Genomic DNA, 57,671 nt, shown 5'->3' with positions numbered 1-57,671 from the left:
TACTTTTATCCTAAATTTAACAGCTGGTTTTCATTTTGTATACTATATATCGAATTTTCACAGTTGCTTTTTAACGCCTTACTGCACTAATGAAAAAAAAGACAACGACAGCTTCGCTGTGTTGCCTAAACATTGTGAATTAGGTTTAGTTTCCAACCTTCTCGCGGTCCTTGCCTTTGTCGGACTCCCCCGCATTTTTATTCGCCGCTTCACGATCCTGCTGCATTTCCTCAATGGTCTTCACTTTAAGCCTTGCCGCCCCTTGATAGTCCCGGGTTGGAATCAGGTTGCCTGAAGCAAGCCGTTCCTTGGCAGAAGCAATCGCTTCGGTATATTGCGGCAGCCACTTCTCGCCAGCGACCAGCATTTCATCAACCATTTGCCATATTTCCTTCGGATTGCAGACCGCTCCTACGAGGGGATCCATCATGAACGCTTGACGGAGCAGCTGATCATCACCATGAATGGCCGCTTCGACTGCAAGACGCTGTACAGAGATGCTCACATTGCATACAGCTGCCGGTCCAAGCGGGAGATCCCCGACATGCGGCATCGAAATCCCGTTCCGATCTACATAGCCTGGCGCCTCGATAATGGCATCATTCGGTAGGTTGGAAATAACACCGTGATTCACTCGGTTGAAATGTCCCCGGTATACTCTGCCTGTCTCCAGACTCTCAATGATATAGGAGCCATGCTCCTGTCCACGTTTCTCGGGTACAAATTGGTTCGGCTCCTCCTTCATCCAGTTAGGAAAGTCTGTCTCGAACCAGTTTCTTCCCTCTGTACACACCCGAAGATATCCGCCAGTTTCCCCATTAATCCAGCTCCCCAGATCAATCCATTCCTGGATTTCATCCGGACGCTTGCGATACCACGGTACATATTCACTCAGATGGCCATTCGATTCAGTACTGTAATAACCGAAGCGGCGCAGCATATCGATTCTCACTTTTTCTGTACGGCTGAACTCTGGATGCTTCTCGAAAGCCTCTAGCAGTCCTGCCGTCAGATCCTTGCCTTCATGGCTTGCTTTGATATACCAGGTTTGGTGGTTGATTCCGGCACAGACGATATCGACATCCTTCATCTCAAGCCCGTACACCTGCGCAATTTGATGGTGTCCATGCTGTACGCCATGGCATAAGCCGACTGTATTTACACCGCCGTATTTGTTGCAGGCCCAGGTCAGCATCGCCATCGGATTAGAGTAGTTCAGCAGCAGTACATCCTCCGCACATACCTCACGGATATCCTTGCAGATATTCATCATTTCAGCAATTCCGCGCTGCCCGTACATGATGCCGCCTGCACTTAGTGTGTCTCCTACGCATTGATCGACACCATATTTCAGCGGAATATCGACATCCGTCGCAAAAGCTTCCAATCCACCGACACGAATTGTACATATGACATATTTTGCGTCCTTGAGCGCAACACGTCGATCCGTGGTTGCTTTAATCTCGATAGATAGTCCATTTTCCCGAATGTCACGTTGACATAACTCAGTTACCATATCCAGATTATGTTGACTAATATCTGTAAACGAAATTTCGATATCGCTAAACTCCGGTACGGTCAGCAGGTCACGCAATAATCCTCGAGTAAATCCAATACTTCCTGCACCAATAAATGCTACCTTAAGAGACATTAGCTTCTCATCCACCCTTCCTTATTAAGACCCTTGATATTCTCTTCGTCATTGTAGCAATATCTATTCAGGAAGCGTTACCAATATCGTGACTTCTTCATCCGCTGTATGTACAAAATCCTCACCTGTGAACAACAAAAAGAAGAGATCACAAGACCTCTTCTTCTCTAGTCCCAGGACTTTTTTTCACCCAGCTCCCGATATTTAACAGGCGTTAAGCCGGTATGCTTCTTAAACAAGGTGTGGAAATATTGACGACTGCTGATCCCTACATAATCCGGAATATCCTGAATCGGAATTTCCGTTTGGGAGAGCAGCATCTTCGCCTTATCCATCCGCACCTTGGTCAAATATTCTGTCAGTGTTTGGTCGGTATGTTTCTTGAATATCCGGTGCAGATAGCCTGGATGCAGGTTAACAAATGCAGCTACATCCTTAACCTGAAGCGGCTGATCAATATGCTGACGCATATATTGAATACTCTTCGTAACGTATCCGTCCGCAAGCGGCTCATTACCCTCTGCGGTACTTCTCAGCCTTGCGATCCGCACCAGCAGCTGACTGAACAGAAGCTCAATCATGAAGCTGGTGTCTGCAGAATGCTGCCGATCCAGCTCCAGCACCAGACTCTTCAGCACATAATAGACTTCTTCCGGATCAGATAACACAAGATGCCTGAACGGATGCGCCAGAAACACAGCGACCTCCCGCTCCTCCCTTGCTATATGTCCAAGAGAAAAGGGTCCCGAATACGGCTGGAAACCGAATTCTACATTCAGCATTCGACAGGGAGCCGCCTGCTCCACGATTAACCGATGAGGAACCCCCTCATCAAGAATAATAAACTCACCTTTACGCAGTACAATCCGCTCGGTCCTGTCGTCATCTCCCATCACATCAATGGCGCCTGTTCCTTGGATCATATACATGATCTCGGTCCAGCGATGCTCATGATATTCCATCTTGTAGTTCTGCCACTGTTTATAATAATAGGCATAGAATTCAGGTCCAGCCTCGGAAGGCGAGAGCTCATGATGAAAAAAACTGCCTCGCATCACCGCTCCTCCTTAGTCCTCTCGCAGTGCAATATATTTTTGAATGGCAGCTGAAACGGCAGTCATGCTGAGCGGCTTGCTCACATAGTCATCCATTCCAAGCTCCAAATATTTATTGCGATCCCCATGAATGGCATGTGCCGTGACGGCGATGATGTATGGACCTTCGTTACCAGGAATCTCTTGGCGAATCATTCTTGTTGCCATTAGGCCATCCACGACAGGCATCTGGACATCCATAAACACCATATCGTAAGCCTGATCTTTACAGGCCTGTACTGCCTGCTCCCCGTTTGGCACTACCGTTACCCGATACCCCAGCCTGTCCATCATCTTAATGAACACCAGCTGGTTCACCTCATTATCCTCTGCGACTAGAATCTTAAGTGATTCGACAGAAGCTCCATGATCCTGTTCTGTCTGCTCACTCCATAGACCTGCTGAAGGAGGCTGAAGTCTGAAGTTAGCTGTAAATATAAATTTGGATCCCGGGCCATCCGGTCTTGGTTCATACCAAATATCGCCCTCCATCAGCTCAACCAGCTTCTTACATATCGCAAGTCCAAGACCCGTACCTTCAATCTTCCGAGTCATATAATTATCGACCTGATAGAAGGGCTCGAATAACCGGTGCATCTTATCTGCAGACACACCAATGCCTGTATCCTCAACCTCGACTTTGAGCCTCACATGCCTGGATGTCTGCTCGACTTGTTCGACACTTACCGATACACTGCCGCTTGGCGTAAATTTAACTGCGTTGCTCAATAAATTCATCAATATTTGTCTTACCTTGGTCCCGTCACCATACAGATACTCAGGTACGTTCGGCGCAATCGATGTTCTAACCTCAATCCCTTTCTCAATGGCTCTTGGCTGATTAATATAGTAAGCCTCAGACAAGGTTGTTCTCATGCTGAACATTTCATGAACCAGGTCAATCTTGCCGGATTCAATCTTGGAAAAATCCAAAATATCGTTAATAATGTTCAGCAAGGTGCTGCCGCTCTGCTTAATAATTTCAACATACTGGCGTTGTTCAGATTCAAGCTCGGTTTCCAGCAGCAAATCCGTCATACCAATGACACCGTTCATCGGCGTACGAATCTCATGACTCATCATCGCCAGGAACTCGCTTTTTGCCTTATTTGTTTTCTCAGCCGTTTCTTTCTCGATCAGAAGCCGCCTTTGCTCGGTAATATCCTTCAGAATCAGATAGAAGCCAACTCGATTATTGTGAATAATAATGGGAGCAAGAGAGGCAAGAACCTCGACAAGATGACCATCCTTGTGCTTGATATGATCAATTCCCTCTTCAATCAGCGCATGATCAAGCTCGTCTGATTTTAGATTCGCCAGTATTTGTTCGTCAATCAGCCTGGCAATTCTTGTCCCGATTAATTCCGCAATGGTGTAACCCGTCAATGTTTCTGTCATTTGGTTGCCATTAATGATATTGCCGTCCAGGCCAAATGAGATAATGGCATCATGATTGTATTTTTTTAGTGAAGTGTATCTTTCCACACTTTCATTCAGCTTTAATTCTGCTACTTTATTTGCTGTGATATCTATAAGATGGGCAATGAAATAGATCGGCTCCTCTGATGTTTCATCCAGCACCAAAGACACGTGGACACTGGCCCATACCGTGTTTCCGTTTCTATGCACATATTCCTTCTCAAATTTAATCGAAGACGAAGCGCGTTCCAGTAACGCTGATGGATGAACCGCTTCGGAGAAAATGTAATCAATCGCCGGAAGGTTCATGAGCTCCTCCAGCTTATAACCTAAGATATGACAGGCGGACGTATTCGCATGAATCCAATTGCCCTGGGTCGATACTAGAGCAATGCCTATCGGCGCTTGATTATAAATATGTTTTGCTATGGCTTGCTGATCAAATTGCAGGAAATCACTCATTTATCGCCCCTCCTCGTTCAAATATTATACATGAGGTGTCAGCATAGGAGGAGATCGTTTTTAGAAAATAGACAAAATTTACGGATTCTATTTTCTGGAATGTGAAAAAAGCGGCTTCGCTGTACAAGCGAAACCGCCCTCATGCGTCATACGAAGTCACACTGCACTCCCTCGCTGCCCGCTGTTCATCTTCACTAACCTCAAGTCTTGCTTATTCTATAGTCCCTGCCTTGCTTAACAATCTGTACAGCACTTCGGCTGCCTCTGCACGGCTTGTGTGCGTACTTGGATGGAGACGACCCGCTTGATCGCCTAAGATCATCCCGCTGTGCACCAGGTTTGCAAAGCTCTCCTTCGCCCATTCCTGCACATCTGCATAGTCTTTATACTTGCTCAGTATAGAGATCGCTCCTTCCTCTGAAGCGCCCACAAGACGAGCTGCACGATCAAGCATTACGGCCATCTCTGCCCGTGTAACAGGAGTATTGGGGGCAAACGAGCTGCTGGTTCTGCCAGAGATCAGATGATTCTCAACAGCCGCCTGCACATCGTCTGCGTACCAGGCATTCGAAGCTACATCTGTGAAGCTGCTTGCTTCGCCCGAGACTGGAGTCAGATCCAGGGCGTTAACGAGCATGGAAGCGAACTGAGCCCGGGTCACAGACTTATTGGGAGCAAAGTGCTCACTGGATATCCCATGAAGGATTCCGCTTGCGGCAAGTTCAGTAATGCTGTGAGCCGCCCAGTGACCATTCAGGTCTGTGAATGAAGGAGCTTCATCTGATGTACTGTCTTCCGGAAGCTCGCCGGGAATCGTTTCACCCTCTGTATTCATTTCCAGAATGGTAACTGTACCCCCAACCTCATTCGCTACTAGAAGCAGTGGACTTCCTGTAGTACTGTCCGCAGCAGAGATGAATTCCAGCCCTTCCGGTCCCGTATCTGTTGCCAGGATGTCCTCCTGACCGTATTTGCGGGTGTTCACATAGCTTGTAAACACAGGCTTCTCCGGGTTCGTCACATCGTATACCATGACCCCTCCCGTTCTCTCCAGACCCGTAAAGGCATAAAGCTTGTCTCCTACCTCACCAACGGTTACATATTCTGGCTCTGGACCCTTCTTCGGACTCCGGTCGTCCATCTCTTCATCATCATTGCTTACATTGAAGAATTCGGGGTTCGCTTCTCCTGTAATTCGTTCAAAATCGCTTCCGCTGTCATATACCTGCTCCATTGTATCTGCATTCCAGATGGAGAAGGATCGGCCTCCGTACAAGTACAATTCTTCGTATACGCCATTTTGCAAGCCCATTTCGGAAATGACACGAACATCATCATAATCTTCCGTTTGGCCCAGCCACTCAGATAAGGATGCAGACAGCTTGTAGCCCTCTTTTATATCCGATATCTTGAGCTCATTCTCAAGGCCTTCCCATCCTGTCGCATCTCCTTCATTCGCTGTGAAGAGATATGTTTGGCCATTTATTGTATGTGATGCAATACCATCCGGCATATACAGACTTTTGAGTGGAGCATTCTCAAGCTTCACCTGACCATCAGAGATCAGATCCGCCTCGTTTCCAGACTTACTCAGATCCTTAGCTCCCAGCCCTTGCACAGACACTACCTTTGCCTCTGCCAGATCAATTGCAGCAATGGCATTATTCTCCTGCAGAGCTACATATGCCGTCTTATTATCGTCAGAGAGGGCCATATATTCCGGCTCAAAATCCGTTTCTGCCTTCTCCTTCGTACCCATCGAAACGATGATTCCATCCTCATTCACATCACCGCGAATATGTACGTCATCTCCGATCACGGACGGATCATTGAACAAGACCTGCTTTACTTCATTTGTGCGTGTATCAATGATCGTAACACTACCTTTCGGATCTGCCCCGATGCCATCACGAGGCTCTCCCTCATCCGCAGTCAAAATATAACGTCCATCCGGGCTGATCTTGATCATATCCGGCTGCACACCTACCGCATATTCCTTAATCAGCTTGCCATCGTAATCCAAGACCAGCACTTTGCCTGCTTTCATGGAGGCTTCCTCTTGTACTGCTACAGCAACATATTTACCTGCCGTATTCACATCCACGCTTGTCAGATCACCGACCTTAAAATCAGCTGCTGCTGCAAGCGCCTCAATATTAATGCTGTTCACTTTGCTGGTCTTGCCGTCTTCTGCCAGCTTCACAATATCCAGACTTGGCGGCTGCGTAGCTCCGTTGACCAAGTAGAAGCTGTCATTGTCCTTGTTGTATCTAACGATCTCAGCAATACCGCCATCGGCATTGGTTACCCCTACTTCATAGCTTCCGATCTTGTTGATCTGAAACGCATTCAAGCTATTAGCTGCGTCTGCCACAGCCGGTGCTGCCGAATTACTGGCTGCATATACATCTGCCGGACCTGCCGGCACCATCCCCAGCGTAAGTCCTGCGGCCAGTAACATCGTTATGTATCTCCGTGCCTTCATTCTCATATTCTCTCTCCTCAATGAAATAATAGATTTAAGCTGCATTTTGCAATTGTATAAACGAACTGTTAAGAGAACAGCAGTATTGTGTATGACAGGTGTAAAACGAACGAAGAGAGAAATAATATTTCATTCGTAAATATTATAGAGTTTAGGATTAGGATTTGTTTTTATGTACAGCTTCATCCGTGCTTTGCAGCAAAAACAGAGAGGGTATATCCGTATCCTAAAAAAGAAGGAGGCCCCATCAGATGGGACCTCCTGTTTCATTAGAACGCCGGAATCATTGTATCCGGGTGCTTCTCTTCAATATATTTTCTTGCCTCATCGCTGGTAAGTACTTCGGCCAGCTTCTGAATGGCTTCTGAATCCTTGTTATCCTCGCGAGCAACGAGTGAAATCGCGTATTTCTCATCCATTTCCTCAGTTACAATCGCGTCCTTCGGCGTCAGGCCGAGAGGAGAGGCATAGGCAGGATACATTGTTACCAAGTCAACATCCTCATATGCACGAGCAAGCATCAGCAGATCCACTTCCTGGAACTTATAGTTCTTCGGGTTCTCTACAATATCGGATTGAAGTCCGTCGGTGCCGACGCCTTCCTTCAGCTTGATCATCCCGTTCTGGTCAAACATGGCAAGCGACCGTCCGATGTTCGCCGGATCATTCGGAATGGCAATCGTTGCACCTTCCGGAAGTGCATCAATACTGTCATAGTTCTTGGAGTAACCGCCGTAAATGATATGGTAAATCGGAGTGACTACCGTCAGATTGGCATCAGCATTATCATTGTACTGCTGCATGAACACTTGATGCTGGAAGAAATTCGCATCCACTTCATTATTCTTAAGTGCATCATTTGGCTGAATGTTATCCGATACGTTCACAACCTCGAGCTCGATTCCTTCTTCCTTCAATGTCGGCTTCAAGGCTTCCATCATATCAACCATGGCAGGAAGACTGCTTGCCACTCGCAGAGTCTGGGACTCACCTGTCCCTGATGCGCCTTCGTTATTGTCAGCTGTATCGCCGCTATTCGAGCCGCAGCCCGCCGCGACCAGCATTATTGTCAAGATTAATAGGAGCCCTGTCCACTTCATTACTCGTGTGCTGTTTAATGTTCTCATGAATTACAAATTCCCTTCCAAGTTTGATTAGTTAGCGTTTGTCCAAGCTTCTCGATAACAGATTACCCAAGTATTGAACCAACTGTACAAGCACAATCATGATCAAAATTGTAAACACCATCAGCTCAGTCTCATATCTTTGATACCCATAGCGAATGGCAAAATCTCCAATTCCACCGCCTCCCACGACGCCGACCACGGTCGAGTACGAGATGAAGCTGATGGTTGAAGTGGTAAGACCCCGAACCAACCCGGAGCGTGCCTCGACAAACAAGAATTTGAATATAAACTGCGAGAGTGTCGCTCCCATAGACGAGGAAGCCTCGACAACCCCTCTTGGCACTTCAAGCAGTGATTGTTCTGCCAGACGCGAATAAGTAGCAATCGCCACTACGGCAAGCGGTACGGAAGCAGCGACGGTTCCAAGCGCGGTCCCCACAATCATCCGGGTAAAAGGAATCATGAAGACGACCAGCAGCAGGAATGGAAAGGACCGGACAATGTTAACGATAAAATCGAGGATGCCAAATAGGGTCCGATTCTCATATTTCTGTCCTTTGCGCGTCAAATACAGAAGTGTTCCCAGCGGAAGACCCAGCAATATAGCTGCTGCCAGTGAGATCCCGACCATCAGAAAGGTCTGACCGATCGACTTCCACATCTCAGAAGAATAGGTCTCCACATAATTGGGATAGAAATGAACGACATAATCGTAGAGTCCTATAAAAAAATCACTCAACGCTCGTCACCTGCTTCCTGCTCCTCGTACCAGGCCAGCATATCTGGAGGCAATGCACCCTCTGCCAGCTCTACGGTCCGAAGGATTTTGCCCGAGTCCATGAAGGAAACCGATTGGCACAGCCGCTCCACAACAGATACCTCATGCGTAACGATCACGATGGTAATGCCCATTTCCCTGTTGACATGCTCCAGCAGCTCCAGCACACCGCCTGTTGTCTTCGGATCAAGTGCCGAGGTCGGTTCATCACAGAGCAGTACCTGGGGCTGATTTGCAAGCGCCCTGGCAATGGCTACCCGCTGCTTCTGCCCTCCGCTGAGCTGAGCCGGATATTGTGCCGCCTTGTCCGAGAGACCGACAAACTGCAAGTATTCCTGAACCCGCTGATTGCGTTCCTCTCGGGAGACACCAGCAAGCTCAAGCGGAACCGCAACATTCCCATGCACAGTTCGATTAGACAGCAGATTGAAATGCTGAAAGATCATTCCGATCTTTCTTCGCGCTTCCCGCAGCTCGCCTTCCTTCATCCGGGTCAGCTCCTGATCTCCCATATAGACTTGTCCCTGATCCGGCCTTTCCAATACATTCATCATACGAAGAAGAGTAGACTTTCCCGCGCCGCTTGCCCCGATAATGCCGTGAATGGACCCTTGCTCAATATGAAGAGACACATCATCAACGACGGTCAAGCCACTGCCATGCTTCCCTGCCCCGAATGTCTTGCTGACATGGCTTAGCGATATCACGTAAAATTCAATCCTCCTTAATCATAAAAGAGCCCGCACCGGATCGATAGACATGACCCGGGCGAGCGTGTGTAACACTTTTCCAAACAATCGAACCTTATAAATCATAGCATATATGAGTCTGAAATTCCATACATTTTCAACATTTAGGATCTAAATGTCTAAAAACTCAAGCCTCAGTATGGGGTATTCCCTGACTGTGACGTATTTCCAGAAGCAAAGCCCTTAAATAGGGTAGGTACATCATGATATCGGGTATTCGTAATCTTACCAGTGGACGTGCTGCTGTCGGTTCGCAGAATAGAATCCTTGACGTTCGAAATATCCGAGCTGTCTACATTCATCACGACTTTATAGGAGCTTCCGCCATTCTGACGAACAAGCTTGCCAATATCGTCGGCTCTGAAGTTCTTGATATTGAATGTACCTGCGGCATTGGCTTGGAAGACTTTATCGTAGGCTTTATAGGCTGCTCCGCCTGTAATGTTCACCGTTCCGGAGGATTTCAGGGTCAATGCGTCCTCACCCACATCCTGCCATGTTACATTCGTAATATTACAGCTTCCATAACAATGTACACCATCCGCTGCAGGTGCGCCGAGAATAACGTTCTTTAATGTAGCTCCAGCCTCCAGCCTGAATACCGGCTTCTGTCCCTCACCTTGTCCACCATCCCCAAGCGTACTCGGGTTAGCCACGAAGGTCTGCCCCTGTCCGTCATAAGTTTGTCCCGCAGGTACAATAATGGTTTGATTTACCGTGGTAGCCGCATTCATACTTCCTGGCAAAATGCCAAATGCAGCCGCGACCAGAGTCGTAGACAACAAGGCTCCCGTTAAACGCTTCTTCAACACTGTCTTCATCATTCATCCCGTCCTTCTATTTAGAATTTGAATACTGCTCCTCACGATACAGCGTGAATGTGCACCTTCACTTGCATCGTGTGTCCCAGCATATCAAAGGACAGACAAGTACCGGAATAATCATTAGACAAGTTAGCTCATTTCATACGTATCTCAAGGGGCCTGTGTCTTCTATATAACGGATTCATCAGATACATTACGCGCGAGGTTATATACTGCATATCGCCGTAACACGAATAATCATTAGAAGTGTTTTTTACTTAAACCAGCCTTTTTCCTTAAAATGCTTGATCGCCTCAATCCGGTTGCTGACGCCGAGCTTGTCCAGAATGACTGACACATAATTGCGTACCGTTCCTGTCGTAATGTACAGCTCATCCGAAATTTCCTTCGTATTCTTGCCATCTGCAATCAGCTCAAGCACGGCCTTCTCCCGATCCGTCAGCGGGTTCTTCTCGCCGTATCCTTCATCAACCAGCTCAGCCGCATAGATTCTTCTTCCTGACATGACACTCCGAATGGTCTGAGCCAGCTCCTCAATTGGACTGTCCTTAAGCAAGTATCCGCTGACCCCTGCCTTTAGGGCGCGCTCAAAATAACCGGTACGAGCAAAAGTAGTCAGTATAATCACTTTGCAGTCTCTGCCCTTGATTTCCTCTGCGGCGTCCAGCCCATTCTTGATCGGCATCTCAATGTCCATGATGCAAATATCCGGCTCATACTGATGGACGAGCTTAATTGCGTCCTCTCCATTATTTGCCCTGCCGATCACTTCCATATCCTCTTCAAGATCCAAGAGGGATGCGAGAGCCCCTAACAGCATCCGCTGATCTTCTGCAATTACAATTCGTATCAAGATATCCCACTCCTATCTCACTCTGCCGCAAGTACTGCATGTGGCACAGCAATGCGCAGCTCGGTTCCTTCATGTGTCGCAATATGGAGACTACCGTTCACAAATTCAAGCCGCTCCTTCATTCCTCGCAGCCCATTGCCCCGTGACTTCTTAGCCGCTTCTCCAATCCCCCGCCCATTATCCTTTATGATAACTGCCAGCTCGGTTCGTTCAGGATGGATCGTTATGTCACACCTGGTCGCCTCACTATGCTTGACCACATTCGTCACTGCTTCCTTCAGCGACATTCCGAGCACATTCTCGTTCATTAAAGAGAGGTCACTTAGATGCTCTTCCCCTTCAATATGAAGCTCAATGTCAGCCGCCTTCAAAATCTGACGGATTCGAAACAGCTCGTCCTCCAGCCGCGCCCCTCTCATCTGGGTGACCATCTCGCGCACTTCCTTCAGTGCGGTGCGTGCCGTTTGCCTTACATCATCCATCTCACTCTGTGCACGCTTCGGATCACGGACAACTAGCTTGCCCGCCAGTTCGCTCTTCAGGCCAATAAGCGACAGCTTCTGACCCAAAGTATCATGCAGGTCACGCGATATTCTCTGCCGTTCTTCTAGCTTGACCAGCTCGGAGATCCGTTTATTCGCATTCTCCAGCTGGCCTTCGAGCCGATCTTGTTTATTTTTGTTATAGGTGTTGACAGGAAGCAGTATCACAGCCATCATACTGATCAGTACAAAAGGAAGCTGCTTAATGACCACTTCATTGGCAGAAGCCAGTGAATAATTAATCGTAATAAAGGTCGTGACAAGATGTACGGTATACAGCGTAATAAATCCGGCCTTATTTTGAATCGTCCCAATGAAGAAAGCCAGAAAAAGTGAAAAATAAACAAAGCCGAAGATAAGCGCCATCATAACAGATATCGCGATTTGAAGCCCATACCAGATGTATACCGGCCATCCCCTCATGACAAGTCCGAGCAGATTCGAGCCGAAGAAGAGGATGATCAGCAGAACACCGAATACAACATATCCTTTGGAGGAAGATCCGATAATAAAATAAAACGGCAATATAAAACAGACCAGCCATACATAAGGGTTCAGGCCCGTATTTTTGCGAAACATATCCTGCCAGCGATGCATGCTGTTCATTTAAGTTCACCTGCTCATTTCCGAGAGTTCATCATCCGCTGCAGCCCTAATAATAAAAAGACTACAGATATGATTATCTATAGTCATCTTACCATAAGCACTGAAGTCTTATGCTTCCTATTTAAATGGCTGCTGCCTTCTTGTCTGCGAGCTCTCGCTGAGCACGCTCCTTGAGACGCTGCCCTTTCTTGTATTGCCTGAACGTTACAAATTTCTTCATATCCTCGTTCCACAATCGGAACCTCATCGCCTTGAAGCTCTCCAGGACGGTAATCGTCGTAGCTTGCTGCAAAGGCGGTGTGGCGTTGTGTGCCTCCTCCAAATGGTAGTTAGGCACCCTCGGGCTCAGATGGTGGACATGATGGAATCCGATATTACCCGTAATCCACTGCAGCGGCTTCGGAAGCTTGTAATAGGAGCTGCCTTCGACAGCAGCTTGAATATAAGACCATTCTTCCTCACTCTCGAAATAAGAATCCTCAAAGGTATGCTGAACATAGAACAGCCAAATGCCAAGCATGCTTGCAAAATAAAATACCGGCACCTGGACAAGCAGGAATGCCTTCCAGCCGATGGCCAGAATGAGCAGCGCATATACACTCACGATCAGCAGATTCGTTAAATACGTATTTAAGCGTTCCTTGCGCTTAGCACCGCGCCGATTAAATCGATATTGCAGCAAGAACACCGCAATCGGACCGATTCCGAACAGAATGATCGGATTACGATAGACACGATAATAAAACTTGGTATACCATGGTGATTCATTATATTCGGTGACGGTCATCATCCATATATCGCCGATTCCTCGTTTATCCAGGTTACCGCTGGAGGCATGGTGCACCGAATGACTGTATTTCCACTGCATATAAGGGGTAAGTGAGATCACACCCGTCAGCGTACCCACAATGTTGTTTGCTTTTTTATTTTTGAAGAAAGAACCATGACAGCAGTCATGAAATATGATGAATGTCCGAATGACAAAACCGGCAGCAACCAAAGTTATAGGCAAGGTGAGCCAGTAGGATACCGACAAACTTACGTAGGCCAAATACCAAAGCACAAATAAAGGAATAAGCGTATTTACCATTTGAATTACACTTGCTTTGAGCTCCGTTTTTTCGTAAGGAGCTACTTCCTTTTTTAACTGGGATTTAAATGATGCAGACATGACATCGTCTCCTTCACAGCAGGACAGGCAAAGTAACTTAGCGCTCCTTTGGACTCGTGTCCTTATTCTTCTTCCATTGTAGAAGAATAAGGACACCCCTTGAAGTCATAAACGTCAACTCATGAGTATGACAAATGTCATGTATCCTCCTATTTCGTATGTTTAACCAGTTACAGCTGTCCTCCGTACCATTCCAAATATCCAAGCTGTGCGGCCAATAAAAAGCATAGAGAAATCGCCGCCAGCAATATCATCAGGAAGCCCCAATCCTGCCATCTTACTTGCAGCTTCAAATAAAAATCACGATCCCGCTTCCCCGTGAATCCTCTGGATACCATGGCGACAGCTACCCGCTCGGATTTGCGAATGCTGCTGGCCAGCAGCGGAATCGAGTACCTCTTGAACGCGTGAAGAATAAAGCGCACTCCCCTCTCCCGCTGAATCCCCCGCATACGGTGGGCCTGCTGCATCGTCGCAAGCTCTTCCCGGAACAGCGGCAAGAAGCGATAACCTGCCATAATCCCGTAAGCGAGCTTCGGGGACAGCCTGCACTGCTGCATCAGGCTAAAGATCAGCTTCACCGGATCTGTCGTAAGAATGAACAGGAGCGAGAGCGCAGAGAAGGTGAGCGTACGAAGCCCGAGAGACAGAGCGGTAAGCACCGTTTCTCGTCCCGCCTCAAACCCGCCGATCCTGATCCATACTTCATCATTCATAACGATGCTCTCTCTCGGAAAGACAATCGCTGTCCACACATAGCCGAGGGCCATGATCAAGAATGGTGCAAACAGCAGCACCCATCTGCGCCAGGATACTTGGCCAAGCCACGCCGTAAGCAGGATCGTTACGATTAAAGCACTCAGCTGCGTGAAGGGATCAAATGCGAGTGACAGCAGTATGACACCAAGGGTGACGGCAAGGGCCTTAATACTCGGATTCATATGATGGAGATTCCAGCCGCCGTGCTGAGAAGAAGCGGAAGCACTTCCGGCTGATTTGACTGCACTTCCAGCTTCGAATGTGATTGCGTTTGCTTCGTCTGAACTTGTAAGTGCTTCGTACACACTTGAATTATGGACAGGGGCTTCAGCTGTATTCGGGAACTTCTCCGTTCTGATGCTAGAGTCCATTTCTAATGCTCTTGCCAGCTGTACCTCAAGCGGCAGCACCAGCTTCGCCTCAGCAAGTCGCTCCTCAGGCCAGTGCCACAGTGCTGACAGGCTGTCGTCCAGCTCTATCTTTCCTTCCATCATCACAATCACACGAGTAGCGTAAGCGCGGACCCATTCCATATCATGTGTGATCATAATGACCGTAAGTCCTTGCCGGACCCTGGACTTCAATGCTTCCAGCAGCCTCAGAGATGCATAGGCATCCTGGCCATAGGTGGGCTCATCACATATAAGCACCTGCTGCTCTTCCACAAGCATCGAAGCTACGCTGAGTCTTCGTTTCTGGCCCTGACTCAGTGCATAGGGACTGTAGTCTGCAAGGTGAGACAGCCGGAACTCGGATAGAAGCTCTGCTGTCCTCAGCTGAACCTCTTCCTCGGACTTACCTTGCAGGCGCAGTCCAAATGCAAGCTCCTCGCTCACTTTATCCGTAACGAACTGATGCTCGGGATGCTGAAAGACGAGGCCGACCCGCTTGCGGATGACAGACTCCGGCACCCGGATCATATCCTCTCCGCCAGCAAGAACCCGCCCTTCCTTAGGCGTGAGCAATCCGGACAGAAGCCCGGCCAGCGTAGACTTCCCTGCTCCATTCGGTCCGGTTATAGCGATGAATTCACCTGCTCTCACCCGCAGAGAGACATTCTGAATGACAGGCCGATCCTGTCGATAAAATGTCATCCCATGTGCCTCCAGCACAGGAGCATGTCTCTCTCCATCTCCTCTAGAATACAGAGATAGCTCAGAGCTCTTCTGCAAGTAGTCAATTACCTGCCCTTGCTCAAGCTTAGGACGTGATACCCAGTAATGGATGAGCTCTTCAGCAGTGAGTGGAAGAACATCCGCCGATCCCGGTACATATTCACTTAGCTGCCGCTGCAGGCTCACTGGGCCAGGCACCCAAATCCCCATTTGCTCCAGTTCAGCACGATATTTCGAGAAAAACTCGCTCGGTGCAGCCACTCGGCATATCTGTCCTTCCTGATCCATTAGGGCAATACGATCGATGTCTGCCATCCAGGCATCCAGCTGATGCTCGATTAGGAGCACCGTTATTCCATGCTTTTTGCGAAGTGATGAGATGAGCTGAGCCAGATTACGAGTAGCCACCGGGTCAAGATTGGCCGTCGGCTCATCCAATACAAGGATGCCGGGGCGAAGCGCGAGTGCACAGGCAATCGCTAGACGCTGCTTCATGCCGCCGGAGAGAGTGTGAATCTGAGCCGTTCTGTACGGCAGCAGGTCAACCATCTCAAGCGCTTCATCCATTCGGCTGCGGATCCTCTCATGTGGACATTCCACATTTTCCAAGCAGAAGGCAACCTCTTCTTCTACTGTCAGCATACAGAACTGGCTATCGACATCTTGAAAGACAATCCCTACCGCTTGCGCATGCAATGCTGCACTCTGCTCTACCATCGGCCTGCCCCATATCCTGACGCTTCCCGTAACCAGACTCTCGATCTCTTGCGGATAAATTCCGTTCAGACACAGCGCGAGCGAGCTCTTACCGCTCCCGCTTGGTCCCAGGAGCAGCAGCATCTCACCTGGAATCAAGTCGAATGTGATCCCATTTAATATAAGCGGAGCTTCTTCCTCATACTGAAGAGTCAAATCTCTCACTTCAATGGCAGCAGCGGACCTGCAAGTCTCATCGACAGGTTGATCTTTGTCCGTGTGGAGTACCATTATGCTTTGTGTGACCGGGCTGCTGCTTTGGCAACCGGGAAGCTTCGCAGCACACCCGTACGAACCAGTGCATCCGCAATCCATTTTCCGAGCAGACCGGCCAGAATTGCTCCGCTGATGATCCGTACCGCCAGCATGGCGATGACAAATTCAGGTGATAATGCAGCAAAGCCGGACCGGAAGTAGCCCCAGGCGAAGCTGAACACTGCTGCCCCTATACCTGACAGCATCAGGACGGGCAGCGAATATTTACGATAACGAACCGCTGCAAAGACCATTTCTGCTCCAAGACCTTGAATCATCGCCGATACGATAAGAATAGGACCGGTTGTGTTTCCAATCAGTACTTCAATAATGCCAGCAATAGTTTCGGACAAAAAGGCCGCCCCTGGCTTGCGGATAATATAGGCAGCAATAATGGAGACAATGAACCAGATTCCGAAGATCACCTCATAACCCATCGGTCCCATGACACCGGTGAGCAGATTGCCAATTTGTAAAAATACGAGATAAATGACGGCAAATACAACGGACAATGAGCTTAATACGATAATGTCACGCAGCTTCCAGGCTCCCATACGTTATTCCGCCTTCCCTTGCTTCTTATTAGAAGGACTGTTGCAGGACAGCGTTACGGTCATTACGACATGGGACACCGATTCCTGCGTCACTTCAAAGGATTGCTCCAGTGTCTTGAAGATCGTATGTACATCCCCTTCTAGGCGTGTAGCGTAATGAATACCTCCGCCGTAGCTGCCATCCTCCTTCGCAATATCAACGACGTTCGCAATCTTCTTCATGTATTCCGGCTCTCCGAGAGCGTATAGGGCATATTCCGCTGCTCCTTCAATACGGATAGAGGATACGATGTCTTCATTCATTCGGACAGCATCCTCTGACATGTATACATCACCCGCCGAATCACCCGGACAGCCAATAGAGAAGGTGCCGCTGAACACCACGTGCTCGCCTGTCTTGGCTGCATGCAGATAAATCGCCTTCATAACGTCAAAAACATGCTCAAGCCTGCCGCGTACGCAGGTACTTACATCACCGGTCTCTGTCCATACCTTGGAGGTATCCGCCTCTTGGATTGCACCAAGAATAATATCAACAAACCGATCGCTCATCGGATATAGCGAAAAACGACAGCCCACGATTCGACTTGTTCCACATACTTCTGTACTCATTACTCCATCTCCTCAGGTTCGTATTGCTGAAACAACACAAAAAAGAGCTGCACCCCTGAGTGAGTGCAGCTCAATAAAATGTAATGCCCTGAATTTTGCTTGATCTGAACTGAAGCTTGTGTCAGATCGGATGCCGGTTCCGGGCCTATATCATTTCATATCCCCGCACTTCCCCACGCTAGTATGATCTAGATCGGGTGTAAAGGGTTAACCGCCATCGTCCATATCATCGACGTATTGGTCTCTCAGCCAGTTAAGGCACCCCTAGTGCTGTATTTCGATTATGCTGTTCCAATCGTAACCCATTATACGCTTTCTCCTGTTTTGTAAAGACTCGATTGTCTACACAAATTGGTAAACATGAATTATGATATTTACAACAAAGGAGGGCTCCACATGCTGGGTATTATTAACTTCGAAGTATTTCTGATCTCGTCCATCCTGCTCAATATTACGCCAGGGCCTGATACGATGTATGTTCTTGGCAGAAGTGTGGCTCAGGGGAAGCGGGCGGGCATTGTTTCGGCGCTTGGCATTACGGCAGGGGGCGTTGTGCATACACTGCTTGCTGCGTTCGGTTTATCCGTGATCTTGATGAGCTCTGCTGTTCTGTTCAATGTCATCAAGGTTGTAGGTGCAATTTATCTAGCGTATCTCGGCATTCGAATGCTGATCGACAAGGCATCGCCTAAGGCTAAGTCTCATGGTGGACCTGTAGATACGCCTTCCGAGTTATCGAATTCCAAAATATTTACACAAGGCCTTTTCACGAATGTAACCAATCCTAAAGTCGCCATGTTTTTTCTCGCATTTATGCCGCAATTTATTGCCCCGGGCAGCGATGCTTCGCCACTGCCTTTTGTAGTGCTTGGTCTTACATATTGCTTGACCGGAGGAATCTGGAGCATCCTGATCGCCGCCTTCTCGTCCACAGCAACGGGTAAACTGAGAAATAACGTCAAGATGAAGACGATCCTTAACAAAGCGACAGGGTTCATATTTATTGCAATGAGTATTACGCTGCTCAGAACCAAAGCTATAGAGTAGCAGATAACAGCCTATCTTCTACCCTTCGGGTTGCAATAAGCCGTATCATACAGTAAACTGTCAGGATACAATGTAGCTTGAAAGGAAGGCTGATACCATGGAGATCCCTTCATTAAATAGAATTAATGAGCTGAGCCGCAAACAGAAGAAAGAAGGCCTGACAGCGGAGGAAATTACCGAACAGAAGGCGCTTCGTGAGGAATATTTGAAGGCGATCCGCGGACAGGTATTGTCCACGATATCCGGACTGACCATCGTAGATCCGAACGGAGATGACGTTACTCCGGAGAAGCTCAAGCTCGAGCAGCAGCAGGATAAATCAAAGCTCAATTAAAGCAAAATAAGGATAGAATCGAATACCTGTACAACGGCGGGTATCTGTCGATTCTATCCTTTTCTTTTATGCAGGATCATCTATGCTATATCGCCAGTATTTCGCGGATTTCTTCCTCACTTAAGGTGGATGATGATTCCTGACCTGGCTGAATCACTTCTTCTATGAGATTTTTCTTACGCTGCTGAAGCTCATACATCTTGTCCTCTACGGTACCGCGGCTCACCAGCCGGATGACCTGAACCACATTCTTCTGTCCCATCCGGTGTGCCCGGCTCGCTGCCTGGTCCTCTACCGCAGGGTTCCACCACAGATCATACAGAATGACGGTATCAGCCCCCGTCAAGTTAAGTCCCGTACCCCCGGCTTTAAGCGATATGAGGAAGAAGTCCCTCTCTCCCTCATTAAATCGCTGACACATTTCAACACGCTCTTGGCCTGGTGTCTGTCCATCCAGATAAAAGAACGGAATACCCTGAGCTCCGAGCTCCCTGCCGATGATGCCCAGCATTTCTGTAAATTGTGAGAAGAGCAGCACCCTTTTGCCCGCGCTCCGGCTTTCTTCGATCAGCTCCATCAATTGCTCGAACTTCGCAGAGCTGCCTTGATAGCCTTCCACAAACAGCCCTGGGTGGCAGCACAGCTGTCTTAGCCGGGTTAGGCCGGCCAGGATCTTGATTCGATTCTTATCGAACTGCTTCTCGCTCAGATGCTTCACGGTCTCAGCCCGCAGCTTGGCCAAGAAGGCAACATAGAGCTTCTTCTGCTCGGTCAGCAGCTCGGAAGTGTGCAAGGATTCGATCTTCTCCGGCAGCTCCGCAAGTACATCTGCCTTGACTCGGCGGAGGAGGAATGGACGAATTCTGCGGGCAATAGCTTCTCTTGATAACTCGTTGAAGGCCTTTCGCCCCTGAAACAGCTCCGGAAATACAACGTCAAAGATGGACCACAGTTCTTCAAGGCTGTTCTCAATGGGTGTCCCGGTAAGTGCAAACCGGTGTCTCGCATTTATTGCTTTTACCGCATGTGCGGTTTGGGTTGCATAATTCTTGAACGCCTGGGCTTCATCCATAATAAAGGTATGGAAATGCCGTTCACTATACATATCCGCATCCATTCGCAGAAGCGGATAAGATGTGATAAGTACATCTACCGCATGATGCTCGCGGATCATTCTCAGCCGATCTGGCTTACTTCCGTCTACGATGACGGTCGTGAGTTCTGGAGCAAACTTCTCTAGCTCATTCTTCCAATTGTAAATAAGTGAGGCAGGCGCAGCGATCATTACAGGCTGCTTATGCTCGCGGATGGCTTGAAGCTCAGACACGATGTAGGTGATGCTCTGCAGCGTTTTGCCTAGCCCCATATCGTCTGCCAGAATGCCTCCAAACCGATAGGAGGCCAGCGTCTTCATCCACAGATATCCCTGCTTCTGATAGTCTCGCAGAATAGGAGCCAGCCGGGCAGGAACAGGGAAATCCATATGTTCAGGATGGGCGAGATTCTCCATGAATTCCTTCAATCTGCTGCCAAACTGTACTTGGTCTCCCAGATCCCGGTCCATCACACGGAGTCCTGCAGCGACCGGAAGCTTCATGATTCCGTCCTCGATCTCTCCCTTGCGAAAGCCCATATCGTTCATGAGCCTCACCATCTCTTGAAAGGCTGGTGCTGATAAGGGCATGAGTGCGCCATTCGACAGCTTATGATATCTTCTTTTGGCTTCCACGCTCTCGATCACGTGCTTAATTTCATTCACCGGTATTCCGTTAATATCAAATTTGAATTCCATCCAATCGGTGCGCTCATCCATGTCCATATGAATCTTCGGAGCAATCGGCTCGGACAGTACTCTGATCTTCACCGCTGAAGTGGCATATACATCAAGTAGCTGCTCAAGCTGAGGCATCGTGTAATACAGAAAATCAAACTCCGCATCCTCATTCTCCAGGTAATATCCAGATTCCGTCTGAGTAAAATCACTCGTTTGCATGAGCCGGATAATTTGTTCCTCTTGCGGCTTATCTCGAATAATGATCTTGTTCTCCGGGAGCCTCGCCTTCTCCTCCAGCGGATTGATCACGACATCTCCGTACTGGAACTCGAGACTCGCCAGCAGCTTGTCCCGAACGCGATCCAGATACAGCCTTGCCTTCATCGGCACTTGAACCATGTGGCTGGACACTTCCTCTGCCAGGTGCACTCGCCCGAGCCGCATCAGACCCGGAACGACCTTCTCCATGTAAGGGCTCATCTGCTTGGCAGGTATCGTGAGCTTGGGAATATGAACACGTGAGAGCTTCTCCTGTAAGCCCGCGATCTGGCTGACGGATTCCTCCGACATTTTATAGAAAATACCGTTCTTTAGCGTCATCCGATATTCCGGCAGGATCAGTACATCGCGAATCCCCATAGCCGTCAGCTCATAGCCTGCATCTGTGTCCGACTTCGTAAATTCAAAATCCAGGGGCAGCAGGCTGCCTGTACAGGATACGCCGCTGAATATCTGCTCCTCCTGCTGCGTATATGCCTCTGGTACATTCTGGAGCAGGGGCGCGATTCGCTCCCATGCCAGCGGAGGAATCAGCAGCAGCCTGTCCTGGTTTCTGCCACGTCCCGGATAGGAGTTTATCGATTCGTGATACATCTCCTCCTGACGCTCCAATTGGATGAGCTCTTTCAACACCGCTTCGTCATGAGGTCTGAAATAATGAGCTTCGGGGTTATAGGTGAAATTCTTCGAGAAGACATACGATCCCCCATGCTGCATCCGGCTAAGAAACTGCTTCATCTGCTGAACGATATACAAGCGCTTCGCTCCAAGCTTCATCTCCAGCCCGATCATCTGCTTATTCAAACCGTATGGAACAGGCCTGATCAAATACTCTATGCGAAGAGGCTCTCTTGTCTCCATAATATATTTGGCTTCCGGACTCACTCGGCTCGTGCTGCTGAAGAGGGCAAGCACATCCTCTATAAGCTGCTCCTCACTCGCTTCTCTGTGAAAGCGCGGGGTTAAACGTCCCTCTGGAACGACGGTCTCGGGATGAAGCAACGAAGGGTAAGACTTCACTTCAATCCGCCCCTCCTGCTGCATCTCGCTGATCTGAAGAAGGACAGCCGCAATATGCTTGCAATAATAATTGTAATTGGTGTAGGCAGGGCAAGTGCACTGCGCTTCCACATCGCCTCCGGCATTCATTTGGATCGAGACATCATATTTATTTCTGCCGCCGCCTTTAACAACCGCCTGAAAATTGCCCGCCGATGCGTCCGATAAAGTAATACCTACCATGCCTGCATTATAGTACTCTTCACCACGTTCATAGAACTTCTTGCCACACAGCAGTTTAATTTTCTTCCGATTCAGCATTGTCGTCATGTCGCTTTGTTACCTTCCTTCTGGCTTTTCACGTTTCAATTCTTGTAACTGCAATGATACCATTAATGAGCGACAGTTTCACTTCATAAGTCTCTTCGTCATTTGATGTACAACAAAAAAAGAAGGCAACAAGCGCCTTCAAGTTAGGTGGTGTATTTAATCATTTTTCGTATATTTCAATGACACAATCTGATTGATGCCTATTTTCTCAGCCCTTTTTACGGGTATTGGCTTGCTTTTATATACTTCAAAGCCTAATTTTTGATACAACTTCATGGCCGGAATATTGGTATCTGCGACTTCTTCAATCAAGTATATTTGATATGGTGTATGCTCAAGAATATACTGTACCAGCTGTGAAGCAATACCTTTACCTCTATATTCAACACTTGTTCCTATAAATTCGATAGAACCTGCGCCTGGCGGGAAATTTATATAAGGAGCTTCAAACTCCTTCTTTAGAAAAACACCGGCAAGACTGCCTTTATATATGCCCAAATGCTTGCGGAGCTCTGTTCTATCCAGCTTGACGGAGTGTGATATTCCGTTTGTACAAGCAGCTATACCGACTACTTTTCCTTCGGATACAGCTACGTAGAATTGATTCAGAATAAACATATGAGCAAATGCTGCTGCAATCTTGTTCTTATCTTTGGAGAAGTACCCTAACCACTGTGAGAACCCATCTGCAAATATTTCGGAGATCTCACCTCTCACATCAAACTGAGCTTGATCTGCTCTAACCACACGAATCGCGATAAAATCACTCCCTTTCCTTGAATAAAAATGCGGTGAGGACAGCGGGTGAAGGCATGATAAAACGACTCTTCAGCAGTACCTTCATCTCAGCCAGACCCTGGACCGACGCATAAAAAAAGACGGACATCTCATATGCATCACCCGAGCGAAACTCTCCAAGCTGCTGCCCTTTACGAATAAGCTCTGCTGTAGAATTAAGCAGTTTGCCATTTACTTGAATGATCTCGTCATATTGAATTGAAGTCGTGCCAGCACCTGCTAGTAACGATTGATTAATAAGAATTAGCAAATTGGCCAGCTCCTCCCCATTGATCAAATCGGTGTAGATTTCGTGGACAAACTGTTCCATTATCTGTCTCGGGGATACATCGGCTTCAAAGGAAACAATATTACGTTTCAAGCCTTCCAAGGCATAGGCTACCAATTCGTTGAATAATTGTTCCTTTGTTTTGTAATGCCGATATAAGAGCCCAATACTAATGCCCGCTGTATCCGCAATCTGTTGAACATTCGTCGAGCCAAACCCTTGGTGAACGAATAACTGCATTGCAGCTAATTGTATTTTAACTCTGGTCGCATTACGCATTTCTTCAAATTGCTCCTTGGTTCGCGGCAAACCGTTACACCCCTAATTTTTTGAGTGAGTTTTCACTCATTATAAAATAATACATTCCGAATCACAATCCTTTATGTGTTTACACTCTCATTTTTGCGCTAACTATGCTAAGGAGTATATCTCCATTTTCTTTATCCTTTTCTTAAAACATGAAAAATACCTCAGGCGATTTTCTATTTTTCCAAACATATAACCCAGGTAAGATTAATACAAGATAAGAAATGAGATTCTAGCATGGATCAGGCTAAGCTTGATTGCAGGCCTATTCAATTGAAGAATCGAAAGGAGACAACATCACTTGAAATCGATCGTACAGCTGCTCCATTTTGGATATCATCAGGCGATGAGCTGTATATTCCCTGTCGCGATCTTCGCAACGCTGGCCATAACCAGTGTGATTGAGATCCCTTTCCTCTACCGGTACGACGCCATTCTATTGATATTGCTCGCTGTGCAATATTTCATGTACCGCAGCGGACTGGAAACGATGGATGAGATCAAGGTCATCTGTGTATTTCACGTCATTGGCTTGGTACTGGAGCTGTATAAGGTATGGATGGGATCGTGGTCATATCCCGAGCCTGGATATACGAAACTCTTCGGAGTTCCACTCTACAGTGGATTTATGTATGCAAGTGTAGCCAGCTTTATGTGTCAAATATGGCGGAGACTGCGAATGGACATGACGGGATGGCCTGGAACACTGTCGTCGATGCTGCTAGGAGGAGCTATATATCTTAATTTCTTCACACATCATTTCATCCCCGATTATCGCTGGTGGCTGACTCTGCTTGTGTTCATTGTGTTCTGGAAGACATGGATCATCTATCGGGTACGATCTAAAACCTACCGAATGCCTTTGACGCTTGCCTTCCTTATTGTGGGCTTCTTCATCTGGACAGCGGAAAATATTGCAACGTTCTTTAATGGATGGAAGTATCCTGATCAGCATGACACCTGGCAGCTGGTGAGCTTCAGCAAGATCAGCTCCTGGTTTCTCCTTGTGATTATCAGCGTCATTATTGTGGCTCAGCTGAAATATGTTAAAGCAAATCGGAACATAAAAAAATCATAAAAAATGGAGCAGGGTCTAATCCTGCTCCGTTAAGTGCTCCAGACCATTTTCAATTGTTGTTTGCCATTGGCCATTGATATTCTCCAATTTATGAATGCCTGTATTGGAAGCCGGGAACTTATTATTTTTATTCGTCCATTCTAAGCCTTTCAAGATATGATATACGATATTAATAACCCCGCCATGAGTTACCACAAGAATGTTCTCCATATGCTCCTTGGATTGTTCTTCGCATAAGGAATTGAAGGTCTCTTGAATTCGCATGTAAAATTCCATTGGGCTCTCACCGCCAGGATACCGTTCATCCATTCTTAAGCTCGAAAAATACAGCCCTGGATATCGTTCGTTGACGATTTCATGAGGCATTCCGGCAATAACTCCATTATTCATTTCTCTCCAATCCCTGCTGCTTTCGACGGACAAATTCAGATCCTTAGCCAGTTCATTCGCCGTATCCAGTGCTCTCTGCAAGTCACTGCTAACGATCCGATGGATTGGATGAGTGCTCTTGTTATCTTTTAAATACCTGCCCAGTTTCTCCGATTGCCTATAGCCTTCAATATTCAGACCCCTTTGGCTCCAGCCCCCTCGATATCCTTCATCATCCGCACCATGCCTTACAAAATAGATTGCCATTGTTCTTCCCCCTAATTTCAACGTGCTTAAGTTAGTCATTCTTTCGAGCAAGCTAAAATTGAACACCAACTATACTAACACATATGGAAGAAATTAACTTATGTTAATGCAATAACCTTAGTTCTTTCTTTGTTAGTAATTTTCCAATTCTGTTTCTTTATCTTGAATGAAAGGATCGATGTCCAATACTGCAGAATCTTCATTATTAAAGAAAATTGAAGGTTTAATGCCATCCTCTTTAATTTGGGGCAAAAACTCATCAATGAACTCGGTTAGATCGATTGCCTAGCTCTTTTCATATGGCCTCCAAACTTTTTACATATAGGAATTTTAACTTTTCCTCATTTCATACGTTTTGTATAGAAAGGAGTGATCAACTTGTTTTTCTTTATATGGTTTTTCCTCATTGGTATTCTGTCACTTGTCATGGGGATTCGAGCCTTAAGAAACCCTGATGCTTGGCCTTTTGATCGATATGTTGATGAAGATGGGGAAACCGATCTGGTTAACATCAAAATAAGAGGGATTTGTCTTCTAGCATTCGGCGCTGTTCTTACTATCTTATCTTTTCAGCAGCTTATATGAGATTGAGATGTGGATTCCTGTCGTGAAGAAGCCCGGCACTTAGTAAAAGAAGAGCAGCAACAGTGACTGTCACTGTGTGCTGCTCTCTATTTTTGTCCCCAACACAACCATCAACTAATTTGCCTGCGAACTCCTTCTAATTGCTGACACAACTGCTCAAAGCTATCGGCTGCCGTTTGATGAGCTGTGTCGATAACGATGCGTTCTCGGTCCCAAACGTCATACTCCCGATGTATGACCTGCTCCCACGCTGGAAGAACGAGGCCCGGAATATCTACTGCACGCGTTTCGACTCGCTGCCTATGTTCATTTTCGTCAGAGCAGACTACTTCAATTTCCACAAAAGGAGCTTTAACCGACTCAGCTGCATTGCGCCAAGCTTCGCGTGTGATTGGGATCGGATTCACTGTATCTGCAATGACGTTGAGACCAAGCCGGAGATTCTGGGAGGCCAACGCATAACACACAATGTAGCCTTCCGGTCCATCAACCTTCGCTCCAGCATCCCGCATAGCCTGCTCTACAACATCCACCCGGAGATACACTGCACGTAACTCACGAGCCAGCATGGAAGACAACGTCGACTTCCCGGTAGCTGGCAAACCGCTAAATATATATAGCAACAAACCCACCTCCTAATAAATGAATCCTTTCTGACAATGAAATGAATGGATATCTCTTATTCAATCATTAAAACATAATTTATCTCCCTCGTCTTTTCTCTCCATGCTCTAATGCAGATGTTTTTCTTTTGCTGCAGCAGACATATGATTCATCCATTGACTACCCCAGCTTCAACAACCGCAGTTCTGCATAAAACCCATGACAGAAGTACATTTATTACGAATTAAGTATTTTATTTAAAATACTACCTTGACTGTCAAAGTACTTTGATGTACTATACAGTTAACGGAGGAGATATATATGAGTAAGAACAAGATTACTTCAGATTTACTTCGCGGACACACAGATACCATGATATTGCGACTATTATCCGAAGCTGACCGTTATGGCTATGAGATCGTCAAGATGATTGCCGAGCGCTCGGAAGGCGAGTATGAATTAAAGGAAGCGACGATGTATTCCAGCGTCCGGCGACTAGAAAATGATGGCGAGATCGAATGGTACTGGGGTGACGAATCTCAGGGTGGAAGACGTAAATATTTCCGAATTACCGAGAAAGGCAAGGCGATCTATGTCCGCAACAAAGACAACTGGGAATACGCCAAGCGAGTACTTGAAAATTTATTATAAGGAGATGTTTGTTATGAACGAGAAGCTGTCGAGTTACTTGAACAGTGTGTTTGCACCCTATGATGGAGTGAAGAGCGTTACCGAATTAAAGAGCGATCTGCTCTTTGATCTGGAGGAGCGGTACCGTGAACTAAAGGCTGAGGGCAAGGATGATGAAACTGCCTTTGCAATGACTATTGACAGCATCGGAGATATTGAACAAACCGTGATCGAGGTGGCTAACCTCTCCCGCTCGCTGGAGCGGCAGGTAGTGACCAACTTAAAGGCGAGCAACCTGCCTCAGAGCGATTTTGCCGGCGTCACCGCCCACAAAGGAAATTTCTCATCAAGCGTTTTGCAAGGATCTGACTTCACGAATGCAGATTTGGCCGGCAGCTCGTTTCATTCTAGCAATGTACGCGATGCGATATTTGACGGAGCAAACCTTACAGACTGTAACTTTTCCACACTTGATCTTGCGAATGGCCGCTTCCATAAATCGATCCTTGTACGTACCAACTTCAGCAAGTCGTGGCTGGCCGGTGCCAAATTCTTAAATACAAGACTGATGGACGTCAATCTGAGTATGGCCTACCTTAGAGAAACTGCTTTCCAAAATTGTATCTTCGACGGAGCGGACTTCAGTAAATCGGATCTGGGAGGCATGTGCTTTGACGGGCAAACGTTTATCGGCGTTAAATTTGACAAAGCGGGGCTGCACGAGGTCTCGTTCAAGGGCGCTACACTGAGGAATGTGTCATTCCAAGGGTTCCCGCTGTCCAAGAAATATTACCGAGCCATCAAAACGATCAATTTCGAAGGTGCAGTCATGGATAAACTGACTTACGCATCGCTTAAAGGCCTAGAAGCTGATTTGTCCAAAGTGACAGTTCGATAAGGAGGGGGAAAAAGTATGAGCAACCTATCTATTAAGGTTACAGGTCTTCAAAAGTCCTACAAGCAGCATCAAGTCCTAAAGGGGGTCGATTTTGAGGTTGAAAAGGGCAGCATCTTTGCCCTGCTCGGCTCCAACGGGGCTGGTAAAACAACAACGGTCAGAATTCTTACAACACTGCTCAAGCAAGACAGCGGAACCGCGAACGTGAATGGATTCGATGTAGCTGCTGATCCTAATAAGGTACGCCAGTCGATCAGTCTAACCGGACAATTTGCCGCCGTGGATGAAATTTTGACCGGACGAGAAAATCTCATTATGATCGCCAAGCTGCGATATCTCAAAAATCCACGCCAGGTAGCTGCTGAGCTGCTGACACGTTTTGGCCTGACCGATGCAGCCGACCGCAGGGTGTCTACGTATTCCGGTGGAATGCGGCGCAGACTGGACATCGCCCTGAGCCTTGTGGGAAATCCAGAGGTTATCTTCCTCGATGAACCAACCACCGGACTTGATCCTGAGGCGCGCATCGAAGTGTGGAAGACTGTAAAAGAATTGGCTGACGGAGGCAAGACGGTGCTGCTCACCACGCAGTATTTGGAGGAGGCAGAACAGCTTGCCGACCGAATTGCCATATTGCACGAGGGCCGAATTATCGCGAGCGGTACGCTTGCCGAGCTTAAACAGCTGTTCCCATCTGCAAAGGTGGAGTATGTCGAGAAACAGCCTTCACTCGAGGAAATCTTCCTCGCCATCGTCGGAACTAAGGGGGAAAAGTAAAATGGAAATGACAAAAAAGCACTTTTTCAGCGATATGGGTGTTATGCTTGGCCGTTCCATGCGGCATATTTTCCGCAGTATGGACACCATCATCACCGTCTGCATCACACCTATTGCCATGATGCTGTTGTTCGTTTATGTATTTGGCGGTGCAATCCAAACGGATACCGATAACTATGTCAACTATCTGCTGCCCGGCATCCTGCTGATTGCGATCGCCAGCGGTATATCTTATACGGCTTACCGTCTGTTTTTGGATAAGCAGCGAGGCATTATTGAGCGGTTCAACACGATGCCCATCTCCCGTTCTGCCTTACTCTGGGGGCATGTTCTAACCTCGGTCGTATCCAATGTTCTATCTGTTATCGTCATCATTATTGTAGCGCTTATTATGGGCTTTCGCTCGCAGGCGGGCATACTCCCTTGGCTTGCAGTTGCCGGAATACTCATCTTGTTCACGCTGGCTCTAACCTGGGTCGCGGTAATTGCCGGACTTTCCGCAAATTCAGTCGAAGGCGCAAGTGCCTTCTCCTATCCACTGATCTTCCTGCCATTTATTAGCTCGGCGTTTGTTCCCACCGATACGATGCCGACGGTCGTTCGCGCCTTCGCCGAGAACCAACCGGTGACTTCGATCGTTGAAACCATCCGTGCGTTATTGTCCGGTACTCCCGTAGGCAACGATATCTGGGTCGCTCTTGCATGGTGTGTCGGGATTACCATCGTCTCCTACTTCTTTGCCATGCGGGTATACAAGAATCGGGTATAATTAGGGTTTCTTTTGAAAAAATGGAGCAACTGCCAACCCGGCAAGCTGCTCCTTCTTTATTTTGAAAATATGACAGTCATCGAACCATGTGCATCCTATATTATGTCAGTCACCATAACGTAAAGTAAATACTAGTGCCCACTCTGTCTCGCCTAAGGATTCCTGTGTCAGATCCATCATATATATTTCATTGGTGCTTGTCGCTTGCATTGCGAATACATAGATTGGCTGATCGAAAGAATACGATTGTGGTTCTGTATGATCCACCAGCCCCTTTGTAGCCAATTCGGTATCCAACTCAAAATTGAAGGTAGATAGACTCGATCCCGAGTTGCTAGCATTGTTCACTTTAATAATAGCCGTTTCTTTATCCTTCTCTATTCGCAAGGATTCAATTGAAATTATGATCTCTGTTTCTTTAATACTCTGTCCATCCAGACTGGAAAACAAATGCCCGACTGAACCTACCGTCTCCACCCTCTGCCCTTTCTCCCAGAGATCTATATCTAAGCGAGCATTTGGACTTTCTCCCCCTTACTCTAATTTAAATGCACCAGACATCATGCCAAGGAAAGGTCTTAGCTTGCTCACTTCTCCTTGGGACAGATCAACCGGAGTCAGATGTATGCTTGTAGTGTTCGGAATCTCGGGTAAAGGCTCATTCTTCTCGCTTGTACACCCTGTCAGAACGACTATGCAGATCAGAATCCACCATCGAAACTGCAAATGCTCACCTTCTTCTTTTTTATTCATCGCCTATATGTATATAATTCGATTATAAAGGGTCCATTGCCCATAAGATTCCAATTTTATCATTATCTAAAGCGATAACACCCGTATCTATTGTATTCCATTGAGATTTGCTTATGGTTGCCCAAGAGTAGAGCTTAAGAAGATCACCGTTCGAATCAAAATGTCCATTTGTATAAAACATCACTTCTGGCTGAAATTGATCTACAAAATAGGCACTTAACTCCTCAGCCCATGACTTACTCGGTAAATCTATATCGTGAGTCATATTTGTGGAAATAGCATAAGTCAGAATTTTTGCTGCATAAGCCTTCTCGATATGCCTGAATTGCCATACATTCTCCGCATTATGTCCCATCTGCTCTAAGAACGATTCCAGTATACGATCTTTTTCCAGTTTACTTCTTAGTTCATAACCGTATGTGACTTTGCCTCCATCTCTTTTTGCTAATAGACGACAGAATTCCTCTTCACTTTGTATCATTTTGGGCTGGTCCTCTCAATCTGTACAATGTATTAACATAGCTTCTCGCTCTTTCCGAACTTTTGTAGCTTCAGTGCCCAACACGATGCGCTTCAATATCAATGATTTGATACACCGAGATGACTATAAAAAATAGAGACATGATGACAATGGAGATACCCACCCAGCGAAGAAGCACCGAATGTTCGTCCTCTTTGTTTGATTTCACAATAAGAAACACCCCTACTGCCAGCAGTAGTAGAACGACAACAAATATCAAGTAACTTCCCCTCCTGGTGCGACACTGCTCATTGGCGTAAGCTAGCCGTAAGCGCACAATTTCATCATTGCACCGTCAAACATGATTTCCAAAGTCACCGTTATGTGCTTAATGCTGCGCTTCTCTATACCAAGCAAGCGCAAGCTGCTCCATTTCTGTCACAAAAGCTTTTTTGGCTGGGCTGTATTCACTTGTGTGCTCATAGCGCTGAGCCAGTTCCTCTTTAAATCTGCCGTACCTTTCTGCTTCCTGAGGATGGCTTCTCAAATAGTCTCTGAACACGAGATGCCGCTGAATATGCGGATTGCCTGCTTGATAAAAATGAATATGATGAGTTCTGTTCTCTCCGCCCTTGCGAAACAGTCTTCTTCCCGGAATTCCCCAATCCCCGGCAACATCATACCCCAGTGAATGCATGGTAGCATTGAAGCGGTCAACTCGATCAATCTGATTCACGATACAGATCATATCAATTACAGGCTTGGCCATTAAACCGGGAACTGAGGTGCTTCCAAAATGCTCAATGTTTACAATCTCACCGCCAAACAGATTCATCAGAAAATCGGCCTCTTCTTGAAACCGCCTGACCCATACCTCGTCGTAATCACTCAGTCTCACTTTCATAACGTTCCTCCTTCTCATTATCTATACTAGTTTTATTGTATTGATATAAGTAAAATGCAGCATCAATGCAGAATAGTAATGTCTATTGTCTATTGTCAATTATCAATGATGAAGAAGGCAAATGCCTTCTTCTTTATAGAACATGAGTTGTATGATATTTTAAGACTAATCATTGGATCCGTTTGATCTTATAGGTCCACTGCCAAACAGTAAAAATATTATTGCCCAACAAAATGAACAAGACCAGTGTAATCATTAAAGCCATAATATCCAGATCTAATGCATACTCTAATCTATGAATGAACCTTAATTTTGGTATAGGTAAATCTAGTAAAGGTTTGCATATTGAGATAGATTTGCAGAAACTAGCCTGTTATTGATAGACTGTCTATATCTGAGAAGGGAGTAATGAATATTGAATATTAAAAGCATTATACAGCATCTGATTGGAGCGCTTATCTTTTTCATTTTGTTCGTTATAGGCATGATCTTTTCGGAAAAATCGACGTTATTCATTGCTTTAGGAATTTTAGGATTGGCGTTTTTTTCTTTCTTCTTATTTAGAATCTTAATAAATCTAACAAACAGCAACAAGTGAGAGGGCCTCACCCCTAACATTAATTTACATATTAATGGTCGTTAGTTTACCCTCCTTTGGAACCCTCTTATTTATGCCTTCTTCTCTTCAAAAAGATCATCGCTCCTACCGCCAATATAACAACCAGTACACCGCCGATAAACATCTCCATGTCATAGTCTTTGTTCGATATTCGACTCATCTCATCTGCAAGATTAACTTCATTTCCTGCCTTTCTCCCCTGGCCTAAAAATTCCAAATCCTGCTCAACTTGCGATATTTCTGCTGTACGGCTGCATAGGCTTGTGTAGAGATTATCGCTATTCTCAACTCTGTAGCTGTACACAAGATAGGTGCTTCCTGCCTCAAAATTAATGCCGCACGAATTCTCCTCACCCTCATCGTATACAATGATTTGTGATTCATTAACGCCCTTCCATGTCTCTTCAATATTCATCAGATTCGCATCCCTGAATTCTATCGGTCCTCTGACGCCTTCCTGAATACGTTCCTGCTTGATCTCAAGTACTTTACCTGTGTAAACTGCTTCTGCATGCTCATAAGCTTCATTTGGTTCGAGGTTTGCACAACTGCAGGCGAAAGCCTTGTCTGCATGGAAAACTCCATGCATATTTATTAATAACACAGCGGCAATTATAGCAATTATATATTTTTTCACTCTATCAACCCCATCTATTGAATAATATCCCATCTTCGTTATATAGACGGTTATCAGATATGAAAGGTTTCGTTCCATTCCTGTTATAATCCGCTCTTTTGCATTAAAAAAAGAGGAACCGGCATACTGCCGATCCCTCAATTCTATTTGGGTATTTTTGCATCATTAGTTCTAGCTAATCATTGCAAGCTTCTTATTTAATAACAACATAGTCCAAATTCACAAGCTTCGCATAGGTTATGATCTGATCGGTGGTGAGGTTCAAGGATACAACGGTATGGTGACCGCCGCCGTTCTCAATCCACGCTTTGACGCCATCCTGGAAGTTCGGCTTCACATTCCACAACACACGGGCAACAGGAAGCTTAGGCGCAGGCGTTGTTGGCTCGAACAAAGATACTTCGTTAATGAGCAGCTTGTAATGTGTGCCGAAGTCAGCCATCGATACGACAACCCCTTCTCCTGCCTTGCCATCGAACACAAGACGTGCTGGATCTTCGCGATCGCCGATACCCAGTGGAGAAACGACAACTTTAGGCTTGTTAACCGCCAGTGTTGGATCTACCTCAAGCATGTGGGATTGAAGAATGGATTCCTGACCTGCCGCGAGCTCATAAGTGTAATCTTCCATAAAGCCGGTTGACTCGTTATGGCTCATGACTTTGAGCAGACGATCCAGGGCAGCTGTCTTCCAGTCGCCTTCACCCGCAAAGCCGTAGCCTTGGGCCATCAGGCGCTGTACTGCAAGACCTGGAAGCTGCTTCATGCCATGCAGATCCTCGAAGTTCGAAGTAAAGGCATTGTATCCCCCTTGATCGAGGAAACGCTTAAGGGCAATCTCATAGCTGGCTTGGACTTTGACACTGGCTTCCCAATCTTCCTTGCTGTAAGTACCATAGTCAAATTCGTACAGCTCCGCATATTCACTAAACAAATCATTGATTTCTTCTTCAGTTACCTCATTGACCACTTGCACAAGGTCGCCGATGCCAAAGTAGTCCACTGTCCATCCAAATTGGATTTGAGCCTCTACCTTATCCCCTTCCGTAACACCAACGTTACGCATGTTATCGCCAAAGCGGGCTACTCTGATGTTGAAGCTCTCGTTATAAGCAACAGCGACGTCCATCCAATCTGCAATTTGCTGCTGCACTTCAGGACGCTCCCAGTAGCCAACTACAATTTTATTTTGTTTGTTCAGCCGTGCATTGATAAATCCATACTCGCGGTCACCATGGGCTGCCTGGTTTAAGTTCATGAAGTCCATGTCAATAGTTGCCCAAGGGATGCTCTCGTTATATTGTGTAGCCAGGTGAAGCAAAGGCTTTTGCAGCAGCTTCGTTCCACGAATCCACATTTTTGCAGGTGAGAACGTATGCATCCAGGTAATTACGCCGGCAACCTCGTCACGATAGTTGACTTCCTTCATAATGCTTGTAATTTTGTCTGCACTGACTGCGAGATCCTGCAGTACAAGCGGATAAGGCAATACTCCGCTGTTATTGAGCGCATCTGTCATTTCCTGTGCATGTGCCTTCACTTCGGATAGAGCTTCTTCTCCATACAAGTGCTGTGAACCTACGACAAACCAAAATTGTTTTGCTGCTGCTGACATATGTTCATCCTCTTTTCTATAAGTTGTATTTTATAATATTGGGCTCTGCCCCCTGCTTTACTTCTGTCCGTAATAAGCGTCTTTACCGTGCTTGCGCAAATAGTGCTTGTCAAGAATACGCTGTGGCAGCTCTGGAGCGAAGCGGTTTAATTCTCTCGCAAATAGATTCATCTTCGATACTTCCTCCAGCACGACACTGTTCATCACCGCGGACTTGGCATCCTTGCCCCAAGTAAAAGGTCCATGTCCCTGGAGCAATACACCCGGGATCGACATGATATCAATACCACGCTGCTCGAAGGTCTCGATAATGACACGACCTGTCTCCGCCTCGTAACCACGATCCACTTCCTCCTGGGTCAAGAAACGTGCACATGGAATGGATCCGTAGAATGTATCCGCATGCGTTGTTCCCATCACAGGTACATCAAGTCCAGCCTGAGCCCAGACCGTTGCCCACATGGAATGCGTGTGTACGATGCCGCCGATCTCTGCATAGTGCTTGTATAGCACGGCATGTGTCGGTGTATCAGAAGAAGGTCTCAGTTCTCCCTCAACCACATTGCCATCCAGATCCACAACGACCATATCGCTGGCCTTCATCGTCTCATAGCTGACACCGCTCGGTTTGATGACGAATAATCCGCTCTCCCGATCGATAGCACTAACATTACCCCATGTATATTTAATAAGTCCTTGTTTCGGCAAATCTAGATTTGCCTGGAACACTTCTTCTTTCAGTTGTTCTAACACCTTGGTCCCTCCTATTTCACACTAAATTGTCCACAGCGGCCTGCTCAATGACAAGCCCCTTCTTGTATCGCTCGATAAAGACCTCAAAGCCCTTCACATCCGCTGCATCCGGATGAATCTCTTCTTCTTCCACATCGCTGAATACTTTCTTATCAAGGAAATCTTCCAGGCTCTCTTCGCCGTTCTTGTTTAGGAGATATGAAGCGAGAACTGCCATCCCCCAAGCTCCGCCTTCTCCGGCCGTCGATGTAACCGACACAGGCACGTTAAGTGCGGCTGCCATCATTTTCTGGCCGACGACCGGCGTCTTGAACAGTCCGCCATGAGCCAGGATGCTGTCGATCGCGACATTCTCTTCCTTCGTCAAGATGTCCATCCCGATTTTTAGAGCGCCAAATGCAGTGAACAGGTGAACTCTCATGAAGTTCGCGAGATTAAATTTGCTCTCCGGGGAACGGACGAACAGCGGGCGACCCTCTTCAAGACCTGTAATATTTTCACCGGAATAATAGCCGTAGCTCAGCAATCCGCCGCCGTCAGGATCCGCTTCCAGTGCTTTGTTCAGCAGTACGCTGTACAGCTTCTCTGTATCCACCTTTTGCCCGGCTGCTTCAGAGAACTCACGGAACAATCCGAGCCATGCGTTGAGATCACTTGAGCAGTTGTTCGCATGAACCATACCCACTGGACTGCCGTTTGGCGTCGTAACCATATCGATCTCCGGGTAAACCTTGGACAGATCCTTCTCCAGGACGATCATGGCAAAAACAGATGTGCCCACCGAGACATTCCCCGTGCGCTTTCTTACACTGTTCGTCGCGACCATCCCTGTTCCCGCGTCGCCTTCCGGCGGACATAGAGCTATGCCTGGCTGTAAATCTAGTGATGGGTCCAATATCTTGGCACCCGCTTCGGACAGCACACCTGCTGCTTCGCCTGCAGAATACACCTTAGGCAGCAGGTCGCTCACTTTCCACGGATAGCCTTTATCTGCAACCAGCTCATTAAACTGCTGGATCATGGATTCGTTATAATTTTGCGTAGATTCATCGATGGGGAACATGCCTGACGCATCACCGATGCCAAGCGCCTTGTTTCCCGTGAGCAGCCAGTGTATATATCCGGCCAATGTCGTTACGAATCGAATCTGAGGTACATGCTCTTCCTCATTTAATATCGCTTGATAGAGGTGAGCAATGCTCCAGCGTTCAGGAATGTTGAACTGGAATTGTTCCGTCAATGCTCTCGCCGCCGCACCTGTTGTTGCATTGCGCCAGGTCCGGAACGGGACTAGCAGTTTATCTGAATCGTCAAAAGCCATATATCCGTGCATCATCGCAGAGAATCCGATCGAACCGACCGTTTGGAGAGTGATTCCGTAATTCCGTTCAACCTCCTGCTTCATCTCGCGGTAAGCCTCTTGCAGACCTGTAATAATGTCATCCAGGCTGTACGTCCAAAAACCATCCTTCAGCTGATTCTCCCACTCGTAGCTTCCAGAAGCGATCGTTTGAAACCGCCCATCAATAAGAACGGCTTTGATCCGTGTGGATCCAAACTCAATACCAAGCGACGTTTCTCCCTTAGCAATCGCTTGTTCGATGCTTACTTGACTCGACATTACCTTGGTCACCTCTCTGGCAGCGCTTCATTAATAAGATCATTGTAAGAAGGCGCTTTCTAAATTGACAGGTCTAGTATATTTTTTGTACGTACATTTGTCAATATTATTAGTTATATATGCATACAAATATGGACATAATATATTTTTGTGCCTTATTTCTTAAATCTTCATATTAGTTCTGCATAGCAGCCATCTGGTATGAGTTTACAATTATACATAAAACATTCCTGTATTTCATAAAAACAGCATAAAATCATCTGTAATGGACCCGTCTCTTTATTTATTTCACAATCATGCTATAATTTGTACATACAAATTTACCAAAAGAACGATTAACATAGCGAACAAGTATGGAAGAAGGAGTTACATGAAACCAAAGTATCAAGTCATCATTGATGATATAAAGAGTAAAATACTATCCGGTGACTACGGTGTAGGAGAACAAATTCCTACGGAATCTTCCCTGCAATCGATGTATGAGGTCAGCAGACAAACGGTTCGGAAGGCGATCCTGGAGCTATCCAACGAGGGTTTTTTGCGGAGTGAAAAAGGATCCGGCACCTATGTCAGCAACCAGTATCGGATGAGAACAGGCGGGGGCTCTACGAAAAAGACGATCGGTGTCATCACAACCTACATCTCCGACTACATCTTCCCCTCTATCATTCGCGGGATTGAGAGCAGACTGAATGAGGACAATTATTCACTCCTGCTGGCCAGCACCAACAATGATGTGGCACAGGAGAAAAAGGCGCTGGAGATGATGCTCTCCTACGGTGTGGACGGACTGATCATTGAGCCTACCAAGAGCAATCTGTACAACCCGAATATTGCATATTACCTGTCATTTAAGGAACAGGACATCCCCTTTATTATGATTAATGCCTATTACGAAGAGATTGATGTCCCTTTTCTGTGCCTCGACGACGTGCAATCGAGCTATCTGGCGACCAAAGAATTGATATCGAACGGACACACTCAGATCGGACTCATCTCCAAAATGGATGATTTGCAAGGAAAGTATCGGATGAAGGGCTATATCAAAGCACTTGGAGAAGCCAAATTACGCTTTCACCCGGAGCTCGTTTTTTCCTTTGATACGGAGACGAAGCAGGCGCTATCGAGCAACCTGAAGGAATACCTGGATGTAAATAGAGAAGTACTGACCGCTATCGTCTGCTATAACGACGAGGTTGGTCTTGAAGTGGTTCATGCGTGCAGACAATTGGGAATCTCAATTCCGGAGGAGCTATCCATCATCGGTCAGGACAACTCCTATATTGCCAAGAATGCGAACATCCAGTTAACGACGCTGACTCACCCTCAGGAAACGATGGGACGCGACGCCGCCGACTGGATCATTAGGAAATTACAAGGCAAAAGAGACTTGCCGGACAGCACGTACTATCAGCCCGAGCTTGTTTACGGTGAAACCGTTCAGAAGCGATAAATGGGGTATAACTGGAATTAATACAGTTGGAATAAAAATTCCTAACATGTAAAACTGTCTCAAATGACAAAATTCATTATTAAACCTATTTCAGCGCGCATTATCTTATGTAGTTGAATTTCGTGCACGAGGAAATTCGCTCAGCAAATAGTTCATTTGATTTTGGCTAGTTCAGACAATAAGAATTTTGATGAATTAAAAAGTGAACTTTACCTATTTACAGAAGAGGATCTTAGAAACTTACCTAGATATCATTCTCTAAATTATGTAAAAAGCAAAGATGTTTACGCTCGTTACATAACCAAGCTTCCTAGTTTTGTATCCAAAAGAACACTGCAAAACAAAAGACCATCAAATAAATGATGGTCTACTTTTTATTCAGTCGTTGCATATAAAAGGATCAAATAAAGTAAGATTAATTTGTCTTCCCAGTTGATAAAGATTTTATCTTCAAGCAACAACAATGCTTCCTTAATACACTTGCCGTCTTTACCAGTCTTAATGCAATATACCCAAACATTCGTTCTGTTTAAAAGAATTTTATTGATTACTAGCTATCTAGGATCTCGCTGATAGTATTTCATTTTATTTTAAATTAACTATATATCTATTCCAGACAAGAGATCTGGATACTTTTCGCGTCCCTTATTAATTATAAATCGATTAAGCTCCGTAATTTCATCTCCAATAGGAGAGTAATACTTGTTGTCAATTTTCACTGTGTTATTTAACTCAATTTTATTATCATTTTCAATGATTTTCAATCTATATAGGTAACCTACATTGCTTTCTTTTACAGGATTGAGTTTAATAGAGCGTAAGAAATTAGCTATTCTTTCAATATCTTTTGGATCCTCTATCTTAATTTCGTTTCCATCACTATATATTATTTCAATCCTATTGACCTTGTCCAAGTTAGAATCGATTTCATTAGTCAGTAACAACTCGCCCGCCCCATCAGTTGTTCTCCCATTGCAGCCAATTAATGACATGATAAGTAAAATAGAGACCACAGAATATCCAAAAACTTTAATCATTAAAACCCTCCCTTTGCACGAATTCTAGTCCTCTATATTTAAAAGAGGACTAGAATAGCCGTATTGTAATATATCCTTAAGTTACTGAGGCACAGCTCTTACAGTTTCATTCCAAGAAATTAAAGCTTACGATCTCCCAAATATGTCCATCGAGATCTTTAAAGTGTCCTGAATAGCCCCAATCGTATTCCTTCGGCTGAAGAGGCAGCAGTTCTCCACCAAATTCCACTGCGCTTTGTAGTATGAAATCGACTTCTTCCTTGTTCTCCGCCGTGTGACTCAATATGACTTTGGAGCCAAGATCTAATGAGCTGGAAGTATTAAGCTCCTCCAGTTCGGAACGAAGGAATAAGACTAAGGAGATCCCATCTTCCATATCAAATATAATGTGGTCGGCACCTTCCTCCAGACCCTCAGTCGGCAAGCCCAATCCCTCTTTATAAAAAGCAATCGACCGTTCCAGATCGTTTACCGCCAAGGTGATAATATTTATTTTCGGCTTCATATCGTATCCTCCTACAGCATGGTGAAATTTATTATAACAAAGTAGAAGAAAGTGTGTGCAGTAGCACTAATCCATATACTTAACAATAATGCGTGTTAGAGCTCCAATACGGTAACCTGTTCCCCTTCCACGACCTCACCGTTATCGCGGAAGCCTGCTCTTTCGTACAGTTTTTTCGCTGCCGTGTTCTCCGCCTTATAAGAGATCCAGCAATACCGTGCTGGTCCTGCCGGGCAGGTACGGATAAACTCAAGGATTTGTCTCATCGCTTCTCGGCCATACCCTTGGTTCTGGTAACGCGTGTCCATCATCAATTTCAGGATACAGTAGCTGTCTTCTGCAATACTCGGGAGCTCGTACCCCGTTATCTGATAAGTGATTAATACAAAACCAACCGGCAGTTCATCCGCATAAATGGCAAAAAGAAATGGATGCCCTCCATTCGTAGCCAGCACATAACACGAAGCCACACTAGACAGGTTGGAGGCTACATAGCGGCGCTGATCCTCTGTTACCTCCAGATTGAAGATTTCACGTCGGTTTTCAAGTGTAATTTTTCTGAGTGTAATCATGTAAGAACTCTTCCTTCCATTCGGTAAATTTACTGCGCCGCGGTCGCATGAATAATATACATAATCCTCAAAAAAAGTAATAGACTTATATTTAATTTTTCAGTTCCTATTATGTATCCATGTCTTTTTTAGAGCAGAAAAAAGCAGCCAGATGCAATTGAACTGAAGTTCATTGCATCGGCTGCTTATTTTTTCATGTAACCTATCGTTACCGATTATTCGTTTGTTGTGGCCCCTGTATCTTCAGTGGAATCAGTGGACTCCGTAGCCGCATCTGTACTTTCCTCTGCTGGCGTAAGTGTATTTGAGATCTCGGCATTGGAACGCAGATCCGTCATCCAAGTGGAGCTGAGCTCACCGATTTGTTGATCCACCAATATTGTGCGAATCTCTTCTTTTTTGTCTTCCAGTGTTGGATTCGTTGCTTCTTTATGATCTGTCTTCATGATGATGTGGTAACCATAATCCGACTGCACTGGATCGCTGATTTCATTTATTTCCATAGAAAAAGCTGCTTTGGAGAATGGCTCTACCATATCTGCTTCACCAAAGAATCCGAGATCGCCGCCATTCGCTGCGGAAGCCGTATCTGTAGATTTCTCCTTTGCCAGTGTTGCAAAGTCTGCTCCACCATCCAGCTCTTTCTTGATCGCATCTGCTTCTTCTTTAGTTTCAACGAGAATATGAGAAGCTTTCACTTGCTCTGGTGTAGCGAAGGACGCCTTGTTCTCCTCATAGTAAGTGCTGATCTGCTCATCTGTTACTTCGGTTTGCGGCTCTAGAATTTTACGCATTTTCACTTGAAGATCCATATTTTTCTTAAGAGCGTCAAGTGTCATTCCAGATTGAGCAAGTGCCGAGTTAAATGCTTCTTCACCGCCATATTGCGTCTTCAACGTTTCAAGCTCGGCATTTACGTCCTCTTCTGTAACCGTCACGTTAGCATCAGTCGCTGCCTGATCGACAAGCTCCATCGTAATCATGTTCTCCAACGTCGCTTGTCCGCCAAGTGTCACAAGCTCGTTATACAGCTCGTCCTTGGAAATGTCTGTACCATTCACAGATGCAACAGCTTCCTTACCGCCTCCAAACGGAGGATATATAAGCACAATAATCAGTGCAGCTGCAAGAACTCCCGATATCACCATCCAGACTACACTATTCTTTCCTTTGGCTGCTGGCTGCTCTTCGTTCTCTGCCTGATCCTTCTGCATCTCTGGGTCTGTAGCTGCTTCCGGCTGTGTTTCCACCTCTGTTACCGGCTGTACCTCAGATTGCAATTCCAGCTGTGATTCCGATTCCGTCGCAGGCTCACTTCCTTGCTGTATTTCTTTCTCTTCTTGCAAAGAATTCTGCTTCTCTTCCTCATTGTCGAAACGCGATGGTTTGTTGTTATCCATTAAACTAAAACTCCCTTCGTGTCTTTCCATATCATGACCTTTTATTAAATATAAAGGATTTCAAAAATAAAACATTAAAATAACATAAAAAATCTATAGATTCGAATCAGATACCATAATATGCACTTCTTTTATGTCAAAATTTCCTTTAACCTCAATCTATTCTTCTCATTTAAAGCATAGCCGACTAATTCTTCGTTATAACCCTCCGTTTGAAAAATACTAATAATTTTGTAGATTCTATCCTCTAGATTCCGGTTCATATTGGTCTCAAGCTGGATCTCCAATGGAATGACGGGCAGCATCATATCCTTATAAGGGACTGAAACGATGTGTTCCCATACATGCGGTCCATTTTCCCAGAAGCCCGAGCCAGGGATGTATTCAATATGTTCTGGTGGCTGAATGCATGCAGCTTCAAACTCAATTCCATGCACGACAAGGCGGGCAAAGGTCCAATGGTTTTTAGAAAAATCGGTAAACGTCCTAGTAGGAGTAGAAGCCGATGAGTACCAGTCCTCCATTGATGTGTTTAATTCATCTAAGCTCTCATCCTTAGTAAGAAACTCTTCAAAAATCTTTCCAATTTTATGGACATCTTCTGGCTTGGATACAAGAATATCAATATCTCCTGGCATGATTTCACATCCTTGGATAAAAGAGCTGAGAGAACCTGCAAAAACATATCGGACACCTTCCGCATTTAAGGCTCTAGCGATCAATTCAATAACGTTCATAAGCTGTGCTGGCGTAGTCACCGAATATACACCTTTCCTTTCTTGAGTTAAGAATCAAGAGCATTCTAGAAAACTTGGTACAAGCTTATACATTTTATACAAAAACATATCAGAGGGTACAGTCAACTTGTAGATCCATATATCATTATAAAGAAATTTTGCACCGACGGAAAAGCAAATCTCGATAGTTATACTCACTAGCGCCTGTACTCTATCAATGCTCTCTTGTTAGAAAAACCGATATATACCTTCCTGAAAATAGCTATACTCTTCCTCCGTTATCCTTAACCTGCCATAGGACTCCAAAAAGACTTCCTTATCCCTCGCTTGATCAAATACTCCCTGCTTCGGACGAATCGCCAGTGCCATATCAAATCGTGGATCACCATAGCCTGCTCTGGGCCAATCGATAATGCCGCATACCTTATTGTCTTTAATTAATACATTATTCGTATGGAAGTCACCATGAATCAGCGTATTCTTTATCGGTAGTGGTCTATTCCTATCTAGTCGCTTGAGCAGTTCTTCTGTTCCATCTATATTATAATTAGCTAGATTGTATCTGGCTTTCATAAGCATCGAATCGATCCAGGGCGGATCATTCTTATGTAATGGTCCAGGACATGGACATTCATGAATTCTCCTTAGGCATGCACCATATTGAGACACCACTTCTTCTCGATCCCTGTGGTTAGGTTGATCGCTCAAGAAATGTCTCAAGCTTATTCCATCTATGTAATCCATGAGCAGCCATCTTGAATCGCCTTCCACATGGAAAGCATACGTGCTTGGAACAAGCAGACCCGTAGTCGAAAGATATTGCAGCGCTGCATATTCATCTGATAACCATTCGTTAAATAAGTCATGCTCTGTCTTCTTAATCACGAACTGGTGATCACGCGTTTCGATCTTCACGACAAGTGAAGTATGACCCTGCTTTGGATATGAGATGCTGCGAATCTCACCGATTAGATCTACAAGCTGAGCAGGAATATCCTCTATATTCATGGGTTATCTCCTTTTTATAATTACATAATATTCTAATTTGATATCTATCTAATTTAAATCTAAAAAAAGATGTTGTAAAGCACTTACGTAATGAAAAAGCTATTGTGGATTAACTTTCCCTTTAGTTGATTATTTTCGAAGAGTTATAATCATTCAGAAGGAGGATGTAGGTTTAACAGTAGACCATTGAATAAGCGAAACTTCTGCTTCATCAGCTGTAACTACTCCAACGCAAATATTAGTCAGATCAGGATTTTCAAGATAATGCTGAATAGTAAACCTGATGGCTTTTGAGATGTTCAAATTTAATAGTTCACTCTTATGAATCCAATACAATTCTCCCTCAACCGAAGGAATAAAGCTCCTATGGGCTGTCTCGCCAAAATAAACGTATTGTTGCCTGAGTTCACCATGACTCTCTTCTATTAAAATGTACTTCAGGGTGAAATTCTCTATTTCGTTCTCTTTATATCCTGTTTCCTCTTCAATTTCCCTATAGCTTGCTTTCATCGGAAAGTTTAGTTCCTCATGCTCAAGATGCCCTCCGATACCACCCCAAAATTCAAAGTTAAAAATTTTACTATTAGCCTTTTTCATCATCAATACATGCTCTTTATGAATCAAGAATGCTGTTGCCATTTGTCTGACTTCCACAAGTTCCCCTCCCACAGGTGATATATAATTGAGCTTATGTTTATACTTGACTATGAATTTAGATCTGACTCATTCTCAATAAATTTGTTGCATGACTAATGTTTGGAACAATACTTTTCACCAGAATCAACTCAATTCCTGTATAAAAATGATCGTGCAAATCTGTAATGCATTCATATTTCACTTTATTGTGGATTTGAAGACCTTGCTCAAAAAGAACCGTCCATTCATTACCAGCAAAGTTTATAAACCCATTATGTATTTCGATGTGATCCTTGATCATATTTTCACTTTCTAATGATATACCTATCCAGTCGTTATCTTCATCAAACAATAAGTAGCACTCTTTATCTGACTCTCCTCCATTATTGAGCTCGATATATTCTTCGCGTTCATAGAAATAGATATAAACGAGTAACAGTTCATCCGCTTCTTGCATTCTAATTTTCAAGAGATATTCCTCCTAGTGATTACAACATTAGCAAAAAGACAAGAGAAGAAATAAAGCTTAGTACTGCGATGAAAATATGAAGCCCTATCAATATCGTTCTTTTCAGAAGATTTCTTTGCTTTTTTTGAGTAAAGTAGGAGTATACGAACACAGCGATCACAAGGGGCAAATATTGATGAAGATCAGGTCCAGCTTGACTCGGTAATGCTTGGTTAATATATTCACGTGTAGTCTCATCATTTATCATAAATCCGTATATAACTCCGATGATCGCCGGGATCAATAATTGAAATGAGAACTGAACTAGATCTTTCTTCAAAAAGGAAGGAGCAAGTCTTAGGTATTTGTCATTGACCATATTATATTGGCCTCCTTAATTATTGATCACCATTTCTCATGTGGTATTTTGCATATGTTAATCAGTTGTCGTTGGTCTCTTCCTATATTCTATTCATTTTTTAACTATCCTTCCCGCCAGTTCGATCTAATAGCTATACATCCAGTTAGATGTTTATCTAATCACGCATGCTGCATCCTTCATCCCCAATGTTAGTACTTTCTTTGCTCTCAGTTTACACATCACTACAGTCGATTTTACAAATGTACGAATTTCTCTATTTTTTGAGTCATAAAACATCCAAATCGTACGATTTTGATATAAAGCGGAAATTGTTCTATATCTGTCTGAGTCCCCAAAATGCTAAAGTTACGGCGTAACAGGCATCAGAAATGGACACTTTCTCACTCATTTGCGGATGCATGTAGAAAAATTTCAACGATCAAGAATAGGGGCGTGTAGTTGCAGGCTATGAAAAAACAATCAAAAAAATCACTCGCATTTCTTCTCATGTTATCTATGGCAAGCTCGTCGTTAGCAGGTCAAAGTTTCGCAGCAAGCCCGGAGGTTCAGCTCTCCGATATTAAGGGACACTGGGCAGAAGCAAAAATTCAAGCTTGGATCGATCAAGGATTGGTTCGAGGATATTTGGACCGTACCTTTAAACCGAACAAATCCATCACTAGAGCCGAGTTTATAAATTTAGTCAATGCTGCTTTTGGATATTCAGGACAAAACAAGATTAACTTCAAAGATGTTTCTGTGGATGCCTGGTACTATGACGCCGTGGCTGCAGCCAGCGCCGCTGGATATATAAGCGGGTACTCGGATCAAACGATGAAGCTGCAAAATTCCTTATCCCGGCAAGAAGCAGCAGTGATCATCGCCGGAATTCTGAATTTGGAGGATAATGAGCAAGCCGCGGATGCCTTTAGCGATTCATCCACCATTGCAGATTGGAGCAAAGGAGCTGTAGGTGCAGCGGCAGCGGCGGGAATGATATCCGGTTATGAAGATGGCAGCTTTAAACCTCTTCATTCGATCACACGTGCCGAAGCCGTCGAAATACTGGTTAATGCTGTAGATTCGAATACTCAAGTGGGTACCAAACCATCTAAACCGGTAGGAACGACAAATCAGCTCAATGTTGCCCCTCCTGCGGATGAAGCCTCCTTATCTGCAGTGCGACATGGTGACAATGCAGCGGACGACACCTTAAAGAACACGGCCGCAACGAATCCATTCATTCAAATTCTGGACGGTTTTGATGCGGTATGGTCCTTGAACCAACCAGCCTGGAGAAATGGAACAGCCTTAACTGTCCCTGGGGCCAACGGCAAGGTTGCGAATTACGGTGACGGGCCGACCGTATATTTTGACGGTTTTAAAAATGATGCAGCTGCTGTCGTTGCAGAAAACAAAACCTATGCAAATGTCGAGATCAGAAATAAGGCAACTTGGGTTGCGAACATTAAATATGTAGAAGATGTCACGCAAAATCGTACCAAAGAAGAAGCACTTGCAGCTTATTATGATGACCAAAGAGATAAGATCTATAGTATGATCGACGGATTCGGCCCTCTGGCTAACACTTATGTAGATATCATCAAGCCAACGACTAGTGTTGAACGAAGCATCGATGACATGGATGTCGTCTTGACAGAAACCACGACAGAAGACCAAAGCCAGGGAATCGGCAGCGATTGGGCCAATACTGAGCTTGCAGATATGGTTGCTCTAGTTGATTTAGTTCGTTTCAAAATCCCGGCCTCATCTAATCCTTCTAAATACTTCTACTCTTCGCCTAGACCGTGGAGAATGAACTCAAACGGAGAGGTTAAAGAGGTCGTCGATCAGAATGGTTTGGCTGTTTGGGAAACAATCGGTAAAGGTGAAGCTACAGATGAGCCCTTGCCTTCAGGCGGAACAAAATCAACCGGCGAAAGACATTTCCAATCGTACGAAACCGAAGTTGAGGTTATTCCTGCCTTGAGCTATGTAAGAAGAGAAGCTGAGGACGGACAAGGGAAAGATGGTGCTTTTCCAAGCGGACATACAAGTGCATCGTACTTATCCGTATTACCTTTTGCCTACGCTACGCCAGAACGTTACGCTGAATTTTTGACCAGAGCAGCCCAAATGGGTGAGAATCGCATCGTAACCGGAATGCACTCACCGCTTGATGTCATCGGTGCAAGAATTCAAGCTACCGCCATGACGGCCTATGCATTCAATAAGGAAGAGAACAAAGAATTGTTAGAGAAGGCATATGACAATGCAGGAGAAGTATTTGGCGCAGCCGCAGCCGCGAATAACATGAGCCTGTACGACTATGCGCATACCGTGACAGAGGATTACACGTTCCAGAGTGCATATGATGAGACCAAATGGGCAGATCATGATGCCAATAAAGCCTTCTACAGAGAGAAGCTTACTTACGGCCTGCCTCAAACTGGAATCAAAGGCCTCGCTCCGGAAGTGCCAGAAGGCGCAGAAGCTCTACTTGAAACGCGCCAGCCTTATTTAACCGATGAACAGCGCAGAGAAGTATTGTATACAACATCCATTGACTCCGGTTATCCTGTACTGGACGAATCAAACGGCTGGGGCAGACTGGATCTCGTTACCGCTGCGGATGGATACGGCGCGTTCTTGGACAATGTAACCGTGAATATGGACGCTTCAGAAGGACGCTTTAACGCACAAGACTGGTGGAGAAATAATATCAGTGGCGCTGGCATGCTTACGAAGAAGGGATCGGGAACCCTTACTTTGACAGGAAACAACACCTATTCTGGCGGAACCTTGCTTCAAGGAGGAACACTGGAAGCCCAGTCTGCGACCGCATTTGGTACCGGTGATCTGTATGTGGAGAATGGAACGGTCATGGTTACCACCGATGGAGCATTGAAACTGAACAGAAACTTTACCATGGACAACGGAACCTTAGAAATGGTGATGGATAATGACAACAGTCAGATCCATGTCAGCAAAATGCTGTATCTTGCTGGGGGAAGCCTGAATCTGGATCTATCTAACTATAACATTGAGGGTTCTAAAGATATTACATTAATTACTGCCGCTGGAGTTAAAGGTCAATTTGATCGTGTAACTGCGGATGGTTATGACGTGACTGTCACTTATAATGAGGATCGTGTCATTGCCCATGTTACAGCAAAATAATAAATAGAATAGTTAAGGGCTGAACTAGTTTCTAGTTTCAGCCCTTTTCGTAAATCTACACTCAGGATACTTTCCTGACTGCAAACCATAGCTCTACAAAATTAAGACCATCATCCTTACTTCCTGTAATCTCAAATTCCATCCCGTCGATCTGTTCATATCCAGCAGTAGGCAGCCACTCAGAAAAGAACCGCCTATATAGTGTTTCAATCGTTTCATTAAATTTATCCCATGTAAAAGGATCGGATGAGAAGATCGCCCACGTGTGTGCGGGTATCGTTATACTTGTGTACCCATCAGTTTTACTGGTTTCATCCTTAAATGCGCACAGCATGTAGGGGAAGGTATCCTCTTCCGTTCTCTTGTAGCTACAGACAGCATGTACTTTATGATAGTCCTGATTGATAGAGGCAGGCAGGTCACCTGCATTCGCAGCAAGCCTTTCTACCTCGCCATTAGCATGGCTTTGTTTCCATAAGTCTGCTGGCGTATCCACTCCGTTTAATTGAAATACTTTTTCGATTCCGAATACCTGAAAGGATTCTTTTGTCTCAATACGGTAATTCATAGCCTCTTCCCCTTTGATTGAAATGAGGAAAGAAATCCGTGGATAGGCTTTGAGGGCAGTTCCTTCTTCCCGGGCCATTGCTGGATTCACACCGTGTAATAATTGAAAAGCCCTTGCGAATGAAACTGGAGATTCATAACCATACTTTATGGCGATATCCACAACTCTCATGTCGCTATTCTGCAATTCAATAGCAGCGAGAGTAAGCCGTCTTCTCCTTATATATTCCGCCAAAGGCACATTTGTAATGAATGAAAACATTCTCTGGAACTGATGTGATGAACAACAAGCGCATTGAGCTACTTCCTTTAAGTCGATCTCGCCGGTTAGATTCAATTCGATGTGATCCAATGCCCGGTTCATTCTCATAAGCCAATCCATCTGATCCCTCCTCTTAACAAGAGTATAGTTATGCTATGGCTACGACTCGCGAACTATTTGTGCACAATTAAGTTTCGTGTCCGAGGGGAGTGGGGGCTCTCCTTCATTCAGATAATATGAGGTCAAGCCAGGACTCAGCCTCATGGTACAGAACAGGATTGTTGTCCGGCGTGTAGTATGCAAGCGCTGATACCGCTTGGGATACGACCCATCCCCTTGCTCTTGCCCACGTAGCATCATCTGTCGGGAGATGTTCGCGGAATGCATCACAGGCTGCAGCGGAATGCAGCTTCCATGCAACCATGATGTCGCACGCAGGATCTCCAATCCCCATTGTATCCCAATCAATCACACCCGTAATACGTCCGTTTCGCACGAGCCAGTTACGCACATCGAGGTCGCCGTGATGCCAAACGGGTGGTCCGTTCCAGGGAGGAGCAGCAAGCGCAGATTCCCACACTGCGGACACGGCAGGATCGCCATCGAACCGTGCCAGCCAGTATTGAAACTCTTCATTCCGCTGAGCCAGGGGAATACCGCGTCCTGGCGGTCCCCCCGATGGATTGATTTGTTGCAGTGCTCCAACGAAATCTGCAAGATCACGTGCTGCCTGAATTACGTCCATCTCTTCTATTGGCACCGTCTTCCCCTCAACCCATGTATGTATTTCCCAGAACCACGGATATTCGTTATTCGGCTGCCCTTGTGCAATAGGAACAGGGGTTTCCAGCGGAAGTAAGGGTGCGAGCTTGGGCAGCCAGATCAATTCACGACTTTCCGGTATCACAGGTCCCTCGCGCCGTGCAAGACGAACAGAATACTCGTCACCGAGCCGAAAGATGGCGTTTACTGTGCCCGCCGGCTCGATCCGCTCTAGGGTTAGCTCTGCCCACTGGGGAAACTGCTCCAGAATGAGACGGCGTACAAGCGCATCGTCAATTTCCATTTCGTCGGCGTGCATCTTTCCTGCTCCCATGTTAACACCTCTTCGTTAGATTTATTAAGTCAGCATAATATGACTCTTCTTATCTAACAGCGTATCAATATAATAAGGAGCTGTGCTGGTAATATTCAATTATAGGTAAACTAGCCTTCCAGATCTTTAATGCTGCACTTTCTCGAATAAATTAAGCAAGCACATTACTTAGTCACTATCTTTCATAAGTTTATCTAGGTAGGAATTGTACAACGCTCTGTATCTTTCGTTTTCCTCGCACACAATTAATGTAACCAACCTTTGAATTACTACTTCTCTAATCCAACGATTCATAAGTCAGATCTCCTTCACTGAACGATTTGTAACATCCAATTTAAATGGTAAAGCTTGCTTCCTTCAATCGAATATTACGCTTATAATCAGCGAAAATATACACGTTTCCCGATTTAGTTCTTATTGACGTGAATTGATATTTGTTACATATATGAAACATAGCGTTTTGGAATCATGTATAATAAAAATACTCAAATATAAATGATCTTAACTAATAATGTGAAGGAGTTCTCCCCCATGTTCTCGAACGAACAGATTTTATCTTTTAACGATTTAGAATTGTCACTATATAACTATATCTCTCAACACATGGAAAAAGTAGCGTATATGCGTATCAGAGAATTAGCAGATGAAACTCATGTATCCACAGCGACGATCCTGCGTTTCTGTCGAAAAAATCAATGTGAAGGTTTCTCTGAATTTAAAGTAAAATTGAAAATGCATCTGGCCCAGCACAAGAAAACATCGTTAAAAAATTCACACCACGCTATATTCGAATTTTTTGAACGATCGATCCCTAAAACCCGAATGGGAGGAAAAAATCAAGGAGGCCGCCCGACTTGTAGCAGAAGCTAGCTACGTTATTTTTATTGGTACGGGAAGTTCTGGAATTATGGCTGAGTACGGTGCTAGATATTTTTCAAATCTTGGGACTTTTTCTATGTATATTAAGGATCCTCATTTCCCTATCCATGCTAAAGTACGACAGAATAGTATCACCATTGCGCTGTCTACATCCGGTGAGAACACGTTTACCATTACTCATCTCAAACAGTTAAAGCAGGAGCGGAACAAAATTATTAGTATTACGAATAACAGGCAATCGACGATTGCTAAAATTTCCGACATCAATATTCCCTATTATGTAAGTGAAGAGTTTTTCGAATCAGCGAATATCACCACTCAGGTGCCGGTTCTCTTTGTTCTGGAGTGGTTGGGACGGGAAGTGCATAGACACAATGAGCTAAAGGAGATTGAATAATACCTCGGTACGTTGAATCCCGCACAAGATCAATTTAGTTTGGCTCATATTGAAATCTATAACTTCCCCATCTACTTATAGCATCAAGTTAATCGGTGTGGGCCACAGCTCGGATCTCAATTAGTTGATGTGGAAACGCTAGACTTGATACACCAACGGAAGTGACGGCCGGTCTATGGTCTCCTATATACGCTTTGTACAATTGGACGCACTGCTCAAAATGTTCTTCCGGTTGGGTCATATAAATTTCTAACTCAGCAAGATTAGACCTTGTGACACCAAACCCTGTAAGCACACGATCAAGGTTCTCGAACGTCTGCAGCGTCTGTACTTCGATATCCCCTTGACCAACGAACTCACCCTGCATATCGTGGGAGAATTGCCCGGAAATGTAGATTGTTCCATTCACACTATATCCTTGGGTAACACCAAAGGCTTCCTCCCAAGCAACACCATGATTGTAAGTTTTAATATTCTTCATTTTATTCTCTCCTTTAATTCAAAGTAAGGTTAGTATAAAATGAGCAATGATAAAAATGTAGTACGCACATTTTTGATAGCTACTACCCGAAAGGATAGTGTAATGATGAGTATGGCTGAATATAAAGGCAAAGTTCGTAATATTCAAGATACCCCATTTGGTTATACGATGTCAGTGATCGGCTAAATGGAAGATGGTTATCATCTATCTGTTAGCAGAAAATCAACCTGTCAGGTTTAATGATCTCAAGAGACAAATAGGAGCAATTACTTATAAAATATTGAGTTCACAGCTAAAAGAATTGGAAGCAGATGGTCTTGTCGTGCGGAAGGAATATCCCCAAGTCCCCCCTAAAGTAGAGTACAGTCTCACAGACAAAGCAGAGACGCTCTTACCTTTATTAGAAGAGTTATGTGAGTGGGGAGTAAAAAATCGAGGCGTGTAAACTGGGTATTTAGAACCGTCGACAACATAGAAAAGCAGCCGTATCACATTGACGCAGCTGCTAATTGAGCATAATGAAGTTTCGTATTCACTTATGAATAGCCTAAAGCAGTCTTTAAAGAGCTTAGACAAAGAACTTTTAACTAACACGATGCCTTTTTTTGTAGATAGTAAAGGATTTTCAATTCATCGTTTATCAATACATTTCAATACTAGATCCCCGAATTTTCGAATGTCTTGGATATAATCATACCCTGGGGGATTAGGCCCGAGCTGATTTAACATTCTGACGGCCACGACGTGATACTCAGGAATAACTAGAACCGCATTTCCAAAGAAACCGAATAATTGATAGGAGCCCCGAGGAAGGTCGTACCCTAGCTCAGATACTGGCCGGTTCCTATCTTTTACCCACCAAAAGAACCCATTTCGAGGTAAAGCTTCATCGAGCTGACTTGGAGTAACGATGGAAACGGCTTGTTCGAAGACTAAACGAGGCAGTATTTGTTCCCCCTTATACTTTCCCTTATTCAGAAACAAGTTTCCCCATTTAGCTAAATCTCGTGTATTTACAAATAGATTCGCCTCACTGCCGTCATTGCTTGAGTATTCTTCATTAACCCATACCAATTTGTCATTTTTCTTATGTTTCCAGTCTGTGTTCATGAATCCATAAGAGGCAAACACTCGATCCCTTAACACTTGTGCAAGAGATTGGTTAAATACATTCTGTACCATCCTAATAAGCAAATTAACCCCCGCATTATTGTATTTCCAGTCTGTCCCTGGTGGGAATAGCCTTTCGTTTGGTCCTTTCAGGCCATGAGTATGTGTCAGGATATGCCGTATGGTTGTATTGTGTATAACCTTCACGTTTGTATCTTCTAAATAGTCTACGATGTAATCGTCAATACTTCTTATTTTCCCTTCATAGAGCGCAAGGCTGATTGCCAGACCAAGATAGGTTTTGCGAATGGATGCTACATTGAACTGTGAATCTTCATCTATTGATCGACTGTTAGGGGACTTATCATGGTAGCCAGAATAACATTCATTTACGATCCGATTATTTTGCATGACCAGGACTGATGATCCGGATGCAGAAATTTGATTCCTGATCTCCTCCACATGATCATTAAGCTCATCAAAAGTGTGAATTGATTGATTAAGATTCATGGTACCCTCCGTTAATGGAACTTCTAAATCAAATATTCGACAGTTCACTACATTAACCTGCCCGTTCATTAGGTTGATAACTGTTCGTTCTCTCCATTGTTTCAAGCAGGCATCTGAACTTTATATTGATTATTTTTCCAATAAAGGATATTTTATATATAGCTTAGTGATAAGCAAGTTCCTGACACGAAGGGAGATGTTTTTAATGGCTGCGACTTATATGGTGGTTCTGTCTTAGAAACTGAATAGCAGGCATGCACAATTAGAAGCGGGAAAACGCCCGTATTATTTGGTATGCCATCCAAAGTAACCTTTCGTGAATATTGCTGTTTGCAGATACGATGAAGGTCGTATCTTTTTTGCGTCTAACAAACAATATTAAAGGAGCTAAAAATGAATATTAAAATTGAAGCACTGATCCATGCCTTAAGCCAGCAGTTCAAGACCCATATTATCTCCACTGACTTTCAAACCATATCGTTACAAGGCGGCACAGTAGGAAATGTGTACCTCGTTACTGGGAGCGCCGAAACCATGGATGGCGACAAATTGCCATACCATATCGTGCTGAAAATCCAGAAGAAATGGGACCGATACGGCGATCCGGGTTCTTGGCGTCGGGAATATGATCTCTATGCATCTGATCTGGGAGCGACGTTCTCGGATGCCTTACGCTGGCCGACATGTTATTACGCGGAGATGAATGCCGAAGAAGATGAATTCCAGTTATGGCTGGAATATATCGATGGCGTATCTGGTTTAGACTTGACTGGTGATATGTATGAGCACGCCGCGCTGGAGTTAGGCCGTTATCAAGGCAAGCTGTACGCAGAGCAGCCCGCTGTACTGCAGAGTCTGACCAATCTGAGTCCTGCGGATCTCATGAAGAATACGTATCTGCGTTATCGGTCATGGCCGGTCGTGTATGACTATATACGCTCGGAGGACTGTGCTTTCCCGCAGCATGCGCGGCAAATGCTTATCGATATCGATGAGCACTCAGATGAGATATTTGCCCGCATCGAGAAATTGCCCCTCGTGCTGTGCCACCGGGACTTCTGGGTCACCAACCTGATCTATTCCGAGGATAAAATCGCGCTCATCGACTGGGATACATCCGGATGGGGCTACCTGGGCGAGGATCTCGCAAGCCTGATTGCGGATGAAGCGGATATTCATCATATGGTCGAATATTACCAGCGATGTGTCCCTGCGTATTACAAAGGATTTTCGGAATATGCGAATGTACCCCCTATCGCCGAGCATTGTGTACACGAGATGATCCTTCTCGCATTCGGGTACAGGCTCGTGGAGTGGTATCTCCACACTGAGGATGATGAAGAGAAGACCATGCATGTCGATACACTCCAAAAAATCTATGAAATGAAGAGCATTCCTGTATAGGATTAACTCTTAATAAAAGAGCTCCGAAAACCCTTGATTGCAGTGGGTTTTCGGAGCTTTTACTTTTTAGATACTAAATTAAGGATTGTCAATCTGGGAATTTCTACTTTAGAGATTTCAGGGTTTACGGTCAAATTTGATCCTTACGACTTACTTCCACCATTCATCCTGCGGAGTAACCGGAAGCTCTCTTTTATGCTGTGAAGCCTTGTAACGCGCTTCGATCTTCGCCGCAGATGTCGAATCAACCTCATGTCCAGTAAGATAGCTGTCCAGTGTCTCATATGTGATTCCTAGCTCGGTCTCGTCTGCTTGCTGAGGCTTATTGTCCAATAGATCGGCTGTCGGAGTCTTCAAATACAAACGTTCCGAGGCACCAAGCTCCTTCAACAGCTCCCGGCCCTGGCTCTTCGATAGTCCCGAGAGGGGAATGAGGTCTGCGCCGCCGTCTCCAAACTTGGTGAAAAATCCCGTAATCGCTTCTGCAGCGTGATCTGTACCAATGACCAGAGCTCCGCGTTCGCCTGCAACCGCATATTGCACGATCATACGCATTCTGGCTTTGACGTTCCCTTTGTGATAATCTGCCAATGCTTGCCCTGCGGCTGAATTATACTCACTTGTGAAGGCATTTACCGAGTCTTCGATATTAAATACGACTGTATCGTCTGGTTGAATGAACTCAAGAGCTGCCATTGCATCCGCCTCATCGAGCTGAGTTCCGTAAGGTAGACGAATTGCAGTAAAGCGTGCTTCATATCCTTCCTCACGCAGCGATTCCACGGCCAGCTGAGCCAGTCTCCCGGCTAATGTGGAATCCTGTCCGCCGCTGATGCCGAGCACGTATCCTTTGGCTCCTGTCTTTTTGCAATAATCCTTCAGGAAATTCACTCTTGCGCTGATCTCTTCACTTGCGACAATACTAGGCTTTACATTCAGTTCTTCTATGATTTGTTTTTGAGTATTCATTTGTTGGTTCCTCCCTATTTTTGATGTAAAAATCATTTATATAATTGATGTTTTTTAATATAGTCATAGCATGGATCAGGGACTAAATAGCGGGGTTCGCCCCCCATCTTCAACTCATCTCTGATATAGCTTGAGCTGATCTCCATGGCCAGACCCTTATCAATCAAGTGAAACGTGTATCCATCATCCGAGTTCCTCAGAATCGGCGATTTGCTGATTGCAGACAACATGTTGATTCCGTCTCGAGCCATAACGATAAATTTATTCTCGCGAATAAGCTCCTCTGCCCGGCTCCATTTGCCCTCTCCGATATCCACAAGCAGATCGGCACCCATGATAAAGTAGATTTCATCATCCGGGAACTTCTCTCTGTAATGTCTAAGGGTGAGGTAGGTCGCGATTTCCCAGCCAAGCTGCTGCATTTCGTAAGGATCTGCTTCAAACTTGGGATTGTTCTGAATCGCCATGTTAATCATGTTCATTCGATGCTCGTCGCTGACATTCATCGTTTTGTCCTGGCGCTTGCTTGAGCAAGGCAGGAAGATCACTTTATCCAGCTTGGCACGGTGAGCCACTGTACTGGCCGTCCATAAATGTACGTTCGTAATAGGATCGAAGGACGATCCGTAGATACCTATTTTCGCCACCGACGCTCCCTCCTTACTCTTTCATGGCTGCGGCCACTCTCTGCCTCACTTCATCAATCCGCTTCATTTTATTGTCCCAGCACGCTTTACTCAGATTAACCGGGTATTCTGCCGGATTCAGTGTCCGCTTATATTCATCCCATAATAGACTAAGATTACGGTTAAGAAAATCTCGACTTTCTTGGAGTGTCGGAAGTTTATACACCAATTCTCCGTCTGCAAAAATCGTATGATAAAGCGCTATGGCTTCAAACTCAGTAACGAATTTACCTATATACGTATGCACTGGATGGAACATATGGAGACGTTCCTCCTTGGACGGCTCCTCATGATCGAGTGCAATATAGTCGCCTTCCGACTTGCCATTCGTTTTATTGATAATGCGGTACACCTTTTTCCGGCCAGGGGTCGATATTTTTTCCGGATTAGAGCTAATCTTGATCGTATCTGCCATCTGCCCGTTCTCATCCTCGATCGCAATCAGCTTATATACCGCGCCAAGCGCAGGCTGATCGTAGGCCGTGATAAGCTTGGTTCCTACACCCCAGACATCAATTCGTGCACCTTGTGACTTCAGATTCATGATCGTTTGTTCATCCAGATCGTTGGATGCGTAAATCTGAGCTTCGGTATATCCCGCTTCATCCAGCATCCTGCGAGCTTCCTTGGACAAATAAGCCAGGTCCCCGCTGTCTAAACGAATTCCCTTGAAGTTAATTCGGTCACC

Annotated in this window: 54 protein-coding genes, 2 pseudogenes and 1 riboswitch (1 of these 57 only partly in view); of the genes and pseudogenes, 12 read left to right on the top strand and 44 right to left on the bottom strand. The window is 45.3% G+C overall.

The window, feature by feature from the left end:
- Positions 1-145: 145 nt before the first annotated feature.
- From melA to PUW25_RS04520, 14 genes are all read right to left on the bottom strand, one after another.
- Complete coding sequence (gene melA / locus PUW25_RS04585; RefSeq protein ID WP_205054009.1) at positions 146-1,651, bottom strand: alpha-glucosidase/alpha-galactosidase; 1,506 nt, start codon at positions 1,649-1,651, stop codon at positions 146-148.
- 167 nt (positions 1,652-1,818) lie between these two features.
- A complete protein-coding gene (locus tag PUW25_RS04580; protein ID WP_205054010.1) occupies positions 1,819-2,706 on the bottom strand; it encodes a helix-turn-helix transcriptional regulator in 888 nt (295 codons plus the stop codon).
- Between the two features lie 12 nt (positions 2,707-2,718).
- Positions 2,719-4,626, bottom strand: coding sequence for a PAS domain S-box protein (locus tag PUW25_RS04575; protein ID WP_205054011.1), 1,908 nt, complete (start codon positions 4,624-4,626; stop codon positions 2,719-2,721).
- Positions 4,627-4,837: 211 nt separating this feature from the next.
- Positions 4,838-7,117, bottom strand: a complete 2,280-nt coding sequence (locus PUW25_RS04570; RefSeq protein ID WP_052512245.1) for a choice-of-anchor I family protein — start codon at positions 7,115-7,117, stop codon at positions 4,838-4,840.
- A 263-nt stretch (positions 7,118-7,380) separates the two neighbouring features.
- Positions 7,381-8,238, bottom strand: coding sequence for a MetQ/NlpA family ABC transporter substrate-binding protein (locus PUW25_RS04565; RefSeq protein ID WP_238546462.1), 858 nt, complete (start codon positions 8,236-8,238; stop codon positions 7,381-7,383).
- Between the two features lie 31 nt (positions 8,239-8,269).
- Positions 8,270-8,899, bottom strand: coding sequence for a methionine ABC transporter permease (locus tag PUW25_RS04560; RefSeq protein ID WP_047913482.1), 630 nt, complete (start codon positions 8,897-8,899; stop codon positions 8,270-8,272).
- Positions 8,900-8,973: 74 nt separating this feature from the next.
- Complete coding sequence (locus PUW25_RS04555) at positions 8,974-9,723, bottom strand: methionine ABC transporter ATP-binding protein (RefSeq protein WP_052512244.1); 750 nt, start codon at positions 9,721-9,723, stop codon at positions 8,974-8,976.
- 176 nt (positions 9,724-9,899) lie between these two features.
- Positions 9,900-10,589 carry a pectate lyase gene (locus tag PUW25_RS04550; RefSeq protein WP_370510373.1) on the bottom strand — a complete coding sequence of 230 codons (690 nt, stop codon included), beginning with the start codon at positions 10,587-10,589 and terminating at the stop codon, positions 9,900-9,902.
- 253 nt (positions 10,590-10,842) lie between these two features.
- Positions 10,843-11,442, bottom strand: a complete 600-nt coding sequence (locus PUW25_RS04545; protein WP_047913394.1) for a response regulator transcription factor — start codon at positions 11,440-11,442, stop codon at positions 10,843-10,845.
- 17 nt (positions 11,443-11,459) lie between these two features.
- Positions 11,460-12,581: a sensor histidine kinase gene (locus PUW25_RS04540; protein ID WP_047913479.1), complete on the bottom strand. Its 1,122-nt coding sequence runs from the start codon at positions 12,579-12,581 to the stop codon at positions 11,460-11,462.
- Between the two features lie 130 nt (positions 12,582-12,711).
- Positions 12,712-13,761, bottom strand: a complete 1,050-nt coding sequence (gene desA, locus PUW25_RS04535) for a Delta(5) desaturase DesA (RefSeq protein ID WP_047913393.1) — start codon at positions 13,759-13,761, stop codon at positions 12,712-12,714.
- 170 nt (positions 13,762-13,931) lie between these two features.
- Positions 13,932-16,622, bottom strand: a complete 2,691-nt coding sequence (locus PUW25_RS04530; protein WP_052512243.1) for an energy-coupling factor transporter ATPase — start codon at positions 16,620-16,622, stop codon at positions 13,932-13,934.
- Positions 16,622-17,200 carry an ECF transporter S component gene (locus tag PUW25_RS04525; RefSeq protein WP_047913392.1) on the bottom strand — a complete coding sequence of 193 codons (579 nt, stop codon included), beginning with the start codon at positions 17,198-17,200 and terminating at the stop codon, positions 16,622-16,624. The genes PUW25_RS04530 and PUW25_RS04525 overlap by 1 nt, the downstream gene beginning before the upstream one ends.
- A 3-nt stretch (positions 17,201-17,203) precedes the next feature.
- Positions 17,204-17,812 carry a YkoF family thiamine/hydroxymethylpyrimidine-binding protein gene (locus tag PUW25_RS04520; protein ID WP_047913391.1) on the bottom strand — a complete coding sequence of 203 codons (609 nt, stop codon included), beginning with the start codon at positions 17,810-17,812 and terminating at the stop codon, positions 17,204-17,206.
- Positions 17,813-17,965: 153 nt separating this feature from the next.
- Positions 17,966-18,088, bottom strand: a riboswitch (TPP riboswitch).
- A 120-nt stretch (positions 18,089-18,208) separates the two neighbouring features.
- Here PUW25_RS04520 and PUW25_RS04515 point away from each other — a divergent pair.
- Both PUW25_RS04515 and PUW25_RS04510 read left to right on the top strand, forming a co-directional pair.
- Entirely contained in the window at positions 18,209-18,859 is a 651-nt protein-coding gene (locus PUW25_RS04515) for a LysE family translocator (RefSeq protein ID WP_047913390.1), read from the top strand.
- A 97-nt stretch (positions 18,860-18,956) separates the two neighbouring features.
- Positions 18,957-19,193: a DUF896 domain-containing protein gene (locus PUW25_RS04510; protein WP_047913389.1), complete on the top strand. Its 237-nt coding sequence runs from the start codon at positions 18,957-18,959 to the stop codon at positions 19,191-19,193.
- Positions 19,194-19,278: 85 nt separating this feature from the next.
- On the opposite strand, the gene PUW25_RS04505 is transcribed toward PUW25_RS04510, so the two are convergent.
- The 3 genes from PUW25_RS04505 to PUW25_RS04495 form a co-directional block, all read right to left on the bottom strand.
- A complete protein-coding gene (locus PUW25_RS04505) occupies positions 19,279-22,575 on the bottom strand; it encodes a DEAD/DEAH box helicase (RefSeq protein WP_274338165.1) in 3,297 nt (1,098 codons plus the stop codon).
- A 156-nt stretch (positions 22,576-22,731) separates the two neighbouring features.
- A complete protein-coding gene (locus PUW25_RS04500; protein ID WP_047913388.1) occupies positions 22,732-23,328 on the bottom strand; it encodes a GNAT family N-acetyltransferase in 597 nt (198 codons plus the stop codon).
- Positions 23,329-23,338: 10 nt separating this feature from the next.
- Positions 23,339-23,950 (bottom strand): TetR/AcrR family transcriptional regulator, encoded by a 612-nt coding sequence (locus tag PUW25_RS04495; RefSeq protein ID WP_047913387.1) that lies wholly within the window; start codon positions 23,948-23,950, stop codon positions 23,339-23,341.
- Between the two features lie 298 nt (positions 23,951-24,248).
- On the opposite strand from PUW25_RS04495, the gene PUW25_RS04490 reads away from it, so the two are divergent.
- Positions 24,249-25,025 (top strand): DUF817 domain-containing protein, encoded by a 777-nt coding sequence (locus PUW25_RS04490; protein WP_047913386.1) that lies wholly within the window; start codon positions 24,249-24,251, stop codon positions 25,023-25,025.
- Between the two features lie 15 nt (positions 25,026-25,040).
- Here the strand turns inward: PUW25_RS04490 and PUW25_RS04485 are convergent, their stop codons facing one another.
- The gene (locus PUW25_RS04485) at positions 25,041-25,661 is read right to left on the bottom strand and encodes a histidine phosphatase family protein (RefSeq protein ID WP_047913385.1); all 621 of its coding nucleotides are present in this window, start codon (positions 25,659-25,661) and stop codon (positions 25,041-25,043) included.
- A gap of 695 nt (positions 25,662-26,356) precedes the next feature.
- On the bottom strand, positions 26,357-26,869 hold the full coding sequence (locus tag PUW25_RS04480; protein WP_274338164.1) for a P-loop nucleotide/nucleoside kinase family protein: 513 nt from the start codon (positions 26,867-26,869) through the stop codon (positions 26,357-26,359).
- Between the two features lie 301 nt (positions 26,870-27,170).
- Here PUW25_RS04480 and PUW25_RS04475 point away from each other — a divergent pair, with 301 nt between their 5' ends.
- From PUW25_RS04475 to PUW25_RS04460, 4 genes are read left to right on the top strand one after another with little or no spacing between them, the layout of a single operon-like run.
- Positions 27,171-27,500 (top strand): PadR family transcriptional regulator, encoded by a 330-nt coding sequence (locus tag PUW25_RS04475; protein ID WP_274338163.1) that lies wholly within the window; start codon positions 27,171-27,173, stop codon positions 27,498-27,500.
- Between the two features lie 13 nt (positions 27,501-27,513).
- Positions 27,514-28,377, top strand: a complete 864-nt coding sequence (locus tag PUW25_RS04470; protein ID WP_274338162.1) for a pentapeptide repeat-containing protein — start codon at positions 27,514-27,516, stop codon at positions 28,375-28,377.
- Positions 28,378-28,392: 15 nt separating this feature from the next.
- A complete protein-coding gene (locus tag PUW25_RS04465; protein ID WP_205054026.1) occupies positions 28,393-29,154 on the top strand; it encodes an ABC transporter ATP-binding protein in 762 nt (253 codons plus the stop codon).
- A 1-nt stretch (position 29,155) separates the two neighbouring features.
- Entirely contained in the window at positions 29,156-29,923 is a 768-nt protein-coding gene (locus PUW25_RS04460; protein WP_205054027.1) for an ABC transporter permease, read from the top strand.
- A gap of 105 nt (positions 29,924-30,028) precedes the next feature.
- On the opposite strand, the gene PUW25_RS04455 is transcribed toward PUW25_RS04460, so the two are convergent.
- The 9 genes from PUW25_RS04455 to PUW25_RS04415 all read right to left on the bottom strand — a co-directional run bounded on the left by PUW25_RS04455 (position 30,029) and on the right by PUW25_RS04415 (position 37,285).
- Positions 30,029-30,400 (bottom strand): hypothetical protein, encoded by a 372-nt coding sequence (locus tag PUW25_RS04455; protein ID WP_205054028.1) that lies wholly within the window; start codon positions 30,398-30,400, stop codon positions 30,029-30,031.
- Positions 30,401-30,457: 57 nt separating this feature from the next.
- Positions 30,458-30,649, bottom strand: a complete 192-nt coding sequence (locus PUW25_RS04450) for a hypothetical protein (protein WP_205054029.1) — start codon at positions 30,647-30,649, stop codon at positions 30,458-30,460.
- A gap of 49 nt (positions 30,650-30,698) precedes the next feature.
- Positions 30,699-31,157 (bottom strand): hypothetical protein, encoded by a 459-nt coding sequence (locus tag PUW25_RS04445; RefSeq protein ID WP_205054030.1) that lies wholly within the window; start codon positions 31,155-31,157, stop codon positions 30,699-30,701.
- Between the two features lie 70 nt (positions 31,158-31,227).
- Positions 31,228-31,416 carry a hypothetical protein gene (locus tag PUW25_RS04440; protein ID WP_205054031.1) on the bottom strand — a complete coding sequence of 63 codons (189 nt, stop codon included), beginning with the start codon at positions 31,414-31,416 and terminating at the stop codon, positions 31,228-31,230.
- A gap of 108 nt (positions 31,417-31,524) precedes the next feature.
- Positions 31,525-32,040, bottom strand: a complete 516-nt coding sequence (locus PUW25_RS04435; protein ID WP_205054032.1) for a GrpB family protein — start codon at positions 32,038-32,040, stop codon at positions 31,525-31,527.
- A 665-nt stretch (positions 32,041-32,705) separates the two neighbouring features.
- Positions 32,706-33,296 (bottom strand): hypothetical protein, encoded by a 591-nt coding sequence (locus PUW25_RS04430; RefSeq protein WP_274338161.1) that lies wholly within the window; start codon positions 33,294-33,296, stop codon positions 32,706-32,708.
- Between the two features lie 193 nt (positions 33,297-33,489).
- Positions 33,490-34,911, bottom strand: coding sequence for an L-arabinose isomerase (gene araA, locus PUW25_RS04425; RefSeq protein ID WP_090726354.1), 1,422 nt, complete (start codon positions 34,909-34,911; stop codon positions 33,490-33,492).
- A gap of 57 nt (positions 34,912-34,968) precedes the next feature.
- Complete coding sequence (locus tag PUW25_RS04420; RefSeq protein ID WP_047913373.1) at positions 34,969-35,664, bottom strand: L-ribulose-5-phosphate 4-epimerase; 696 nt, start codon at positions 35,662-35,664, stop codon at positions 34,969-34,971.
- A 16-nt stretch (positions 35,665-35,680) separates the two neighbouring features.
- The gene (locus PUW25_RS04415; protein WP_205054034.1) at positions 35,681-37,285 is read right to left on the bottom strand and encodes a xylulokinase; all 1,605 of its coding nucleotides are present in this window, start codon (positions 37,283-37,285) and stop codon (positions 35,681-35,683) included.
- A 370-nt stretch (positions 37,286-37,655) separates the two neighbouring features.
- Here PUW25_RS04415 and PUW25_RS04410 point away from each other — a divergent pair, with 370 nt between their 5' ends.
- Positions 37,656-38,738: a GntR family transcriptional regulator gene (locus tag PUW25_RS04410; protein WP_205054035.1), complete on the top strand. Its 1,083-nt coding sequence runs from the start codon at positions 37,656-37,658 to the stop codon at positions 38,736-38,738.
- 599 nt (positions 38,739-39,337) lie between these two features.
- Here PUW25_RS04410 and PUW25_RS04405 read toward each other — a convergent pair.
- The 9 genes from PUW25_RS04405 to PUW25_RS04365 form a co-directional block, all read right to left on the bottom strand.
- Complete coding sequence (locus tag PUW25_RS04405) at positions 39,338-39,775, bottom strand: hypothetical protein (protein WP_047913370.1); 438 nt, start codon at positions 39,773-39,775, stop codon at positions 39,338-39,340.
- A gap of 106 nt (positions 39,776-39,881) precedes the next feature.
- Positions 39,882-40,280, bottom strand: a complete 399-nt coding sequence (locus PUW25_RS04400; protein ID WP_047913369.1) for a VOC family protein — start codon at positions 40,278-40,280, stop codon at positions 39,882-39,884.
- A gap of 95 nt (positions 40,281-40,375) precedes the next feature.
- On the bottom strand, positions 40,376-40,852 hold the full coding sequence (locus tag PUW25_RS04395) for a GNAT family N-acetyltransferase (RefSeq protein WP_274338160.1): 477 nt from the start codon (positions 40,850-40,852) through the stop codon (positions 40,376-40,378).
- A 215-nt stretch (positions 40,853-41,067) separates the two neighbouring features.
- A complete protein-coding gene (locus tag PUW25_RS04390; RefSeq protein ID WP_274338159.1) occupies positions 41,068-42,252 on the bottom strand; it encodes a foldase protein PrsA in 1,185 nt (394 codons plus the stop codon).
- 131 nt (positions 42,253-42,383) lie between these two features.
- Positions 42,384-42,989 carry a nucleotidyltransferase family protein gene (locus tag PUW25_RS04385; RefSeq protein WP_274338528.1) on the bottom strand — a complete coding sequence of 202 codons (606 nt, stop codon included), beginning with the start codon at positions 42,987-42,989 and terminating at the stop codon, positions 42,384-42,386.
- A gap of 228 nt (positions 42,990-43,217) precedes the next feature.
- Positions 43,218-43,997 (bottom strand): phosphotransferase family protein, encoded by a 780-nt coding sequence (locus PUW25_RS04380; protein ID WP_047913365.1) that lies wholly within the window; start codon positions 43,995-43,997, stop codon positions 43,218-43,220.
- A gap of 153 nt (positions 43,998-44,150) precedes the next feature.
- Positions 44,151-44,651: an NUDIX domain-containing protein gene (locus tag PUW25_RS04375; RefSeq protein ID WP_274338158.1), complete on the bottom strand. Its 501-nt coding sequence runs from the start codon at positions 44,649-44,651 to the stop codon at positions 44,151-44,153.
- Between the two features lie 58 nt (positions 44,652-44,709).
- Positions 44,710-45,102, bottom strand: a complete 393-nt coding sequence (locus PUW25_RS04370) for a hypothetical protein (RefSeq protein ID WP_274338157.1) — start codon at positions 45,100-45,102, stop codon at positions 44,710-44,712.
- Between the two features lie 19 nt (positions 45,103-45,121).
- Positions 45,122-45,460, bottom strand: a complete 339-nt coding sequence (locus tag PUW25_RS04365) for a hypothetical protein (RefSeq protein WP_274338156.1) — start codon at positions 45,458-45,460, stop codon at positions 45,122-45,124.
- 450 nt (positions 45,461-45,910) lie between these two features.
- Between PUW25_RS04365 and PUW25_RS04360 the strand changes: the two genes are divergently transcribed.
- Positions 45,911-48,622 carry an S-layer homology domain-containing protein gene (locus PUW25_RS04360; protein WP_274338155.1) on the top strand — a complete coding sequence of 904 codons (2,712 nt, stop codon included), beginning with the start codon at positions 45,911-45,913 and terminating at the stop codon, positions 48,620-48,622.
- 61 nt (positions 48,623-48,683) lie between these two features.
- On the opposite strand, the gene PUW25_RS04355 is transcribed toward PUW25_RS04360, so the two are convergent.
- Together PUW25_RS04355 and PUW25_RS04350 are read right to left on the bottom strand one after the other, a co-directional pair.
- Positions 48,684-49,571, bottom strand: a complete 888-nt coding sequence (locus PUW25_RS04355; RefSeq protein WP_274338154.1) for an AraC family transcriptional regulator — start codon at positions 49,569-49,571, stop codon at positions 48,684-48,686.
- A 103-nt stretch (positions 49,572-49,674) separates the two neighbouring features.
- A complete protein-coding gene (locus PUW25_RS04350) occupies positions 49,675-50,547 on the bottom strand; it encodes an aminoglycoside phosphotransferase family protein (RefSeq protein ID WP_274338153.1) in 873 nt (290 codons plus the stop codon).
- A 531-nt stretch (positions 50,548-51,078) separates the two neighbouring features.
- Here PUW25_RS04350 and PUW25_RS04345 point away from each other — a divergent pair.
- A pseudogene (locus PUW25_RS04345) lies at positions 51,079-51,823 on the top strand (MurR/RpiR family transcriptional regulator).
- An 88-nt stretch (positions 51,824-51,911) separates the two neighbouring features.
- Here PUW25_RS04345 and PUW25_RS04340 read toward each other — a convergent pair.
- Complete coding sequence (locus tag PUW25_RS04340; protein WP_274338152.1) at positions 51,912-52,304, bottom strand: RidA family protein; 393 nt, start codon at positions 52,302-52,304, stop codon at positions 51,912-51,914.
- Positions 52,305-52,409: 105 nt separating this feature from the next.
- On the opposite strand from PUW25_RS04340, the pseudogene PUW25_RS04335 reads away from it, so the two are divergent.
- Positions 52,410-52,749: pseudogene (locus PUW25_RS04335) on the top strand (winged helix-turn-helix transcriptional regulator).
- 185 nt (positions 52,750-52,934) lie between these two features.
- On the opposite strand, the gene PUW25_RS04330 reads toward PUW25_RS04335, so the two are convergent.
- Positions 52,935-53,924 carry a serine hydrolase domain-containing protein gene (locus PUW25_RS04330; RefSeq protein WP_274338151.1) on the bottom strand — a complete coding sequence of 330 codons (990 nt, stop codon included), beginning with the start codon at positions 53,922-53,924 and terminating at the stop codon, positions 52,935-52,937.
- Positions 53,925-54,317: 393 nt separating this feature from the next.
- Here PUW25_RS04330 and PUW25_RS04325 point away from each other — a divergent pair, with 393 nt between their 5' ends.
- Positions 54,318-55,328, top strand: coding sequence for an aminoglycoside phosphotransferase family protein (locus PUW25_RS04325; protein ID WP_274338150.1), 1,011 nt, complete (start codon positions 54,318-54,320; stop codon positions 55,326-55,328).
- Between the two features lie 150 nt (positions 55,329-55,478).
- Here the strand turns inward: PUW25_RS04325 and nadE are convergent, their stop codons facing one another.
- The 3 genes in view from nadE to PUW25_RS04310 are tightly spaced (at most 32 nt apart) and all read right to left on the bottom strand, a layout consistent with a single transcriptional unit that may run on beyond the window.
- The gene (gene nadE, locus PUW25_RS04320; protein ID WP_076312263.1) at positions 55,479-56,297 is read right to left on the bottom strand and encodes an ammonia-dependent NAD(+) synthetase; all 819 of its coding nucleotides are present in this window, start codon (positions 56,295-56,297) and stop codon (positions 55,479-55,481) included.
- A 32-nt stretch (positions 56,298-56,329) separates the two neighbouring features.
- Positions 56,330-56,944: a nicotinate (nicotinamide) nucleotide adenylyltransferase gene (gene nadD / locus PUW25_RS04315; RefSeq protein WP_047914378.1), complete on the bottom strand. Its 615-nt coding sequence runs from the start codon at positions 56,942-56,944 to the stop codon at positions 56,330-56,332.
- A 13-nt stretch (positions 56,945-56,957) separates the two neighbouring features.
- Positions 56,958-57,671, bottom strand: partial view of a nicotinate phosphoribosyltransferase gene (locus tag PUW25_RS04310; protein ID WP_274338149.1) — the end only. It continues 771 nt past the right edge of the window; the window shows 714 of its 1,485 coding nt (coding positions 772-1,485); its start codon lies beyond the right edge, outside the window; its stop codon occupies positions 56,958-56,960.

Origin of the sequence: Paenibacillus urinalis, from assembly GCF_028747985.1 — a bacterium.
GTDB lineage: Bacteria > Bacillota > Bacilli > Paenibacillales > Paenibacillaceae > Paenibacillus > Paenibacillus urinalis.
Note: the sequence above shows the minus strand (reverse complement) of the source record. Positions and strands in the feature narration are given on the sequence as shown.

Bases quoted from the DNA above. Each gene is read 5' to 3' on its own strand.
- melA (WP_205054009.1), bottom strand. From the start codon at position 1,651: ATGTCTCTTAAGGTAGCATTTATTGGTGCAGGAAGTATTGGATTTACT.
- PUW25_RS04385 (WP_274338528.1), bottom strand. From the start codon at position 42,989: ATGAACGTTATTGAATTGATCGCTAGAGCCTTAAATGCGGAAGGTGTC.
- PUW25_RS04445 (WP_205054030.1), bottom strand. From the start codon at position 31,157: ATGATACAAAGTGAAGAGGAATTCTGTCGTCTATTAGCAAAAAGAGAT.
- PUW25_RS04580 (WP_205054010.1), bottom strand. From the start codon at position 2,706: ATGCGAGGCAGTTTTTTTCATCATGAGCTCTCGCCTTCCGAGGCTGGA.
- PUW25_RS04465 (WP_205054026.1), top strand. From the start codon at position 28,393: ATGAGCAACCTATCTATTAAGGTTACAGGTCTTCAAAAGTCCTACAAG.
- PUW25_RS04565 (WP_238546462.1), bottom strand. From the start codon at position 8,238: ATGAGAACATTAAACAGCACACGAGTAATGAAGTGGACAGGGCTCCTA.
- PUW25_RS04395 (WP_274338160.1), bottom strand. From the start codon at position 40,852: ATGATTACACTCAGAAAAATTACACTTGAAAACCGACGTGAAATCTTC.
- PUW25_RS04520 (WP_047913391.1), bottom strand. From the start codon at position 17,812: ATGAGTACAGAAGTATGTGGAACAAGTCGAATCGTGGGCTGTCGTTTT.
- PUW25_RS04570 (WP_052512245.1), bottom strand. From the start codon at position 7,117: ATGAGAATGAAGGCACGGAGATACATAACGATGTTACTGGCCGCAGGA.
- PUW25_RS04515 (WP_047913390.1), top strand. From the start codon at position 18,209: ATGCTGGGTATTATTAACTTCGAAGTATTTCTGATCTCGTCCATCCTG.
- PUW25_RS04530 (WP_052512243.1), bottom strand. From the start codon at position 16,622: ATGGTACTCCACACGGACAAAGATCAACCTGTCGATGAGACTTGCAGG.
- PUW25_RS04540 (WP_047913479.1), bottom strand. From the start codon at position 12,581: ATGCATCGCTGGCAGGATATGTTTCGCAAAAATACGGGCCTGAACCCT.
- PUW25_RS04460 (WP_205054027.1), top strand. From the start codon at position 29,156: ATGGAAATGACAAAAAAGCACTTTTTCAGCGATATGGGTGTTATGCTT.
- PUW25_RS04510 (WP_047913389.1), top strand. From the start codon at position 18,957: ATGGAGATCCCTTCATTAAATAGAATTAATGAGCTGAGCCGCAAACAG.
- PUW25_RS04415 (WP_205054034.1), bottom strand. From the start codon at position 37,285: ATGTCGAGTCAAGTAAGCATCGAACAAGCGATTGCTAAGGGAGAAACG.
- PUW25_RS04380 (WP_047913365.1), bottom strand. From the start codon at position 43,997: ATGAATATAGAGGATATTCCTGCTCAGCTTGTAGATCTAATCGGTGAG.
- PUW25_RS04575 (WP_205054011.1), bottom strand. From the start codon at position 4,626: ATGAGTGATTTCCTGCAATTTGATCAGCAAGCCATAGCAAAACATATT.
- PUW25_RS04470 (WP_274338162.1), top strand. From the start codon at position 27,514: ATGAACGAGAAGCTGTCGAGTTACTTGAACAGTGTGTTTGCACCCTAT.
- PUW25_RS04550 (WP_370510373.1), bottom strand. From the start codon at position 10,589: ATGATGAAGACAGTGTTGAAGAAGCGTTTAACGGGAGCCTTGTTGTCT.
- PUW25_RS04525 (WP_047913392.1), bottom strand. From the start codon at position 17,200: ATGGGAGCCTGGAAGCTGCGTGACATTATCGTATTAAGCTCATTGTCC.
- PUW25_RS04505 (WP_274338165.1), bottom strand. From the start codon at position 22,575: ATGACGACAATGCTGAATCGGAAGAAAATTAAACTGCTGTGTGGCAAG.
- nadE (WP_076312263.1), bottom strand. From the start codon at position 56,297: ATGAATACTCAAAAACAAATCATAGAAGAACTGAATGTAAAGCCTAGT.
- PUW25_RS04485 (WP_047913385.1), bottom strand. From the start codon at position 25,661: ATGGCAATCTATTTTGTAAGGCATGGTGCGGATGATGAAGGATATCGA.
- PUW25_RS04355 (WP_274338154.1), bottom strand. From the start codon at position 49,571: ATGGATTGGCTTATGAGAATGAACCGGGCATTGGATCACATCGAATTG.
- PUW25_RS04560 (WP_047913482.1), bottom strand. From the start codon at position 8,899: ATGTGGAAGTCGATCGGTCAGACCTTTCTGATGGTCGGGATCTCACTG.
- PUW25_RS04390 (WP_274338159.1), bottom strand. From the start codon at position 42,252: ATGGATAACAACAAACCATCGCGTTTCGACAATGAGGAAGAGAAGCAG.
- desA (WP_047913393.1), bottom strand. From the start codon at position 13,761: ATGTCTGCATCATTTAAATCCCAGTTAAAAAAGGAAGTAGCTCCTTAC.
- PUW25_RS04410 (WP_205054035.1), top strand. From the start codon at position 37,656: ATGAAACCAAAGTATCAAGTCATCATTGATGATATAAAGAGTAAAATA.
- PUW25_RS04400 (WP_047913369.1), bottom strand. From the start codon at position 40,280: ATGAAGCCGAAAATAAATATTATCACCTTGGCGGTAAACGATCTGGAA.
- PUW25_RS04365 (WP_274338156.1), bottom strand. From the start codon at position 45,460: ATGGTCAATGACAAATACCTAAGACTTGCTCCTTCCTTTTTGAAGAAA.
- PUW25_RS04405 (WP_047913370.1), bottom strand. From the start codon at position 39,775: ATGATTAAAGTTTTTGGATATTCTGTGGTCTCTATTTTACTTATCATG.
- PUW25_RS04325 (WP_274338150.1), top strand. From the start codon at position 54,318: ATGAATATTAAAATTGAAGCACTGATCCATGCCTTAAGCCAGCAGTTC.
- PUW25_RS04475 (WP_274338163.1), top strand. From the start codon at position 27,171: ATGAGTAAGAACAAGATTACTTCAGATTTACTTCGCGGACACACAGAT.
- PUW25_RS04340 (WP_274338152.1), bottom strand. From the start codon at position 52,304: ATGAAGAATATTAAAACTTACAATCATGGTGTTGCTTGGGAGGAAGCC.
- araA (WP_090726354.1), bottom strand. From the start codon at position 34,911: ATGTCAGCAGCAGCAAAACAATTTTGGTTTGTCGTAGGTTCACAGCAC.
- PUW25_RS04330 (WP_274338151.1), bottom strand. From the start codon at position 53,924: ATGAATCTTAATCAATCAATTCACACTTTTGATGAGCTTAATGATCAT.
- PUW25_RS04435 (WP_205054032.1), bottom strand. From the start codon at position 32,040: ATGAAAGTGAGACTGAGTGATTACGACGAGGTATGGGTCAGGCGGTTT.
- PUW25_RS04360 (WP_274338155.1), top strand. From the start codon at position 45,911: ATGAAAAAACAATCAAAAAAATCACTCGCATTTCTTCTCATGTTATCT.
- PUW25_RS04350 (WP_274338153.1), bottom strand. From the start codon at position 50,547: ATGGGAGCAGGAAAGATGCACGCCGACGAAATGGAAATTGACGATGCG.